This is a genomic window from Devosia pacifica (genome assembly GCF_014652635.1).
GTDB lineage: Bacteria > Pseudomonadota > Alphaproteobacteria > Rhizobiales > Devosiaceae > Devosia > Devosia pacifica.
Map to the genome: position 1 here is coordinate 342,715 of NZ_BMZE01000004.1, position 57,671 is coordinate 400,385.

General features: G+C 60.5%; 53 protein-coding genes, 1 tRNA gene and 1 riboswitch (2 of these 55 only partly in view). Of the genes, 29 read left to right on the forward strand and 25 right to left on the reverse strand.

Annotated features, from left to right (window positions below):
* Positions 1-89, reverse strand: the 5' end (the start) of a protein-coding gene (locus tag IE127_RS17975) for a LacI family DNA-binding transcriptional regulator (protein WP_189427163.1). 958 nt of this gene lie to the left of the window's left edge; 89 of the gene's 1,047 nt are visible here — the first part of the coding sequence; it begins with the start codon at positions 87-89; its stop codon lies beyond the left edge, outside the window.
* Positions 90-300: 211 nt separating this feature from the next.
* Between IE127_RS17975 and IE127_RS17980 the strand changes: the two genes are divergently transcribed.
* Entirely contained in the window at positions 301-1,581 is a 1,281-nt protein-coding gene (locus IE127_RS17980; protein ID WP_189427164.1) for an ABC transporter substrate-binding protein, read from the forward strand.
* A 55-nt stretch (positions 1,582-1,636) separates the two neighbouring features.
* Here the strand turns inward: IE127_RS17980 and iolB are convergent, their stop codons facing one another.
* From iolB to IE127_RS18010, 6 genes are all read right to left on the reverse strand, one after another.
* Positions 1,637-2,440: a 5-deoxy-glucuronate isomerase gene (iolB, locus tag IE127_RS17985; RefSeq protein ID WP_189427165.1), complete on the reverse strand. Its 804-nt coding sequence runs from the start codon at positions 2,438-2,440 to the stop codon at positions 1,637-1,639.
* Positions 2,403-2,627: a DUF3329 domain-containing protein gene (locus IE127_RS17990; RefSeq protein ID WP_189427166.1), complete on the reverse strand. Its 225-nt coding sequence runs from the start codon at positions 2,625-2,627 to the stop codon at positions 2,403-2,405. Before IE127_RS17990 ends, iolB begins: the two co-directional genes overlap by 38 nt.
* A 55-nt stretch (positions 2,628-2,682) precedes the next feature.
* Positions 2,683-3,600: a myo-inosose-2 dehydratase gene (gene iolE / locus IE127_RS17995; protein WP_189427167.1), complete on the reverse strand. Its 918-nt coding sequence runs from the start codon at positions 3,598-3,600 to the stop codon at positions 2,683-2,685.
* 47 nt (positions 3,601-3,647) lie between these two features.
* Positions 3,648-5,495, reverse strand: coding sequence for a 3D-(3,5/4)-trihydroxycyclohexane-1,2-dione acylhydrolase (decyclizing) (iolD, locus tag IE127_RS18000; protein ID WP_189427168.1), 1,848 nt, complete (start codon positions 5,493-5,495; stop codon positions 3,648-3,650).
* A gap of 55 nt (positions 5,496-5,550) precedes the next feature.
* Positions 5,551-7,467 (reverse strand): bifunctional 5-dehydro-2-deoxygluconokinase/5-dehydro-2-deoxyphosphogluconate aldolase, encoded by a 1,917-nt coding sequence (locus tag IE127_RS18005; RefSeq protein ID WP_189427169.1) that lies wholly within the window; start codon positions 7,465-7,467, stop codon positions 5,551-5,553.
* A 135-nt stretch (positions 7,468-7,602) separates the two neighbouring features.
* Complete coding sequence (locus tag IE127_RS18010; protein ID WP_189427260.1) at positions 7,603-8,463, reverse strand: MurR/RpiR family transcriptional regulator; 861 nt, start codon at positions 8,461-8,463, stop codon at positions 7,603-7,605.
* A 121-nt stretch (positions 8,464-8,584) separates the two neighbouring features.
* Between IE127_RS18010 and IE127_RS18015 the strand changes: the two genes are divergently transcribed.
* Positions 8,585-9,706, forward strand: a complete 1,122-nt coding sequence (locus IE127_RS18015; protein WP_189427170.1) for a Gfo/Idh/MocA family protein — start codon at positions 8,585-8,587, stop codon at positions 9,704-9,706.
* A gap of 36 nt (positions 9,707-9,742) precedes the next feature.
* Here the strand turns inward: IE127_RS18015 and IE127_RS18020 are convergent, their stop codons facing one another.
* Entirely contained in the window at positions 9,743-10,729 is a 987-nt protein-coding gene (locus tag IE127_RS18020; RefSeq protein WP_189427171.1) for a DMT family transporter, read from the reverse strand.
* Between the two features lie 98 nt (positions 10,730-10,827).
* Positions 10,828-10,981: riboswitch (FMN riboswitch) on the reverse strand.
* Between the two features lie 105 nt (positions 10,982-11,086).
* Positions 11,087-13,093, reverse strand: a complete 2,007-nt coding sequence (locus tag IE127_RS18025; RefSeq protein WP_189427172.1) for an aldo/keto reductase — start codon at positions 13,091-13,093, stop codon at positions 11,087-11,089.
* Positions 13,094-13,423: 330 nt separating this feature from the next.
* On the opposite strand from IE127_RS18025, the gene IE127_RS18030 reads away from it, so the two are divergent.
* The 6 genes from IE127_RS18030 (at position 13,424) to IE127_RS18055 (ending at position 17,698) form a co-directional block, all read left to right on the forward strand.
* Positions 13,424-14,146, forward strand: coding sequence for a phosphodiester glycosidase family protein (locus IE127_RS18030; protein WP_244640312.1), 723 nt, complete (start codon positions 13,424-13,426; stop codon positions 14,144-14,146).
* Between the two features lie 122 nt (positions 14,147-14,268).
* The gene (locus IE127_RS18035) at positions 14,269-15,246 is read left to right on the forward strand and encodes a magnesium transporter CorA family protein (RefSeq protein ID WP_189427174.1); all 978 of its coding nucleotides are present in this window, start codon (positions 14,269-14,271) and stop codon (positions 15,244-15,246) included.
* An 86-nt stretch (positions 15,247-15,332) separates the two neighbouring features.
* Positions 15,333-15,911, forward strand: coding sequence for a dihydrofolate reductase family protein (locus IE127_RS18040; protein ID WP_189427175.1), 579 nt, complete (start codon positions 15,333-15,335; stop codon positions 15,909-15,911).
* A 91-nt stretch (positions 15,912-16,002) separates the two neighbouring features.
* Positions 16,003-16,404: a DUF6157 family protein gene (locus IE127_RS18045; protein ID WP_189427176.1), complete on the forward strand. Its 402-nt coding sequence runs from the start codon at positions 16,003-16,005 to the stop codon at positions 16,402-16,404.
* Between the two features lie 340 nt (positions 16,405-16,744).
* The gene (locus IE127_RS18050; protein ID WP_189427177.1) at positions 16,745-17,359 is read left to right on the forward strand and encodes a hypothetical protein; all 615 of its coding nucleotides are present in this window, start codon (positions 16,745-16,747) and stop codon (positions 17,357-17,359) included.
* Positions 17,360-17,518: 159 nt separating this feature from the next.
* Positions 17,519-17,698: a hypothetical protein gene (locus IE127_RS18055; RefSeq protein WP_189427178.1), complete on the forward strand. Its 180-nt coding sequence runs from the start codon at positions 17,519-17,521 to the stop codon at positions 17,696-17,698.
* A 496-nt stretch (positions 17,699-18,194) separates the two neighbouring features.
* Here IE127_RS18055 and IE127_RS18060 read toward each other — a convergent pair whose 3' ends face one another.
* The 4 genes from IE127_RS18060 to IE127_RS18075 form a co-directional block, all read right to left on the reverse strand.
* Positions 18,195-18,956, reverse strand: a complete 762-nt coding sequence (locus IE127_RS18060; RefSeq protein WP_244640314.1) for a glutaredoxin family protein — start codon at positions 18,954-18,956, stop codon at positions 18,195-18,197.
* An 18-nt stretch (positions 18,957-18,974) separates the two neighbouring features.
* A complete protein-coding gene (locus tag IE127_RS18065; protein ID WP_244640316.1) occupies positions 18,975-19,838 on the reverse strand; it encodes a DUF305 domain-containing protein in 864 nt (287 codons plus the stop codon).
* A 325-nt stretch (positions 19,839-20,163) separates the two neighbouring features.
* Positions 20,164-20,240, reverse strand: a tRNA-Pro gene (locus tag IE127_RS18070).
* Positions 20,241-20,300: 60 nt separating this feature from the next.
* The gene (locus IE127_RS18075) at positions 20,301-20,792 is read right to left on the reverse strand and encodes a GNAT family acetyltransferase (RefSeq protein WP_189427179.1); all 492 of its coding nucleotides are present in this window, start codon (positions 20,790-20,792) and stop codon (positions 20,301-20,303) included.
* A gap of 95 nt (positions 20,793-20,887) precedes the next feature.
* Here IE127_RS18075 and IE127_RS18080 point away from each other — a divergent pair, with 95 nt between their 5' ends.
* Positions 20,888-21,862: a phosphotransferase enzyme family protein gene (locus tag IE127_RS18080; RefSeq protein WP_189427180.1), complete on the forward strand. Its 975-nt coding sequence runs from the start codon at positions 20,888-20,890 to the stop codon at positions 21,860-21,862.
* On the opposite strand, the gene IE127_RS18085 is transcribed toward IE127_RS18080, so the two are convergent.
* The 4 genes from IE127_RS18085 to IE127_RS18100 all read right to left on the reverse strand — a co-directional run bounded on the left by IE127_RS18085 (position 21,859) and on the right by IE127_RS18100 (position 26,403).
* Positions 21,859-23,136, reverse strand: coding sequence for an O-antigen ligase family protein (locus IE127_RS18085; protein ID WP_189427181.1), 1,278 nt, complete (start codon positions 23,134-23,136; stop codon positions 21,859-21,861). The two genes, IE127_RS18080 and IE127_RS18085, sit on opposite strands and share 4 nt — an antisense overlap.
* Positions 23,133-24,653: an undecaprenyl-phosphate glucose phosphotransferase gene (locus IE127_RS18090; protein WP_189427182.1), complete on the reverse strand. Its 1,521-nt coding sequence runs from the start codon at positions 24,651-24,653 to the stop codon at positions 23,133-23,135. Before IE127_RS18090 ends, IE127_RS18085 begins: the two co-directional genes overlap by 4 nt.
* Before the next feature lie 73 nt (positions 24,654-24,726).
* Positions 24,727-25,836 (reverse strand): glycosyltransferase family 4 protein, encoded by a 1,110-nt coding sequence (locus tag IE127_RS18095; protein WP_189427183.1) that lies wholly within the window; start codon positions 25,834-25,836, stop codon positions 24,727-24,729.
* 15 nt (positions 25,837-25,851) lie between these two features.
* Positions 25,852-26,403, reverse strand: a complete 552-nt coding sequence (locus IE127_RS18100; RefSeq protein WP_210310543.1) for a polysaccharide biosynthesis/export family protein — start codon at positions 26,401-26,403, stop codon at positions 25,852-25,854.
* 153 nt (positions 26,404-26,556) lie between these two features.
* On the opposite strand from IE127_RS18100, the gene IE127_RS18105 reads away from it, so the two are divergent.
* Positions 26,557-28,767 carry a GumC family protein gene (locus IE127_RS18105; RefSeq protein ID WP_189427184.1) on the forward strand — a complete coding sequence of 737 codons (2,211 nt, stop codon included), beginning with the start codon at positions 26,557-26,559 and terminating at the stop codon, positions 28,765-28,767.
* 19 nt (positions 28,768-28,786) lie between these two features.
* Positions 28,787-29,830, forward strand: a complete 1,044-nt coding sequence (locus IE127_RS18110) for a polysaccharide deacetylase family protein (RefSeq protein ID WP_189427185.1) — start codon at positions 28,787-28,789, stop codon at positions 29,828-29,830.
* A 4-nt stretch (positions 29,831-29,834) separates the two neighbouring features.
* Here IE127_RS18110 and IE127_RS18115 read toward each other — a convergent pair whose 3' ends face one another.
* Positions 29,835-30,041: a DUF2842 domain-containing protein gene (locus tag IE127_RS18115; protein ID WP_189427186.1), complete on the reverse strand. Its 207-nt coding sequence runs from the start codon at positions 30,039-30,041 to the stop codon at positions 29,835-29,837.
* 79 nt (positions 30,042-30,120) lie between these two features.
* Here IE127_RS18115 and IE127_RS18120 point away from each other — a divergent pair, with 79 nt between their 5' ends.
* From IE127_RS18120 to rpsI, 3 genes are all read left to right on the forward strand, one after another.
* Positions 30,121-31,200 carry a COX15/CtaA family protein gene (locus tag IE127_RS18120; RefSeq protein ID WP_373297338.1) on the forward strand — a complete coding sequence of 360 codons (1,080 nt, stop codon included), beginning with the start codon at positions 30,121-30,123 and terminating at the stop codon, positions 31,198-31,200.
* A gap of 140 nt (positions 31,201-31,340) precedes the next feature.
* The gene (gene rplM, locus IE127_RS18125; RefSeq protein ID WP_189427188.1) at positions 31,341-31,805 is read left to right on the forward strand and encodes a 50S ribosomal protein L13; all 465 of its coding nucleotides are present in this window, start codon (positions 31,341-31,343) and stop codon (positions 31,803-31,805) included.
* Between the two features lies 1 nt (position 31,806).
* Entirely contained in the window at positions 31,807-32,289 is a 483-nt protein-coding gene (rpsI, locus tag IE127_RS18130) for a 30S ribosomal protein S9 (RefSeq protein ID WP_189427189.1), read from the forward strand.
* 50 nt (positions 32,290-32,339) lie between these two features.
* On the opposite strand, the gene IE127_RS18135 is transcribed toward rpsI, so the two are convergent.
* Both IE127_RS18135 and IE127_RS18140 read right to left on the reverse strand, forming a co-directional pair.
* Complete coding sequence (locus tag IE127_RS18135) at positions 32,340-34,094, reverse strand: alpha/beta hydrolase (RefSeq protein ID WP_244640318.1); 1,755 nt, start codon at positions 34,092-34,094, stop codon at positions 32,340-32,342.
* 13 nt (positions 34,095-34,107) lie between these two features.
* A complete protein-coding gene (locus tag IE127_RS18140) occupies positions 34,108-34,737 on the reverse strand; it encodes an exopolysaccharide biosynthesis protein (protein ID WP_189427190.1) in 630 nt (209 codons plus the stop codon).
* A gap of 254 nt (positions 34,738-34,991) precedes the next feature.
* Between IE127_RS18140 and IE127_RS18145 the strand changes: the two genes are divergently transcribed.
* Complete coding sequence (locus IE127_RS18145; protein WP_189427191.1) at positions 34,992-36,464, forward strand: MDR family MFS transporter; 1,473 nt, start codon at positions 34,992-34,994, stop codon at positions 36,462-36,464.
* Positions 36,465-36,488: 24 nt separating this feature from the next.
* Here the strand turns inward: IE127_RS18145 and IE127_RS18150 are convergent, their stop codons facing one another.
* Complete coding sequence (locus tag IE127_RS18150) at positions 36,489-37,829, reverse strand: glycosyltransferase (protein ID WP_189427192.1); 1,341 nt, start codon at positions 37,827-37,829, stop codon at positions 36,489-36,491.
* A 416-nt stretch (positions 37,830-38,245) separates the two neighbouring features.
* On the opposite strand from IE127_RS18150, the gene IE127_RS18155 reads away from it, so the two are divergent.
* The 9 genes from IE127_RS18155 to IE127_RS18195 all read left to right on the forward strand — a co-directional run bounded on the left by IE127_RS18155 (position 38,246) and on the right by IE127_RS18195 (position 49,431).
* On the forward strand, positions 38,246-39,466 hold the full coding sequence (locus IE127_RS18155; protein ID WP_189427193.1) for an LL-diaminopimelate aminotransferase: 1,221 nt from the start codon (positions 38,246-38,248) through the stop codon (positions 39,464-39,466).
* A 116-nt stretch (positions 39,467-39,582) separates the two neighbouring features.
* Positions 39,583-40,566: an ABC transporter substrate-binding protein gene (locus IE127_RS18160; protein WP_189427194.1), complete on the forward strand. Its 984-nt coding sequence runs from the start codon at positions 39,583-39,585 to the stop codon at positions 40,564-40,566.
* Positions 40,567-40,569: 3 nt separating this feature from the next.
* Positions 40,570-41,562, forward strand: coding sequence for an iron-siderophore ABC transporter substrate-binding protein (locus IE127_RS18165; RefSeq protein ID WP_189427195.1), 993 nt, complete (start codon positions 40,570-40,572; stop codon positions 41,560-41,562).
* Positions 41,563-41,823: 261 nt separating this feature from the next.
* Positions 41,824-43,128 (forward strand): homoserine dehydrogenase, encoded by a 1,305-nt coding sequence (locus IE127_RS18170; RefSeq protein ID WP_189427265.1) that lies wholly within the window; start codon positions 41,824-41,826, stop codon positions 43,126-43,128.
* A 25-nt stretch (positions 43,129-43,153) separates the two neighbouring features.
* Positions 43,154-44,143, forward strand: a complete 990-nt coding sequence (gene glpX / locus IE127_RS18175; protein WP_189427196.1) for a class II fructose-bisphosphatase — start codon at positions 43,154-43,156, stop codon at positions 44,141-44,143.
* A gap of 37 nt (positions 44,144-44,180) precedes the next feature.
* Positions 44,181-45,998 carry a single-stranded-DNA-specific exonuclease RecJ gene (gene recJ / locus IE127_RS18180; RefSeq protein ID WP_244640320.1) on the forward strand — a complete coding sequence of 606 codons (1,818 nt, stop codon included), beginning with the start codon at positions 44,181-44,183 and terminating at the stop codon, positions 45,996-45,998.
* 76 nt (positions 45,999-46,074) lie between these two features.
* Positions 46,075-47,409, forward strand: a complete 1,335-nt coding sequence (locus IE127_RS18185; protein WP_189427197.1) for an NAD(P)/FAD-dependent oxidoreductase — start codon at positions 46,075-46,077, stop codon at positions 47,407-47,409.
* The gene (locus IE127_RS18190; protein WP_189427198.1) at positions 47,394-48,203 is read left to right on the forward strand and encodes a DUF1365 domain-containing protein; all 810 of its coding nucleotides are present in this window, start codon (positions 47,394-47,396) and stop codon (positions 48,201-48,203) included. Before IE127_RS18185 ends, IE127_RS18190 begins: the two co-directional genes overlap by 16 nt.
* Positions 48,196-49,431, forward strand: coding sequence for an SAM-dependent methyltransferase (locus tag IE127_RS18195; protein WP_189427199.1), 1,236 nt, complete (start codon positions 48,196-48,198; stop codon positions 49,429-49,431). Before IE127_RS18190 ends, IE127_RS18195 begins: the two co-directional genes overlap by 8 nt.
* A gap of 48 nt (positions 49,432-49,479) precedes the next feature.
* Here the strand turns inward: IE127_RS18195 and IE127_RS18200 are convergent, their stop codons facing one another.
* Genes IE127_RS18200 through IE127_RS18210 form a run of 3 tightly spaced genes read right to left on the reverse strand, consistent with a single transcriptional unit; the run spans position 49,480 to position 51,478 of the window.
* A complete protein-coding gene (locus IE127_RS18200; RefSeq protein ID WP_189427200.1) occupies positions 49,480-50,241 on the reverse strand; it encodes an SDR family NAD(P)-dependent oxidoreductase in 762 nt (253 codons plus the stop codon).
* The gene (locus IE127_RS18205) at positions 50,241-50,897 is read right to left on the reverse strand and encodes a ChrR family anti-sigma-E factor (RefSeq protein ID WP_189427201.1); all 657 of its coding nucleotides are present in this window, start codon (positions 50,895-50,897) and stop codon (positions 50,241-50,243) included. The genes IE127_RS18200 and IE127_RS18205 overlap by 1 nt, the downstream gene beginning before the upstream one ends.
* Positions 50,894-51,478, reverse strand: coding sequence for a sigma-70 family RNA polymerase sigma factor (locus IE127_RS18210; protein WP_189427202.1), 585 nt, complete (start codon positions 51,476-51,478; stop codon positions 50,894-50,896). The genes IE127_RS18205 and IE127_RS18210 overlap by 4 nt, the downstream gene beginning before the upstream one ends.
* 213 nt (positions 51,479-51,691) lie before the next feature.
* On the opposite strand from IE127_RS18210, the gene IE127_RS18215 reads away from it, so the two are divergent.
* The 5 genes from IE127_RS18215 to IE127_RS18235 all read left to right on the forward strand — a co-directional run bounded on the left by IE127_RS18215 (position 51,692) and on the right by IE127_RS18235 (position 57,348).
* Positions 51,692-52,645: an ABC transporter substrate-binding protein gene (locus IE127_RS18215; protein ID WP_189427203.1), complete on the forward strand. Its 954-nt coding sequence runs from the start codon at positions 51,692-51,694 to the stop codon at positions 52,643-52,645.
* 1 nt (position 52,646) lies between these two features.
* Complete coding sequence (locus tag IE127_RS18220) at positions 52,647-53,678, forward strand: FecCD family ABC transporter permease (RefSeq protein ID WP_210310544.1); 1,032 nt, start codon at positions 52,647-52,649, stop codon at positions 53,676-53,678.
* A gap of 2 nt (positions 53,679-53,680) precedes the next feature.
* Complete coding sequence (locus tag IE127_RS18225) at positions 53,681-54,730, forward strand: FecCD family ABC transporter permease (RefSeq protein ID WP_189427204.1); 1,050 nt, start codon at positions 53,681-53,683, stop codon at positions 54,728-54,730.
* Complete coding sequence (locus tag IE127_RS18230) at positions 54,730-55,557, forward strand: ABC transporter ATP-binding protein (protein ID WP_189427205.1); 828 nt, start codon at positions 54,730-54,732, stop codon at positions 55,555-55,557. The genes IE127_RS18225 and IE127_RS18230 overlap by 1 nt, the downstream gene beginning before the upstream one ends.
* A 66-nt stretch (positions 55,558-55,623) precedes the next feature.
* Entirely contained in the window at positions 55,624-57,348 is a 1,725-nt protein-coding gene (locus IE127_RS18235) for an ABC transporter ATP-binding protein (protein ID WP_189427206.1), read from the forward strand.
* Between the two features lie 47 nt (positions 57,349-57,395).
* On the opposite strand, the gene IE127_RS18240 is transcribed toward IE127_RS18235, so the two are convergent.
* On the reverse strand, positions 57,396-57,671 hold the final stretch of the coding sequence (locus tag IE127_RS18240; RefSeq protein ID WP_189427207.1) for a heparan-alpha-glucosaminide N-acetyltransferase. Its footprint extends 729 nt past the window's final position; only the last 276 of its 1,005 coding nucleotides appear in the window; its start codon lies beyond the right edge, outside the window — the gene reads right to left on this strand; the stop codon is at positions 57,396-57,398.

Sequence of the window (57,671 nt, forward strand, 5' to 3'; positions counted from 1 at the left end):
GAAACCGTACCAAGCGCGACGCCAGCGTGCTCCGCAACGTCGACTATTGTGACCGGGCGGCGTCCGCGAGGCTTTCCTTCAGGCTCCACCCTACCTCCGGAAACTCTGTCTTGTTGACATCGTTGTCATGTATGCACGCTTTTGGCGGTCAGAATCAAGGCGGGAGCGCTAAGCATCGTTCACAAGGGAATGACAACGTTTCATTTGCATGCCCGCTCTTGTATGGTAGAGCCAGCCTAAGTTCGGAAAGTCCCGGTTCTGCGCCGGGATGCTCGTGCCACCGCATGTGAGGAAAAGACAATGCGCATTGATAGACGACAATTCATGATGGGAAGCGCCGCGCTCGCAGCAAGCCTCGGTGTCTCACCGGCCTTCGCGCAGCAGGCAATGCTTCGGCTGATCTTCTGGGGTGGCCAGCCGCGCGCAGACCGCACCTATGGCGTTACCGACCTTTACACCGAGGCAAATCCCGACGTTTCGATTGATGGTGAATTTCTCGGCTGGGAAGATTACTGGACCAAGCTTGCGACGCAGACTGCTGGCGGCAACGCGCCGGACATCTGCCAGATGGATTACCGCTATATCGTCGAGTATGCGCGACGTAACACTCTCGTTCCCCTCGATGAGTATGTCGGCGGCGTGCTGGACCTTAGTAATTTCGATGAAGACCAGATCGATGGCGGTCGCATTGATGGTTCCCTGTACGGCATCAGTCTCGGGTCAAACGCGGGGTCGACGCTCTATAATGCCACTGCGTTGAGCAATGCCGGCATCGAGATCGATCCAATGTCGATGACGTACCCGGAATTGCTGGAAGCAGGCGCGCGCTTCGCTGAGGCTCAAGACGGCATGAAGCTGCTTTCCGACGGTAGCGGCGTTGAGTTGCTGCTGGAGAATTGGCTGCGTCAGAAGGGCAAGGCCCTCTATACCGCCGAGGGTGAACCGGCCTTTGAGGCCTCTGACCTTATTGAGTGGTTCCAGCTCTGGAACGAACTGCGCGCCGCAGATGCCTGTGTCAGCGCCGAAGTTCAGGCCGCCGATGTCGGCCCGGCCCAAACCTCGGTTCTCACGACAGGCCAGGCCGCGACTGCCTTCAAGACGTCGAACCAGCTCGTGGCCTTCCAGGAGATCAACGAGGATAATATCGATATCGCGATCTATCCGAAAATTTCCGAGGATTCGACCGGCGGGCACTACCGCAAGCCGTCAATGTTCTTCTCGGTCACCAGCTCCAGCCAGGATCCGGAAGCCGCGGCGCACTTCATCAACTTCTTTGTCAACGACATTGAAGCTGGTCGAATTCTCGGTGTGGAGCGCGGAATTCCCGCCGATTCAGAAGTGCGCCAAGCCATCGCCCCAGAGCTTGACGAGAAGAGCAGGGCGGCTCTGGAGTTCGTTGCGAACCTCGGCGAGCTGGCTGGTCCGCTGCCGCCGCCACCTCCGCCTGCCGCTGGCGAAATCGAAAAGGCACTGATCACAAAGAGCCAGGAAGTCGCCTTCGGCATGCAGTCGCCGGAAGACGCCGGTCAGGCGTTCTTTGATGAGGTCAACAGCATCCTCGAACGCGGCTCGGTCAACTGATCGATCCCATAGAACAAGAAAAAAGGGGGAGCATTTGCTCCCCCTTTTTTCTGTCTCAGTTATCGAACAGCCATTCGTGTTCCTTGGCGTTGTGGAATTTCCACGTCCGCTTCGGACCGGCCATCACGTTGAGATAATAGCTGTCATAGCCGTGGATCGTCGCCACCGGATGGTAGCCGCGGGGCACTAGCGAGACATCGCCGTCTTCCAACGCCATCGCTACATCGAGCGAGCGGTCATCGGTGTAGACGCGCTGCATGGCGTAGCCCTGCGAAGGGTTGAACCTGTGATAGTACGTCTCTTCCAGCAGGCTCTCATGCGGCAGGTTGTCAGTATCGTGCTTGTGCGGCGGGTAGGAAGAGGTGTTGCCCGCCGGTGTGATCACCTCGACCACCAGCAGCGATTCCGCCGGATCGGTCTCCGGCAGAATGTTCACAACATGCCGTGTGTTCGAGCCCTTGCCGCGGGTGATCCGGGGGTTCGTGCCCGGCGGTATGACACGGGCAGGCAGGCTTCCGCCTTCACCGGGGGCGCTGCACACGGCGAGTTCGAGATCCGTCGTCGCCTCGGCATGCCAGGATTGCCCAGCCGGGATATAGACAGCGTAAGGCTCGCCCTCGAACGGGCTCATCCGCTCGCCCAGTTCGCCGAACGACTCGTCGCCGACCGTGATCTTGGCCTTGCCCGTCACCAGAACCAGGCAGACTTCTTCGCGCCCGGTTTCGGCAGATGCGGTCTCGCCGCTGGCGAGCTTGTGAAGTGCAAAGCCCACATGGCCCCAGCCGGCGGATTCTGGCGTGACCTTGTGAACGAGGCCGGATTTAGCGCTCGGGCGGACCCGGAGGTCTGGTTGTGTCATCTGGTGGGGTCTCCTTCGGGAAGGCGATAAACAATGTGTAGATGGCGTAGGCCAGCATGCCGGCCGTCAGCACGCCCCATAGCGGCTCGCCGCCGAACCACTCCCAGCCACACCAGACGGCGATGACCGCCGTCAGAATGATGCGTAGCCAGAGCGGCCGCAGCCATCTGGTTTCGTCTTGCTTCACTCCGTCCACCTTTCTGCATGTCCGCGATGATGGATAGAGTATTTCGGCGCGCCGATCAGCCCCTTGGAAAGCCCTGGGTCTCGACGGTGTAACCGGCGGCAGTCATGATCCGCATCAATTCCTTGTAGCCGACCTCTGCCATCTTCAGCGGCGGGTTGGCCTTCGGGTCCTGTTCAGCCTCGACCACGAACCAGCCTTCATAGCCGTGCTCGGCCAGGCGCTTGACCAATGGCTCGAAATCCAACGATCCGTCGCCGGGCACGGTAAAAGCGCCGAGCGCCACGGCATCGAGGAAGGATTGCTTCGTACGGTCCAGCCCGTTGATCACGTCAAGGCGCAGATCTTTGACATGCACGTGGTTGATCCGCGCATGGTACTTGTCGATCGCCCGCATCGCGTCGCCACCGCCGAACACCAGATGTCCGACATCCAGCAGCAGCGGAATGCCGGCGCCCGAGTGGTTCATGAAGGCGTCGAGCTCGTCCTCGGTTTCGACCACCGCCGCCATGTGGTGGTGGTACGAAAGCGGCATGCCACGTTCCGCGCACCATTCGCCGAATTCGGTGAGCTTGCGCGCGTATGCCTTCATCTCATCGTCGTCGAGACGCGCCTTTTGCGCCAGCGGTGCCGAGCGGTCACCCTGGATCGAACGGCCGACTTCGCCGTAAACGATGCACGGTGCACCGACTGCGCGAAACAGCTCGATCATCGGCTCAATGCGGTCTTTGTTGGCCGCAAGTTCCTCGTTGACGAGCGTACCGGAGAACCAGCCACCGCAAAGCGTTACGTCCGCTTCCTTAAGAATCGGCAGCATCACCTCAGGGTCGCTCGGGAACCGGCGGCCCATTTCCATGCCGGTAAACCCGGCGGAGCGGGACTGCCGCAGACACTCTTCCAGCGAAACGTCGTCGCTGAGTTCAACCAGATCGTCGTTCCACCAGGCGATGGGCGACATGCCGAGTTTGGCTTTCACGGGTATGCTCCTCCACGCCGCTCAGGGCGCTGCGTTTACGCGTTGTCCTAGCCGATGCGCTGCGCTTTGAGCGCGTCGACATAGCCCTTGCGGGCACTGTTGACCTGTTCGCGATCAGACACTTCCGGCACGGCCACGTCCCACCAGGCGCCGCCGGCGTCGGTTGTCTCGAGCGGGTCGGTATCGATGACGATCACACTGGTGCGCTCTTCGGATTTGCTCTCCGCGAGGGCCGTCTCCAGCTCGCTGATCGAGGAAACCTTGCGTGAGCTGGCACCCATCGAGGCTGCGTGCGCAGCAAAATCGATTCCCGGCAGAGTGACATGGTTGGTGTCCTTCAACAGATTGTTGAAGTTCGCACCACCTGTCGCCATCTGCAGGCGGTTGATGCAGCCATAACCGGCATTGTCCAGCAGAACGATGGTGAGCTTGGCGCCCAGCATGATCGCGCTGGCGAGTTCCGAGTTCATCATCATGTAGCTGCCGTCGCCGACCATCACCACGACGTCGTCATCGGGTCGTGCCAGTTTCACGCCAAGACCGCCGGCAATCTCGTAGCCCATGGTCGAAAAACCGTATTCGAGATGGTAGCTGCCCGGGCCGGTCGATTTCCAAAGCTTGTGCAACTCGCCCGGTAGGCCGCCGGCCGCACACACCAGAACCGAGTCAGGGCGCGCCCGCTGCACCGCACCGATTACCTGCGCATCCGAGGGCAGGGCAGCGTTGGTTGTTGCGGTCACCGCATCGGCAGCTTCGAGCCAGGTCTGCTTTTCCTCAAAGGCACGGGTGCGCCACTCGTCGGAAACTTCCCAGCCCTTGAGCGCCTGGTCGAGCGCTGCGAGGCCGGCGCGCGCATCGGCCACCAGCGGCAGCGCGTTGTGCTTGGCGGCATCGAACGGCTGAACGTTCAGCCCGACAATCTTGAGATCTTCGTTCTGGAACAGGGCCCAGGAGCCGGTGGTGAAATCTGCGAGGCGCGTGCCGACAGCCAGAACCAGATCGGCTTCCTTGGCCAACGCATTCGAGGCTGAGGACCCCGTCACCCCGACCGATCCCATGTTGAGCGGATGATCGTGCGGTAGCGAGCTTTTGCCAGCCTGCGTCTCCATCACCGGAACGCTGTGTTCTTCGGCGAACTGCATAAGGGTTTCGGTGGCTTCCGAATACAGCACCCCGCCGCCGGCGATCAGCACCGGCTTGCTGGCCTTTCGCAGCGCCGCTGCTGCCTCGGCGAACTCGTCGGCATCTGGCATGATCCGGCGTGGCATCCAGACCTTCTCGGCAAAGAAGCTCTCAGGATAATCATAAGCTTCTGCCTGTACGTCCTGACAGAGCGAAAGCGTTACCGGGCCGCACTCTGCCGGGTCGGTCAGCACCTGCATGGCACGACGCAAAGCCGGAATGATCTGTTCGGGCCGCGTAATCCGGTCGAAATAGCGGCTGACCGGCTTGAAGCAATCATTGGCGGAGATGGTGCCGTCGCCAAAATCCTCGACTTGCTGCAGCACGGGGTCGGGCAGGCGGTTGGCAAAGATGTCGCCCGGAAGCAGCAGCACCGGGATGCGATTGACATGTGCCAGCGCCGCCGCCGTCACCATGTTCAGCGCGCCGGGGCCGATGGAGGAGGTGCACGCCATGAACCGGCGGCGGAAATTCGCCTTCGAGTAGGCGATTGCTGCGTGGGCCATGCCCTGTTCGTTTTGCGCCCGGTAGGTCGGCAACTGGTCCTGCACCGAGTACAGCGCCTCACCGACGCCCGCCACGTTGCCATGACCGAAAATCGCGAACAGGCCGCCGAAAATCGGCACCGTCTCGCCATCGATGATGGTCTTTTGCGCGCATAGGAATTGCGCCACGGCCTGCGCCATTGTCAGGCGGATCGTGTTCTGGGCCATGTATCTGCTCCTCGCCGGGTTGCCGGTTTTCGCTAAGCGTTCAGTGTGACGATCTTCAGGCTTTGGCCCGCTGCCAGGCAGAAACCAGCGATTGGAAGCGTTCCGCCATGTCGGAGACCGCCTCCTCGTCGCTCATCTGGCCGTCGAGCCAGGCTCTTGCCGCGAGACCAAAAATGGTACGGCCAACGGCAAAGCCGCGCACAGTGCGCGCTGTGCGCGCTGCCGCAAAACTCGCTGTCAACGTGTCCTGCGGCGCATCCAGCCCGAGCAGCACAACGCCGCGGCACAGCGGGTCGCGCGCCTCGATTACCGCATCAATCGCAGCCCACGCAGCCGGGCTGTCCTGCGCCTCGAGTTTCCACCAGTCCGGCTTGATGCCGGCCTCATAGAATTCGGTCAACGCCTCCGCGACCGTGTCGTCATCGAGTGTTCCGTGCTTGCCGGCGATGATCTCCACCAACAGCTCCCGCCCGACCTTGCGCGCGGCCTCATAGGCCGTGCGTACCTTGTCGATCTGGTTCTGCTTGAGGCCGGTCATGTCCTTCGGGTGGTAAAAGCACAGAACCTTGGCGCAATGATCCACCGGCCAGTCAATCAGCCGCGAGCCCAAATCCTGGCTGAACTCGAACCGAAGCGGGCGTGAGCCCGGAAGCTCCAGCGGCCGTGCCACCCACAGCCCCGCCTCTTCGGCGCGGAACAGGGCCTCGCGGCCATATTTGTCGTCGAGCAGCATGCCGAAGCCAGGCTTGTCGCCTGCCACTCGCACCGCTGCCTCGACAGCGAGCGCCTTGAACTGCGGTATCCGCTCGAGCTTTGCCTTGTCCGAGCCGGCCATGTCTTCGATCTGGCTGCGATGATCGATGGCAAGCGCCATCAACTCCGGCCATTCGCGCCGCCGGGTCGTCGCCCAGTGAACGTGGTTGATCGCCTCGTCCTTGCGCAGCGCCTTGTGCTTGCTGCCGTTGTCGAGGAAATACTGCAGCTCGGTCCAGGTCGGGATTTCCGGCGCACATAGCAGGCGCGATACGGCAAAAGCGCCGCAGGCGTTCGCCCAGGTCGCGGAAGTTTCGTGCGGTTCGCCGCGCAGCCAACCGCGGAGAAACCCGGACATGAACGCATCGCCTGCGCCAAGCGTATTGTAGACCTCGATCGGAAAGCCCTTGCCGACAATGCCGTCCTCGAGATCGTCGGGCACGTCTCCATCATAAACGATGCACCCCATCGGCCCGCGTTTCAGCACGATGGTCGCCGCAGAGAGGGCACGGATGGCCTTCAAAGCCTCATGCAGATCCGACGCACCGCCAGCAATCAGCACTTCTTCTTCCGTACCGACAATCAGATCGCATTCCGGCAGAACTTCGGCCATGCGCTCCGAGACCTCTTTCGAGGCAATATACCGGTTATCGCCTGCGTCATGTCCGGCGAGGCCCCAAAGGTTGGGCCGGTAGTCGATGTCGAAGACCACCTGCGCGCCGTTTTCCTTGGCGAGTTTCATCGCCTTGCGCTGTGCTGCTGCGGTGTTGGGCTTGGCGAAGTGCGTGCCGGTCACCAGCACTGCACGAGACCGTGCGATGAACGCCGGGTCGATATCGCTTTCTTCAAGTGCGTTGTCGGCGCAATTGTCTCGATAGAACAGCAGCGGAAACGAAGTCTCACTCTGTACCGAGAGAATAGCCAAAGCTGTCAGACGCTCTGGATCTGAGACAATGCCCGCTGTCTCCACACCTTCGCGCTGCAGTTGCTCGGTGATGAACCGGCCCATCTGCTCGGCGCCGACACGGGTAATCAACGCTGATTTGAGGCCTAGCCGGGCAGTGCCGACTGAAATATTGCACGGGCACCCACCGACCGACTTCGCGAAACTGCCGACATCTTCCAGCCGCGTGCCGATCTGCTGGCCGTAAAGATCGACAGAGGCGCGACCGATCGTGATGACATCGAGATCGAAGCTCTTGCTGGTGCTTTCGGACACATTCTTCTCCCGGCTGATCTGTCTGGCGTCCTGCGTGGCGCTACGGCTTTCACCGTTCGGTACCTCCAGAACGCGGTCGTTCTAAAACATGAGTTCTGGATGCACGTCAATTTGGAATGCAAGTTCCATTCGAATTTACCCCTGCCGCTTGTCTGGCTGTCGTCTCCGCTTTTCGGCCACGCCAACCGTCACGGCCATGGCGAACGCCATGCTGGCGGATAGCGAACGGAACCCGGCATGGTCGGCCTCAACAAGTTCGAACCACATTCGCGAGCACTCGACCAGTGGCGACAGCGCAGAGTCGGTCAGCGAGACGATCGGCACACCGTTGCTTGCGAGAAGCCGCGCCTGTGCCGAGCTTTCCGAGGCATAAGGGGCAAAGCTCACGGCGAACGCAGCATCCTTCGGGCCGGCCATCGCAAGTACCTCGTCGTCAATCCCGGCAGCCGTTCCGACCAGCGCATAGCGCACGCGCAACTTGCCGAATGCATAGGCCATGTAGCTGCTGATCGGAAACGAACGACGCTTGGCGATCAGGTAGATGGTCTCGGCTCCGGCCAGCAGTTCAATCGCCTCGTCGAAGGCATCCGGGTCGATAGCGCTGTCGAGGGCATCGAGGGCACGGTGGCCTGCGCCAACGAAGCCGTGCAGGATCGCGGCGCTTTCGGAGAGCGATCCATCATCCTCTTCAAGCCGGCGCAGCCGATCCTCATAGCTGGACGTGCGGTCCCGAAGCCTGGCACGAAAAATCGCCTGCATCGCGGAAAAGCCGTCATATCCGAACAGCTGCGCGAAGCGCACAAGTGTTGATGGCTGCACTTCCGCGGCTTCGGCGATACTCGCCGCCGTGCCGAAGGCAATGTCATCGGGGTTGTCGAGGGCATGAACAGCGACCTGCATCAGACGCTTCGGCAGATGCGTTTTGCGCTCGAGTATTGAGGAGCGCAGGGCATCGAAATCGGCCGGCGGCAGTGCCTTGTCGCTGTCACTATCCATAGGAATCCTGGCTTGCTGGAACAGGAGAGCAATCTTCCCCATAGCGGGCTCCCAATCAAGCGTGGCTGGAAGATTCATTCCATTTAGGCAATAAGCGGAAAGCCTGGTGCGGGAGAGATCTATGAGCGCGACAATCGGAGTGGGCCTGATTGGAACGGGATATATGGGCAAGTGCCATGCGCTCGCCTGGACGAGCGTCGGGGCCGTCTTTGGGCCCAAACGCCGCCCGAAACTGGTTCATCTTGCCGAAGCCGATCCGCAACTTGCTGCCGAGCGTGCAGAAACCTTCGGTTTTGAAAAGTCCACCGCCAATTGGCGCACGCTGATCGCCGATCCTGAGGTCGATGTGGTCTCGATCACCACCCCCAATGCGCTGCACCCCGAAATGGCCATTGCAGCACTTGAGGCCGGCAAGCATGTCTGGTGCGAAAAGCCGATGGCGCCGGCTGAAGCGGATGCCGCCCGCATGCGCGATGCCGCCCGCGCCGCCGGCACCGCCGCAATTCTCGGCTACAACTACATCCAGAACCCGATGATCCGGCAGATCGAGCGTCTGCTGCACGAGGGCGCCATCGGCGCGGTAACGCATATGCGCATCGAAATGGACGAGGATTTCATGGCCGATGCGTCATCTCCGTTCGGCCCCAAGAGTGATGGCGCCCACGGGTATGGTGCCCTCGATGATTTTGCGGTTCATCCGCTATCGCTCCTCAGCGTACTCGTCGGCCTGCCGCGCCGTGTCGTCACGCATATGAGTAAGCCGTTCGCGGCCCGCCCAACGGCTGACGGCGGTTCACGCGAGGTTGAAACCTACGACATCGCCAACATCCTGTTTGAACTCGAATCCGGTGCCTCTGGCGTATTGTGCGTCAATCGCTCCGCATGGGGCCGCAAGGGGCGCATTGCCGTGCAGATCTACGGCGCGCGCGGCAGCATCGTTTATGATCAGGAGCGCATGAACGAAGTGCAGTTCTACAGCGCCGATGATGACCCGGCCGTGCAGGGGTTTCGCACCATTCTCGCAGGGCCGGCGCACGATCCCTATGGTCGCTTCGTTCCCGCACCGGGGCATGGCCTCGGATTCAATGATCTCAAGATCATCGAGTGCGCTGAACTGCTGCGCGCGATAGATGGCGATGCCGGCGCGCGTGTCATTGATTTCGAGCGCGGTCTTGCCATCGAGCGTGCCGTCCATGCCATGGCGCGTTCTCATGAGAGTGGCGGCTGGGTCGATCTCAGCTAAGAAAAAGGGCCGCCGGATGGCGACCCTTTGTATCTGTCAGGCGCTTTCGGGGATCGTCAGCGGCCCGCGCTTTTTGCTGAGCCGTCCATTGTCCTGATAGAGGATGAATAGCGACGCGCCGATGATCAGCGCCGCACCCGGCCAGAACACCAGGGCTGGCGTCTGCGAGAGGATCAGCCATCCCGCCAAGACATTGAGCGGCAGCTTCAAATCATCAAATGGCTGCAAATAAGTTGCGTCAGCGGCCTTGTAGGCGAGGCTGATGCAATACTGCGCTGCCGCGGTCACGAGCCCCAGCACAACGATCAGCCACAGCGCATTGCCGCCCGGCAGCACGAAGTCGAAGCCGGTCGCGAGGCTTGCGGGCAGGGTGCCCGCCGGCAGCACAGCGATCGCAATGCCGAGTATCAGCCCGATCAGCAAATGGTTGGGGGTGATCAGCACCAGCATGTACAGCGTCAGCGATTCCGGCGCTTCATCGCGGGTCAGATATTTGGTGATCACGGAAACAGTGCCCCAGCACGCTGCCGCAAGAATTGGCAGCAGAGATGCCATCGTGAACTGCTCCGAGCCGACCTGCGAGACCATCACCGCGCCGATGAAGCCGACAAGCGTCGCGCCGAGCCGTTGCGGCGTCAGCCGCTCACCCAGAAACAGCGTCGCCCCGGTGATGATGAAGAATGGCCCCGTCATCGACAGCGCCACCATCTGCCACACCGGCACGCCGCTGGCGAAACCGAAGGCAAAGAACTGCACCCCGAGCGCAGAGAGGAACGCGCGAACTTCGTGCGCGAACGGATGCCGTGTCTTTAGCGCCGAAAAGCCGATCTTGAGGATCAGTGGCAATGCGAAGACCGTGGCGATCAGATACTGCCAGAAAACGACGGCCGTCGACGGAACACCCATGCCGTAGGTCACGATAGGTGTAATGACGTTGGTGATGGCGAAGGTGACGCCTGCACCAAGCATGAACAGCGCGCCGAAAACGGCGGCGCCGGAGAGGGGAGAGGTAATCTGGTTCATTCGTGATCCTTTCCGTAAGACCCAGCTACCTCAGGGTTTACGGGGGATCGCAGGCGCGTCGGCGCACGCAAGTCTGCGCGCACCAGCACCTTTGGCCGTCCCGTTCTCTTCCATCCGGACTGTAACCGTCGGCTTCGGAATCACACCGAATCTGCTGACCCGCGCCGACTAGAAGTCAGCACGGCGCTCGCGGGCTGGAAGCATTGCTTCATCACCGCCGGTGGGGAGTTTCACCCCGCCCTGAGAACATATGTGCGACCAAGGCCGCACACGGGGATAATTAGGCCAAGCCGGGCAGGGGCGCAAGGCGGCACATTGGTGTTACCGACTTGCGCCCATAGGGCTCGATGCTGTCAATCAGCCCTGATCAAGCCACTTCACGTCTTCGGGGCTCAACTTGATGTCGAAGGCACGCATCGAATCTTCGAGCTCAAGCAGGCGGCGCGGTCCGATCAGCGGGATCACCGGGAAGGGTTGTGCCAGCACATAGGCAAGCGCCACGTGGATCGGGCTCATGCCGAGCTTGTTGGCCAACTCGACGGCACGGTCGCGGCGTCCGAAGTTCTCTTCGGAATACCAGCAGCGCACCAGTTCCTCGTTGTCCCGCTTGTCGCGGCCGGCACGGTCGGTAAAGAACCCGCGTCCCTGGCTCGACCATGCGAAGTTCGGGATCTGGCGTTCGTTCAGCCAGCTTTTCCACTCGGCATCGGATGAGTGCACGCAGCCGGCCCAGATCGGGTCGATCATCTCGGCCAGGGAGAAGTTGTTCGACAATGCCCCCGGCTTGGTCTTTCCAGTGCGCTCTGCATAGGCGATCGCCTCGTCCATGCGTTCTTTGGTCCAGTTGGACCCACCGAAGATGCCGCGGATCCGCCCCGCCTGAACTTCCGCATCCATCGCATCGACGAACTCGCCCACCGGCACGTCCGGGTTGTCGCGGTGCATGAAGTAGACGTCGATATAGTCCGTCTGCAGCCGCTCGAGGCTTTGCGTCAACTGCTTGGCGATGACATCCGGATAGACCAGTGGCGAATGGGCGCCCTTGCCGATGAGGATCGACTCCTCGCGCACGCCGCGTGAGCGATGCCATTCGCCGAACAGCTTTTCGGTGTAGCCGCCGCCATAGACAAAGGCAGTATCGAAGATGTTGCCGCCCGCCTCGTAGAAGGCATCGAGCAGGATCGCCCCGCTCGCAAAGCTTCGGAAATCCTCAAAGCCGAGCGCAACGACGGAACCCTTCTTGTTGAGTCCCGGAATATCGCGCTTCGGAATGGCTGTGCCATTCGGCCCAAGCTTGTCGCCATCGAGCGTCAGCGGCCTGTTCGGGGCCTTCTCGATCTCGTAGGTCAGCCCGGCGGCGTTCCGCCACTGGTCGAGCACACGCAGATTGCCGAGCGTGTCGTCCCAGGTCATGCCGGGAGCCGTCAGCTCCTGCTGGCCAGCCCGGATCGCTTCGCCGGCGCCATCGACCTCAAAGCTGTAGAGCCAACGGCTCTCTTCGACCGTTGCCTCCTCACGTGTGCCATCGGGGCGGATGACGGTGATGACACCGGTGCCGCCTTGCTTGCCGCTTGCGAACCAGAAGTCGGAAATCTCGATCCGCCCCTCGGTGCCGTAAATGCGCAGCACATTGTCGAGCTGCAGCGAGACAGCGCACGACACCTCAGCGACAATGTCGTTCGGGAAATGCAAGATCGCCGAAGCCCATTCGTCCACGCCGCTCTGACCGAGATGTGCCGTTCCGACCACCTTGCTTGGCTCGAGCGTCGGCTTCCCTGCGACGGCGCCAGCGATCAGCCGCGAGACCGATACCGGATAGCACCCAACGTCGAGAATGCCGCCACCCGCCAGATCATTGGCGTAGAGACGATGCTCAGGCATGAACTTCGGCAGCTTGAAGCCGAAGCTCGACTGGATCTTGCGCACCTCGCCAACGCTGCCGGATTTGATCATCTCAAGCAGCTTGGCGATCTGCGGGTGCAGGCGATACATGAACGCCTCGGCGAGGAACGTTCCGGCCTTGCGCGCCTCATGCATCACCGCGTCAGCCTCGAAGGCGCTCAGCGCCAGCGGCTTTTCAACCATTGCGTGCTTGCCGGCCCGCGCTGCCTTGATCGCCCATTCCGCATGCATCGGGTGTGGTGTCGCAATATAGACTGCGTCAATGTCCGGATCGGCCAGAAGCTGGTCGTATCCCTTGATGATCTGCGCGCCGGGAAAATCCTCGGCAAGGCCGGGACGATCGGGGTTGCGGGTGCCGATTGCGGCAAGGGTTGCGGTCTCAGAATGCGCGATGCCTCCCGCATACGCCTTTGCGATGCCACCGGGCCCAATAATGCCCCAGCGAATCTTGTCTGCACACATGGTGATCTCCTCACTTCGGCCACCCGCTCGAAGGTCTGGTGGCTGTCTTTTTGTCTTGGGCTTGAATGCGGTTGCTGGAGGCCGACCGTGGCACGGTCCCGCGACTATTGATAATGCACCCGAGTTCTAACCACCGTCTTGTCCGATGGAAATACCGAACGGGCCAAAAGTAAGGTTTCGGCACGAGGCTAAGATGCGGCATGCCTGTCCTGAAACTGAGCATATCAGTCCTGCAATCGTCACATTCGCGCTCTAGGGGCGCTCGTGTTCAGACAAGGAGCGAGCAAATTGCGACTATGGGCGCTAGGGATGATCTTTGGATTGCTTGCAATGACGCCGTCTTCTCCGGCAAGCGCCCAGCATTGCTCTCCCGCAAGGTTCGCTGAAGCCGGCTACATCGTTTGCACGGTGGACCCGGCCGCAGAAGATCTTCGCCTGTTCTGGCAAGGACCTGAAGGGGCGCCCTACAAGCATTTCATGAACCTTGGCGCAGCGCTCGCAGACCAGGATGAGAGGCTTGTGTTCGCGATGAATGCGGGCATGTACCTTCCGGATTTCACACCGTCCGGTCTCTATGTTGAAAACGGCGAGGAATTGCGGCCCCTCAATACCATTTCCATCGAAGCCGAGCCGGCAAAGACGCCCAATTTCTACAAGAAACCCAACGGCGTGTTCTTTCTCTCGGAGGCCGGGGCAGGGGTCATGACGACTGAGGCTTTCGAGGCGTCGAGGCCGCCGGTGCGCTACGCCACTCAGTCGGGGCCGATGCTCGTCATCGATGGCGAATTGCATCCGGCATTGATCCCGGGCTCGACCGATCGAACCCGCCGGAGCGGAGTGGGTGTCTGCGAGGACGGTAAGGTGCGGTTGGCGATCAGCGAGGATGACGTCAATTTCCACGATTTCGCGCGGCTGTTTCGCGATGAGTTGAAGTGCTCAAACGCCCTGTTCCTGGACGGTGGAAACGGCACCGGACTCTACGATCCATCCATTCGGCGTCGAGATGTGTCTTGGCACGGTGGATTCGGACCGATGATCGGTCTCGTCGAGTAGTTTTCAGACGAAAGCTTCATCGAGCAAGTGACGCGCCGCGGTTCGAACCGTACAAGCCCGAAGCGAAATCGGGTATGAGCATTTTTACGTCCCCGGTCGCAGCCAAATGAACAGAGCCCGCCATGCTTCACGTCTATGCTTGCCACAATGAAACCCTGCGCCAGGTTGAGCCGGATCATCAGGAGCCAGCAATAGTCTGGTATGATTTGCTATCCCCAACGCCTGAGGAAGACCGTGCCGTCGAGCAAGCAGCGGGAATAGCCATTCCTTCGCGCGACGAGATGGAGGAAATTGAACTCTCATCCCGTCTTTATCAGGAGGAGGGGGCTGTGTTCATGACGCTGACCGCGCTGGCGCAACTTGATACAGACGAACCCCTCAAGACGCCCGTAACATTCATCCTCACCAGCCGCGCCTTGGTCACTGTGCGCTACGCCGATCCGCGTCCCTTCGAGGCCTACTGCCTGCGCGCCGCGCGCGGCAATGCAGGCGCGTGCAATAGCGGCGAAGCGGTGATGATGGGGCTGATAGAGGCGATGAGCGACCGTATCGCCGACGCGCTGGAGAAAGCCAGCAATGATGTCGACAAGCTTTCGCGCGAGGTCTTCCGCAAGACATCCAATAACGCCCGCCGGAACACCCGCAACCTGCAATCGGTGATCGAGCAGATCGGTCGGCGCAGTGAAACGCTGACAATGATCCAGGAGGCGTTGGTCAGCATGGGCAGGCTGGTCGCCTATCACGGCGCCCTCGAACGAGCGGCCAACGGGTCGAAATCCTCGATCCGGCAGATGGCAAAGCTTATCCAGCGCGACGCCGCCTCGCTCAACGAATATGCCGAATCCCTTAGTGATCGGCTCACATTCCTGCTCGATGCCACGCTCGGTCTGATCAATCTTGAACAGAACGGCATCATCAAGATCTTCTCGGTTGCGGCCGTGGTCTTCCTGCCGCCCACGCTCGTCGCCTCGATATATGGCATGAACTTCGAGCATATGCCTGAACTGGGCTGGCAGTTCGGCTACCCGTGGGCGATCGGCCTGATGGTTCTGTCTGCTGTCCTGCCTTACCTGTTCTTCAAGCGCAAAGGCTGGCTCTAGTCGCGCCAGTAGACCTATTTTTCTGCGCTCCGCCCACTTGAGAATGCGCTATAACTCCGTAAATTATTCCACCGGAGAGTGAACATTTGGGCATTCTGGTCAGCACGGCATTCATCTCGCTTGACGGCGTCATGGAAGCTCCCGGCGGCGAGCCGGGATATCGAAACAGCGGTTGGACCTTCAACGATATCGAGTTCGAAGAAGCAGTCTACGAGATGAAGGGTGAGGAGCAGGCTGCCTCGACCGGTATGATGTTCGGTCGCGTCAGCTACCAGGCTTTCAGTGCCGTTTGGCCATCGATGACGGACGAGTTCGCACGCTATAATGCGCTGCCGAAGTACATCGTCTCTACGAGCCTCGCAGAAAAGGACCTCGCCTCGAACTGGGGGCCGACGGAGATCATCCGGTCCTTTGACGACGTTGCGAAGCTCAAGCAGCGGCACGAAGGGATAATCACCATTCACGGCAGCGCCGCACTATGTCGCTCCCTCGCTGATGCCGGCTTGATTGACCGTTATCACCTGCTGGTCTTCCCGACACTGCTGGGCGCTGGCAAGCGGCTGTTCAGCGAGGCCGATAAAGACAAGCAGATGCTGCGCCTGACGGACTCCAAGGCATATTCGAACGGCGTGCAAAAACTGGTCTACGAGGTTCGGCACGAATAGGCCCGTCAATCTACCGTCGGCGCTATTGTGCACTGCTCGGTGCTGCGCTGAATTGGTTTCTTCAACGTTGCATGCGCAGGGGCGCGAGCCGATGGCCCACACGACAAATTACTTCAACACCGTCATTCTGCCGGCTGAGGATTCTGCATCCGTCGCTAAAATTCCTGCAAAGCCGGATTCGGTCGCCGGTCTGCAATTCGGCATGCTTGTCGGCAATCCCTACCAGCATACGTCCGATGACGTACTCTCCGCTGTCGCAGCGGTACGCAACGGCATTCCGGAAGCCGAGCGTGACGCTTATCGCCAGATTTTCTTCTCAAAGGGGCAGCCATGTTTTCGTGCCTCGCCGCTCACAAAGACGCATGGGTGGGCAGTACATGCCGATGCCCAAGGCCGTATGGCATTGGTTGATCCCGCAAGCGGAATACTTGAAGACCTCACGAAGGATGCTGGCACCAAGGTGCTTATGGCCATGAGGACAAAAAGAGCATGAATGCCGGATCGCCATGAACGACCCGACTGTTTCCCAAAACATGCCGTACTAGGAAAAACCGGCTAAGGCGGGCGTTAGCGTCCTCATTCGGCCAGTGAATAAACAGGCTGAATCGCTCAATCTGCGGCGGCTTTGCCAATGAGATTTCGTACTCGATGCAGCCCCTGCCGAACACCATCAATAGCGCCGCACGTCTGTCGCCGTTCAGCATTGACGAATTCGGGCGGCAGGCCGCCCGAATTAGAATTAGCGCAAGCGGAGGCTATACCTGGGGTCTGCCATTTCCGTTCCCGCCAGCGTTTCCCTTATTGCCGCCGTTGCCCTGACCGCCAGCGTTGCCTTGTCCGCCAGCATTACCCTGGTCCCCGCCGGTGCCGTGCGTCCCACCATTGCCTTCGTTTTCAGTGCCGTCCCCGCCTCCAAGGCCTTTGCCAACGCCGCAATTTCCGTCGCAGGCGGCATTATTGCTAGGAATGTCGTGGCCGTCACCGTTGTCGCCGTTGCCCTGACCCTCACCGTTACCTTCGTTTCCGGTGCCGTTGCCGCCGCCGGGGCCCTCGCCTTTGCCGCAATTGCCGCCGCAGGCAACATTTTTGCCTTCGTCGTCTCCGGTATCGCCATCGTCACCGCCGGTGTCTTCGTCGCCGCCGGTATTGCTGTCGCCACCACCGGTGCCTTCGTCACCTCCGGTGTTGCCTTCGTCACCTCCAGTGCCTTCGTCGCCGCCGGTATTGCCGTCGTCACCACCGGTGCCATTGTCGCCTCCAGTATTGCCGTCATCACCTCCGGTGTTGTCGTTGTCTCCACCAGTATTGCCATTGCCGTCGCCGTTGTTTCCGCCGGGCGACTGGCCACCACCCGGCACTTGGCCAGGGGCTGGGGGCTGGCCTGGAGTTGGCGCCGGGACAGCTGGTTGCGCGCTATCGTCCGGGTTCTGCTCCGGCGACGCATTTGAAGGGGGTAACCCGTTCCCAGGTGATGCCGGATTTGGCAGGGGCCGGCTATTCGCCGCGACAGCCTGACCGGACTGGAATGACGCAGCTACAGGGAAATAGCGCGCTGTACCGCAAAGGGAATCGGCAATTGCATCAAACTTGGCAGCCAGAGCCCGGTCTTGCGCAGCGTCGGCTGCTGTACGGATACCATCCGCGATGTCGAGACAAACGGGAAGTCGCACGCGCGGAGCCTGCGCGGCCAGCGCATTGACCAGATTGTCAAGGTCTCGATCGCGCTGTGGGCCGGGCTGACGCACCCGAGCAAAAAGATCGACGAACAAAACACAACGGCTAGCTGATGGCGACTGCGGACAATATTCGAGAACTGCGGGCACGGTGCCTTGGAACTCAACAGCAGCGGCTCCGGCAGCGCCGCTGGTCAGCAGTGCGATTGAAGCGAAGGCAAGTCTCAACAAACGGGACATCCTGTCCTCCACGAGAGTGAAGGCGCCTATTTACGCTTTGTTAATTAAGTCTCATAGCGGGATCTTCGGACTTTTTATTGTTTGATTAACCAGAGAAATCAATAATTTAGAGGAGATCCCCAGCAGTAAAATGCAGAATATAGCGAGAGCGTATAGTAACTTCCAACTGTTTGCGACGTACTGCACATATCTACTGCAATATATTCGACCGACAGCTCGTAGCTGCTAAAGCGGTCAGCGGCACTTTTCGTCCGAAGCATCTGTCGAACAGTCGGATCAACGACGAGGATGTTGGTAGAGGGGAGCAGTTCACCGCTTTTGAACTTGACCAGGGGCTGCGAGGGACTGGGCGGGACACCAGTCCCGCACGCTAACCAATCAACAGGATTCTGATCGGCATCCATATGGCCATAGCGACCATCATCAGGTTTTCGGTCAGCGACACAAATCCAAGGGGCACTTTGCTCGAGCCGCCGACGCAGGCGCATTTCAATTCGCGCTTATCGATATAAACCGCCTTGAACACTGAGACCGCGCCGACGGTGCCGATGAACAGGGCGATCGGTGCCGCAATCCAGATCAGAGCGCCGGCGATCATCAGGATGCCTGCCAGAGCTTCACCGAATGGGTAGATGTACCCGTATTTGACCCAGCGCCGCGCCAGCAGGTCGTAGTTCAGGAACATTGTCGAAAAACTCTCGACGTCCTGAAGCTTCTGGACCGCCAGGAGGCACATGCTGATGGCGATGAACCACTCGAAGGCCCGTATCGTGAAGACCGTGCCAAAAGCTGCCCAGCTGACCGCCAAAGCCATGAAGAAGGCCGTCGAGAAGATCGCGATGACGGGCTTGTAGCTGGTCTCGTCGGCGCTCTTGACCTCTTGCCCGAAATATTCGCGCAGATCGTCGTGTCCGCCGATCCGCTTCCCCTCGATAAAGGTCTGCGGCGTGGTGTCGACGTTATGCTCCTTCTTGAACGCATCGGTCTCTTGCCGCGTCTTCAAATGATGATCATCGACAGTAAAGCCGTGGCTTTCCAGAAGGTCTTTCGATTTCAGGCCGAATGGACAAATGTGCTCTGGCATGACCATTCGATAAAGAGTGGCGGTCTTGCCGGTGTCGCTCTGCGTCATGGCTCTCTCCTTTCAATGTCAGGCGTCGCAGCGATAAAAGCCGCGATAACCGACCCGCAGACCCTCTTCGAGTTCGAAAACCAATTCGGCGTCCTGGCGCCAGTCGGCATCCTCCTGCAGTTCCCTCACTGCCACGGTCGCCCCTGGCGCGGTGAACGAGGCGGCTTCGTCGGTCGCGGTGGCATCGGCCTGCAGTTCGACCAGCACGCCATTCAACTTCATCGCGGCGATACCGGTATCCGGGTTGATCCAGAATATCGGGTCGGTCTCCGGGCTGCGATTGAACCGGCAGGCGGCGGGTGCGCTCAGCACCTCTTGCGCCTCGCTTTCAGTCATCGGGGCAGGATCAAGCGTCGACACCAGTGTGTTGGCCAACGCGTCACTGATGGTGCCGACCTCCGGCTCCGGGTCCTCATAGACACTGTTCACCACATTGCCCTCGGAGACTTCTGCGATGAGGTAGCGCATTTCCGCAATTTCGCGGCGCTGCGCAGCGATGATTTCATCGGCCAGCTTGCGCACGCGAGGATCCTCGATCTGTGCGCGCTCCGACGTCATGATGGCGATGGAGTGGTGCGGGATCATGGCGCGCATATAGCTCGGTCCAGATACCGTCACCTGGCTGCGCACCAGCCACAGCGATAGGCCGAACACAGCTATCGCCCCAAGGAAAATGGCGATGTTCAGCCGAGTGCTCTTGTACATGCCAAGCATGAACGCCAGCATGATAGCCGCCATCGTGGCGCCCATCAGGATCGCCATGTAGGTGCGCGTCTCGCTAAAGAAGACGTGCTCCCACGCGTAAGTGTTCAGATACATCAGGATGAACATCACCACTGTCGAGGTGAGGATCATCAGGCCGAACCGGATGTAGGACATCATGCCTTCCTTCTGGATCAGGATCTGGAGTGCACTGCACGAACCCGCACATGCTGGATGGGTTTCAGACCACGCGAGTTCGCCTAAGTGGATCAACCATCTCGCGTCTCGGGCTCCTTCCGCACTCCGCAAACATATTGCCGCGTTTGTGCGGCTTCCAACCGGGGGAAGGTCAACCCCGGAAAAAGCGCCTCCGGCCGTAGTGGACCGTTGATGGGATAGGGGACGTCTAAGCTATCAGGAAGAAAGGAAACCGGAGCGAGACGTCGATCGTCTGAGGCCCGTAAAACAAAGGGGCCCGGCGATGAGCCGAACCCCTTGAAATTCATGGTCGGAGCGACAGGATTTGAACCTGCGACCCTTTGTCCCCCAGACAAATGCGCTACCAGGCTGCGCTACGCCCCGACTGCGCGGAGACATAAGGAAACACGCCGGATCACGCAAGGGGGTTTGCGGCCTTTACGGTCAGTCCTCCGAACCCTCGTCACCCTTTTGTTCAGGCTGGTCCTCGGGGTAGACGATGCGGCTTGAAAGCCACTGGTAGGCGCCAAGCGCCACAAGCGCGAACATCGAGGACGCGAAAAGTGCCGCGGGATATATGGCGTATTCCAGACCTTCCCGGCTCGTCTTGAACACCATCACCAGTGCCTCGAGGCTCGCCGCGATAACAATGATGGTGATGAATTTGGTGATCGAGCGCCGCGACTCGCGCGACGAGCGCAGTTCGCGTTTACGCAGGATTTCTTCTTCGGCGATGAACTTCGATGTCTCGACGACTGCAAAGCCGATGATCACGATACCGATGCTGTCGAGCGCAGAGTCGACAGGATCTCCCTGCAGAATGCCCTGCAGCGCCTGCCATGCGGCTGTCACCAGAAGTGCTACGGCCAGCACCATGAGCATGAGCGTCGCGACGACGAAATAGATATGGGCGACGTTGGAATAGAGCTTTCGCAATAGAGATCCTTCGCGTTGTTACACACAACTGGCACGCCGTGCTGCCGTTCCAGTTCTCGACTCCGCCGGCCGATCCGTGGCATCGAAACGGTGCCATGAGAGCCATCGATACCATAGCACTTCACGCGGAAACCTGCCGAGCCTGGGAGCTGCCCGGCACCGGCGAGTGCTGGCTGATAAACTACTCAGAGAATCGTACCTTCGGCATTACGTCCGATGCCGGCCAATACGTTCTGCGGGTGCATCGTCCGGGCTATCAATCCCTCGACAACATCAACAGTGAGTTGGCCTGGCTTGAAGCCTTGGGCCGGGACACCGAGCTGAGGGTGCCGGTGCCCATAGCCGGCCTTGATGGCGCGTACATCCAGCACCTTCCATTCGGTTCGGGTACCGCCGCCTGCGTTCTGTTCCGGCACATTCCGGGGCACGAGCCGCAACTGGATACCGGGCTTGTCCCACACTTCCGCACGCTTGGGCGGTATGCCGCGACCCTTCATCGCCATGCCGCGACGTGGGAGAAGCCCGCATCCTTCCAGCGCCATGAATGGTCCGCGGAACAGATATTGGATCCGGACGGATTGTGGGGCGACTGGCGTCGCTCGCCAGATGTCGACAATACTATCCGGCCAGTCCTCGACCGTGTCGATGCGCAACTGCGCTCAGATATCGCCGCATATGGCAAGGGTCCGGAACAGTTCGGGCTGATTCACGCCGATATGCGCTTGGGCAATCTCCTGATCGATGGCGACGATCTGGCACTGATCGATTTCGATGACAGCGGCTTTTGCTGGTTCGCCTACGATTTTGCCGCCGCAGTATCTTTCCATGAGGATTCAGCGCTCCTGCCGGAATTGCGCGAGGCATGGTTCGAGGGCTATCTACCGGTCAGGACGCTGCAGCCCGAGGACATTGCCGCCATGGACTGTATGCTCATCCTGCGTCGCATGGCGCTGTTGGCCTGGATCGGCTCGCATGCCGAAACAGAGCTCGCGCAAAAACACCGACCCGGCTTCGCCGAGGGAACAGCGATGCTTGCGGAGAACTATCTGGCGAACCGGCGACCCCTCTAGAGCACTGCTGAGGCGCGATCCTCAAGCCGCCGCGGGCCACTGCGCATCGCAAGGCCGACACCCCAGATCATGCCCACGAGAAAAAAGTAGTGCCGCCAGTGGTCGGTATCGATGATCACGGCCTCAAGGATCAGCACCGCGTAGGTGCTGATGAGAGGGATCATCAGCGGGCGCAAGGGCGAGCCGGATAGTAGCGAACTGAAGCCGATCCACAAGGTCGTGCCAATCAGCAGGTAGTAGAGGGCGCCGCCGCCCCAGCCATAGACGTGCAGCACATTGACGTAGGTGTTGTGCGGTTCCTCCACAATTACGCCGGAGCTGAACTCGCCTGGACCGATCCCAAGCGGGTTTCTGAGCGCCAGATCGAACGCGTATGCCTGCCGCCCGAAGCGGCCAGTCGCACCGGTATCGTAGTTCTGCGACTCGGTGCGCGTCTCGAACAGTTCGCCAACCTGAGGAATACTCAAAAGTCCCGCCAGCAAGACCACAAGGCCCACCGTGCCCGCAATGCTCAGCATCATGATCCGGACCTTGTCGCGCGCATTGGCCTCGAGCACGAAGCACAGCACCAGCACCATCAATGAAGACACGGCAAGGTGCCCCCAGGCTGCCCGTGAAAAACTGACGAACACGCCGACCAGTAGCAGGCTGTAGCCGGCAGCCGCGAAAATGGATTTCCAGCCAGTGCGCAGCAGCACGCGCTGCAACAGGAACATTGCCGGCAGTATCAGGAACGGCCCGTAAACATTCGGATCCTTGAACATCGCCTTGGCACGGCCATAGCGCATGAATTGCTCCGCCGCTGGCAGAAAGCCGAGATAAGCGGTGATGCCAATGATGGCGGAAAGCAGTGCTGCGATCAGGTAGGCCCGCATGACAAGCCGCGTCCGCTGGATAGGCGCGTCCGCCACGAAATTGGCAAGGAAGTAGGAGGTGAGCAGAAGAAAGAAGGTGACGATCACGAAAATCAGCGACTCGTCGAGCGGCGTATGCCGGACCTGCAAAGCCGCAATCAGCGCAAAGGGGATGAAGGCGACAACCATCGCGAGAAGGCCGAGCGTGCCGCGGTAAAGACCAAAGCCGCCCACCGTGGCGACGGCAAGGACCAGAAGAAATGCAATCTCATAGGGCGAGGGTTCGATGAAAACGAACCCGCCGCAGGCGATCCACAACGCAACTGTCCAGTTCAGCAAACGCTGCGCACGCTCGCGCACCACGGCATGGCCGAGCGCGCCTTGCGGCCGTGCGGAACTTGCTGAACCGGCGAGACTCAATATGCATTCTCATTCTTTGCGAACAGCGAGATCGGGGTCATGACCAGGATGTAGAGGTCGAACAGGATCGACCAGTGTTCGATGTAGAACAGGTCATGATTGACGCGCTGCATGATCTTGTCGATCGTGTCGGTCTCGCCGCGCCACCCATTGATCTGCGCCCATCCGGTAATGCCCGGCTTGACGCGATGGCGGGCGAAATATCCTTCGACAGCCTCGTAGTAGAGCGCATTGTCTGCCTTGGCCTGCATGGCATGCGGACGAGGCCCGACAATCGAAAGCTCGCCGCGCAGCACGTTGAATAGCTGCGGCAGTTCGTCGATCGAGGTCTTGCGGATGAAGCGGCCGACGCGCGTCACGCGAGAGTCGTTCTTGGTCACCAGCTTTGCGGCATTCGCGTCCGAGCGGTCGGTATACATCGAGCGGAACTTGAAGACGCTGATGATCTCGTTGTTGAATCCGTGCCGGTTCTGCCGGAAAAACACCGGTCCCTTGCTATCAAGTTTGATCAGAACTGCTGTAGCCAGCATGATCGGGGACAGAAGGATCAGCGCCACTACCGCAACGATCTTGTCGAACAGCCACTTGAAAACCAGGTTCCAGTCGGAGATCGGCTTGTCCGCCATGTCGAAGACAGGCACGTCGCCGAGATAGGAATAGGCGTGATGGGTGAACTTGAGCTGGCTCATGTGAGCCGACAGTCGGATATCCACCGGCAGCACCCATAGAGTGCGCAGCATCTGCAGCACGCGTTTTTCAGCAGATAGCGGCATCGACACCAATACCAGGTCGACCGGTGTGCGCCGCGCGAACTCGACGAGATCCGCGACCCGCCCGAGCTTGGCGCAACCCGCGACATTTTCCGGCGAGCGTTCATCAACGCGATCGTCGAACAGGCCGAGCAGGTTGATATCGGTGCTGGCGCCCAGTCTGATCTGCTCGATCAGCACCTCGGCATCCGAACCGCCGCCAACAATAACGGTCCGGCGTTTCAGGCGTCCGTCTGCGGTCCACCTCTGAATCAACGAACGAAGCGCAAACCTGAAGGCAATAAGCGCGACCGCGCCTACCCCGTACCAGGAGACCAGCCAGACGCGCGAGATCTGGTCGCCGGCCTTGAAGACGAACACACCGACCATCAGCACCGCTACCACACCCGACCATGCCGCCAGCACGCGCGTCATCTGGCCGATCAACTCGCGGTAGATGATGATGCGATGGCTCGCCGCTATGTTGGTGGCGACATTGGTAAGTAGGCCGGTGGCAAGGATGACGGGCACATAGAAGATATTCTCGCTGGTGCCGAGATAGAGGCTGTAAATTACATAGCCGATAGCTGAGATGAGTATGGCTTCGAGCGCTTGAGCCACGCCGGAGATCACCGATTGCGAGAGGGTGCCTTCAACAGGCGCCGCGATGATGCGCTCAGCCTCCGGCGAAAGGCTTTTATCCGCACCAGAGCCGGTGGTTGCCGCAATGTGATCCAGTACCGCCTGCTTGGGGTCGAGACGAAACATCTGCCTAGCCAGTCTACAAAAATCGTAGGGCCATACTCGTCAGAATGGATGAAGACTCTCTGAAGCCTGCCGCTCAGTCCCGATGCATCGCACTGCGGTACTGCGCCTCGATCTGTGCCGCCATGCGGGCCGCTGAGAACTTCTGCCGGATATAAGCGCTCTTGCGCTGTGTTTGTCGTGCGGCCTCTTCCGGGTCATCGATGAACAGCTGCATCGCCACTCTAAGCGCCTCGGCATCGTTTGCCGGTACGAGTTCAGAAGCGTTCGGTCCGAAGATCTCGGGAATACCGCCAACCGCAGTCGCAATGACCGGCTTTCCGGCAGCGATCGCTTCCAGAACGATATAGGGCAGGGATTCTGCTAGAGATGGGACGATCACGCATCGCCCGCGCTGAAAGGCGTCTCGTGCCGGATTGGCGCCGGGCATGCTGACGCGGCTGCCGAGACCAAGTGACCCTGCAAGCTGTTCGAAGGACTTACGGTCCGGCCCGTCGCCAACAAATAGCGCGTTCGCCGGGCTGCCGTCCCTGCGGTGAACCTTGCTCAATGCTTCAAGAAGAATGTGCACGCCCTTGAGGCGACGCAACTCCCCTATAAAGACGAAGTCCGCCGCGTCAGGTGCAGTTTCCACGGGAAAGAACTCGTCTTCGCGTAAACCGTTGTGAACGACGAGCGAAGGGCAGGTGGGTTCGTCCACGATGGTCGCGTAAGTCTGACGTGCGTATTCGCTCTCGAAGAAGATGCCGTCTGTACGGCGCATCAGCCTGCGCTCCAGCGCATGGAAGATCCGTCCGTTCGTGGAGGCTTTGTCGAAATGCAGCACGCCCCCATGCGGCGTATAAAAGGTCGGCGTATGCTTCGTCCGCGCCAGGCGCGCGTGGAACCCGCCCTTGGCGCCGTGGCCATGAATTACCTCGATCTCCAGCTTGCGGGTCAATGAGCGTAAACTGAAGGGCGTCGTGATGTCGCCGGCCCCAAGGGTTCTGGGGATCTCGGCGTAATGGATGCCGAGTTCGAGATCGGGCGATAGCGCTTCCAGCTTTGCTTCGCTTTGCGAATCCGCAGACAGCGTATCAACGACGACGCCGATCTTGTGCCCGCGCTGGGCGAGCTCGTGGCTCAGATCGGCGACGTGGCGGAACAGGCCACCAACCGGCGCGCGCATGATCTGCAAAATGCGCACGGCGCGCTCCTCGCTTTAGAACCAGCGTTCCTTAACGACGATCGTGTCGTCCGGGAAAATCGGATAGTCGAGCCCGACCGTGCCCTTGACCATCTCGCTGCCATTCTTGCGGTAGATCACCGCCTCATCGCGTTCCGCCGTTTCGGTGAAACCGCCGGCCGTACTGATCGCCGCACGCAATGTCATCCCGTAGACATAGGGAAACTGGCCGGCGTTCTTGACTTCGCCCTGAATATAGAACGGCCGGTATTCGGCAACTTCCACGGCAACGTCGGGGCTGCGCATGAAGCCATTGGCCAGCGCTGCCGCTACGCGATCAGCCGCGCCGCGTGTCGTGGTGTTGCGCACCGCAACAGTGCCCACCAGCGGGAAGGAGATCGTCCCGGCATCGTCGACCCGGTAGCTGTTGGTGAGATCTTCTTCTCCATACACCGTCACCCTCAGCACATCGCCGGTGTCGAGAGTGTATGGCCCCTTCGTCTCCACCGGATAGATAGCCTCCGGCGTCGTGGCGCATGCCGCAAGCGGCACGAGAAGCATGGTCATCAAAAGTTTAGGTGCGCGCATTGGCTTTCCACCGATCGCAGATAGGGGGAGTTTCGGTGCGCGTGGTTAAGAAATCGCTTACAGCCCAATAAGAAAATCGCGTGTTGCGACGGCTTTAACGGATTTATTACCTTACAGGCAGAAAGTCCTCCTCGACGAATGCGAGGACTGTTCATGACCGATCACTCACCGGCCGCGCGCGATGCACGGATCGATATGAGCGCGATACTGTCGGCTGTCGTGGTGCGGCTGCCGCGCATCATCCTGATCACGATCCTCGCCTTGGTGGCGACCTACGTGATCCTGATGTTTACGCCGCGCCTTTATGAGTCCTCCGCCGATATCCTGGTGGAGCCACGCGGCAATGCCTATACCAGAGCACTCGGCGATACGCAGCAGACGGTGGGCACGGTATCGACGGCGGAAGGCGTTGTCTCCAGCCAGATCGAGCTCATCAAATCGCGCGACACGCTCTTGCAGGTGATCGAGCAGACCAATCTGCGCGATGTGCCCGAATTCAGCGAAACTGGTTTTTCCCCGATCGCATATGTCCGCGGCCTGCTCGGCGGCGAGGAGGAGGTGGCGATCCAGCGTGATGCGGTGGTCCTTGGCAATCTGATCGATGCCATGACCGTCATCCAGCAGCGCGATTCCCGCGTCATCAGCATCTCCGTCCGTACCCAGGATCCGGAACTGTCGGCCACCCTTGCGAACGCGATTGCCAACGCGCACGTCGTCCGCCGCGCCCAGCTTTCGCTCAGCGACACCGCCGAAGCCTCTGGCTGGCTCGGCGACGAGATCAGCGGCCTGCGCGAGTCCGTGAACTCCGCCGAACAGGCGGTGGCGGATTTCCGCATCGAGAACGACCTGTTCACCGGCAACAACCAGACAAGCCTTCTCGATCAGCAGCTTTCGACCATCGCGACGCAGATCAACGAAGCGCAGGAGCGCAAGAACACTGCTCGCTCGCGCGCCGCGCTCATCCGCGGGCTTGTCGAGCAGGGGCAGTCCCTTGAAGGCGTCGCCGATATCCAGCAGTCCGCCGTCATCCAGCAGCTCTCGCAGGAAAAGGCGGGTCTGCAGGCCGAGCGCGCGCAGTTGCTCGCGACGCGCCTCGCCAATCATCCGTCTGTGCGCGCGATCGCCGCACAGATTGCGGAACTCGATCAGCAGATCGCTCAGGAAGCCCGCCGCGTTGCTGCCGCCCTGGAGTCGGAATCGCAGATCGAGGCCAGTCTTGAGCAGTCCCTGCGCGACGAGCTGGAAAACCTGAAGGCCTCTGCGTCAGACGCCACGCGCGAGACTGTCACGCTGCAAGGGCTGATCCGTGAGGCCGAGGCGCAGCGCGACCTGCTCGAAAGCTATCTGCGTCGCTACAACGACGCTCTGTCCCGCTCCGGCTCCGAATCCGAGTTTCCCGATGTCCGCGTCATCAGCATGGCGGCCCCTTCGGTCAATCCTGCCTGGCCGCCGACCACCATGATCTTGCTGGCGGTTGGTATCGTTTCAGTCGTCGGGCAAATCGGCCTGATCATTTTCGGCGAGCTGCTGTCGGGGCGCGCCGTCGTGCCTGCCCACCAGCAGCGCTGGAGCAGCAATGCGCCGGCCGAGACGGAATCCGAGCCCGCCGCCTTTGCTGATGATAGTCCTCAGCACGCACCTGCGCCACTCGCGGAAGCCGAAGACACTGATACTGCCGTCGACGAGATCGAGGCCGGCGACCTCATGCCCGCCGCCGCTGCTGCGACTCCCTTGGCGTTCGAGACGTCATCGCATGATGATGCCGTCGAAGACGATGGAGAGATGCCGGCCACAGTCGCGCCGATGTCCGGTCCGCGACCCTCGGGTGATCACGAGCGTCTCGCCTCGGATATCGCGATCGGTCGCTGCCGTATCGTCATGCTCGCGGCAGAGACCAATCATCTCGATAGCCTCAACCTCGCCGATGTTCTCGTCCGCGAAACCCTCAACCGTGGCATCAGCGTTGCCCTTGTCGATGCCGGCAGCGCCAAAGCCACCGAAATGCCCGGCATTGCCGATTTGAGCGCTGGCCGTGCAAGCTTTGGCGACGTCGTTCAGAAGTCGGGGGACGCCCAGTTTGCAGAAGTCGCCTGGGGCACCTCTGCGACCTTCGAGCGGCGTTCGAAGCGGCCCGCGACACTGGTGCAGGCACTCAGCGACATCTATGAGGTTGTCATCGTCCTTACCGGTCGGGCAGGGATGCGCTCGACCCTGCCGGCTTTCGCGGGTATCGGCGACCGGCTGGTGCTGGTGGCCGGTGAAAACTCCAACCCCGAGGCATTGGAAGATCGTGTGGCCGAACTCGAAGAGGCTGGTCTCGGTCGTGCCGAAGTGATCGCGCCGCCGCAGTCCGTCGCAGCCTGAACTCGTTCGCAGAAGATCCATGTCCCTGAAGTACAAGGCTATCCGCGCTGCATTCGAGGTGCTTTGGGCGGCGCGGGCGCCAGCGCTGATGCGCCGGCTTTCCTCGTGTCGCGGCGTCATTTTCACGCTGCACCGCGTCCTGCCGGATGAGCCCCGGGCGTTTTCGCCCAACGGCATCCTGCAGATCCGGCCGGATTTTCTCGATTACGTACTCGAACGATTGCGCGCGCTCGATATTGATCTCGTCAGTCTCGACGAGGCGATGGATCGGCTGAAGGCCGAAAAGCCGGGACGCAAGTTTGCCGTCATCACCTTCGATGACGGCTATCGCGACAATCTCGTCCACGCCTTGCCGATCCTGCGAAAGCACGCCTGTCCGTTTACGCTCTACGTTCCTACCGCTTTTATCGATGGTACCGGCGAACTGTGGTGGCAGGCCCTTGAGGATTTGCTTGCAGTCCATGAACGGCTGACCGTCACGCTCGACGGCGCGGAGCAAACCTTTGAGGCCCGGACGACCGAAGAGAAGCAGGCGAGTTTCGCTGAACTCTACTGGTATATGCGCCGTGCTCCGGAAGCCGATCGTATCGCCTTGCTGACCAGCATGTGTGAGTTTTACGGCCTCGATTTATCAGCGCATTGTCGCTCACTGATCATGGACTGGAACGAACTGCGCCAGTTTTCCTCCGAGCCTTTGTGCACCATCGGAGCTCATACGGTGAACCACTACGAGCTGGCCAAGCTCGCGCCCGAAGATGCGCGCATCGAGATGGTCCACGGCATCGACGTCATCGGCGCCCAGTTCGGCAAGAGACCGAGACATTTGTCTTATCCCCTTGGTGGACCACTGTCCGCGGATGACCGGGAGTTCCGGATTGCTGGCGAGCTCGATCTCGACACAGCCGTTACCACCCGTCCGGGCGGGCTCTATCGGCACCACCTCGAAACGCCGATGCAGTTGCCCCGGGTCTCGCTGAATGGCCTGTTCCAGAACCGGCGCTATGTCGACGTGTTTTCGAGCGGCGCGATCTTTACGATGCTGGGACGGGTAGGGGCCGGCTGATATCTCAGGCGTCCGGCCTCGCCATCCAGCGCACCAGCACGGTGGCAGGCCAAAGCCAGCCGAAGCCGGCAATGGCGAAGTAGACGATGTGCACCCACCACGGCATCTCCATCAGCAGCAGCAGATAGACCGCCGTTGCGAGAATCGCCCAGCCCAGCACTGAAGCCGTAAGCAGCAGGCCGCCAATCAGCTTGCGTCGGGATTGCGTCATGGTGCGGCATCGCGGCAGTTGCATATCATAAGGTGCGGGCATACCACTGCACCGTTCTCACGCATACCGGGATATGGCCTTGGAAGCCGTTCACAATGCCGCACCGTCTGCGGACACTCGCACCAATGACTCACTGCGTCCGGTTCGCATCTGGCTCTATGCGCTTGCCGGGTTCGTTCTCGTCATCCTTATGGTCGGCGGGATAACACGTCTGACCGAATCTGGTCTTTCCATCACCAGTTGGAAGCCGGTTTCGGGCGTGGTGCCGCCTCTGAACGAAGAGCAATGGCAGGCCGAGTTCGAAGCCTATCAGCAGATCCCGCAATACAGCGTCGTCAACTCATGGATGACGCTTGAGGACTTCAAGTTCATATTCTTCTGGGAATGGCTGCACCGGTTGCTCGGACGCTTGCTCGGTGTCTTCTTTATCGTGCCGTTTACGGTGTTTCTGGTGCAGAAGCGCCTGCCAAGGCATCTCGCCATGCCGCTCTTCGGTCTGTTTATTCTGGGCGGATTTCAGGGCCTCCTCGGCTGGTGGATGGTTTCCTCGGGATTGTCCGAGCTCACATCGGTCTCACAATACAGGCTTGCCGCTCACCTCACGGCAGCGGCGCTGCTGTTTCTTGCGCTCACCTATGTCGCGCGAAGTCTGACGCCCGGTGCCGTCCCGCAACTGGTGGGAAAAACGCAGGTCGGGCAGGCCTGGATCTTGCTGGTTCTGTTCGTGGTGCAGATCGCGGCCGGGGCCTTTGTAGCCGGCTTGGATGCGGGCATGGGTTACAACACCTGGCCTTTGATGGATGGGGCATTGATCCCATCCGGCATGGCCGTCATGGATCCGTTCTGGCGCAATCTGTTCGAGAACGCGCTGACCGTGCAGTTCATCCATCGCACAATCGCCTATGGCATTACTGCCTATATTCTGATGCTGGTCTGGTGGCAGTCGCGTAATGGCGGATTTACTGGCGTCTTCGGCTGGTTGCCGAGGCTGGCAATACTCGTCGGGCTGCAGGTGGTCCTGGGAATTGCGACGCTTCTGATGTCGGTCCCCATCAGCCTTGCTGTCGGGCATCAGGCGCTGGCATTCCTCCTTGCGGGCAGCACCGTAGCCTACATCGCCGATATGCGTAGAATCTCAAAGGTCTGGCAAACGGTATAATAATACCGCAACGCTAATACGTTGAAATCATACGTCTTTATCTTTTCGCTTGACGCCCTTTCTGCGGGCCTGTAATCCCCGCTGCGAGATTGCCGCGACGCACTGTGTCGGCGGCGCCCCGACTATCTGAGGATACCAAAATGAAGACTTACTCGGCCAAACCGAGCGAGATCGAAAAGCAGTGGGTGCTGATTGACGCCGAAGGGCTCGTCGTCGGCCGCCTCGCTTCGATCATCGCTTCGCGTCTGCGTGGCAAGCACAAGCCGACGTTCACGCCGCACATGGATATGGGCGACAACATCGTCGTCATCAACGCCGACAAGGTGAAGCTGACTGGCCGCAAGCTCGACCAGCATCGCTTCTACTGGCACACCGGTTATCCCGGCGGCATCAAGGATCGGACTGCCCGCGAGCTGATCGAGGGCCGTTTCCCGCAGCGCGTTCTGGAAAATGCCGTACGCCGCATGATGCCTGGCGGTCCGTTGACCCGCGCACAGCTCAAGAACCTGCGCGTTTATGCTGGCACCGAGCATCCGCATGAGGCCCAGCAGCCCACGCAGCTCGATGTTGCCGGCATGAACACCAAGAACGTGAAGGTGAAATAATATGGCCGAGACCATCAATTCCCTCGAAGAACTCGGGTCTTCGGCTGCAACCCCGGCCGCCAACGATGCCCCGGTGCATGTGCAGAAGCTCGACCAGTATGGCCGTGCCTATGCCACCGGCAAGCGCAAGGACGCCGTTGCACGCGTCTGGCTGAAGCCAGGTTCGGGCAAGGTCACCGTCAATGGCCGCGAGTTTGCAAAGTACTTCGCACGCCCGGTTCTGCAGCTGATCGTGCAGCAGCCGTTCGACGTTGCCGAGCGCAAGGACCAGTACGACGTCAACATCACCGTTTCCGGTGGTGGTCTGTCGGGCCAGGCTGGTGCCGTGCGTCACGGTATCTCGCAGGCGCTCACGTTCTATGAGCCGGACCTGCGTGGCGTTCTCAAGAAGGGCGGCTTCCTGACCCGCGACAGCCGCGTGGTGGAACGCAAGAAGTACGGTCGTGCAAAGGCCCGTCGTTCGTTCCAGTTCTCGAAGCGCTAAGAACGATATACATTCTGCGAAAAGGGCCGGCGAAAGCCGGCCCTTTTTCATTAAGGCTCCTGGGCGGCTCGAAACCAGCCAGGTCCGATATCTGCATATTGTCCTTGCCGGGTCAGCTTGGCCCCCAGCCGGTCGAGTTCCGCATCAGACCATCCTTGCGGGTCGGTTACCGCGATCCAGGCCTCGAGATAGTCCTGTGGCGCATACACATGGCCGAAACCGATCGGCGATGTCTGTGCCAGCACGAGGTCGGCAAGCAGCTGCAGGAAGGTGACGACTGGGTACCAGTTAAGCTGCGGAGAGATGTCTTGCGGCCTGTCGCCGCTCAGCCACTCCGGCGGGCGATAGAGCACTGCAGGATCGAAGAAGACGATCGGGTCGCTCGGATACTGCAGATAGACCAGCCTGATCGGTCCCCACGACGCGCCAGGGACATCGAGCGAATTCTCTTGGTTCGTAAACCGAACCACCGAGGAGTTGCCCACCAGAGGCAGCCATTCGGGAGAGCCCGGCAGGCGGTTGGCGGTCGCCGATTGCCAGGCCTCACTCGCAAACGGCGGTCCGGCCCAGAGGGCGCCATCGAACGGATCCGCGAGCACGTCGTATAGCGTTGCCGATGCCTGGGACGCATAAGCTCCAAGGCTGAGACCGTGCAGATAGAGCCGAGGTCGTGATCCTTCGGGCAGGGCAGTCCAATACTGATAGATTTCCGTGAAGAGCGCCTGCGCGGCGGCCGTTCCCACTTCCGGTTCCGCCAGAAGCGAAATCCAGCTGGTGAGGTATGAGTACTGCAGCGCCACACTGGCCACGTCACCATTGTGGACGATCTCGAGCGTATCGATCGCGGCAGGATCAACCCATCCCGTTCCCACTGGCATGATCAGCACCAGAACCGATCGCTCGAAAGCGCCGACTCTCTGCATCTCTGCGAGTGCCAGGCGGGCACGCTGTTCCACGGTCTCGGCTGAACGCAGCCCAACATAGACTCGCAGCGGCGTGACCGCAGGTTTGCCGGTAATTTCGGAGATCTCGTCTGCAGTCGGGCCCGACTGAACATAAGAGCGGGCGTCGAGCCCGATAGTCTCCCATGCAACGAATGAGGCGTCGCTGCCCGAGCGAAGCGGATCGGTCGGCGCCTCTTCATATTGCCCCGCGAGTGCATCGAGGCGGGCATAGAACTGATCTGCTGCGTAGAGCGACCATCGCAGAACCACGCCATTGACGAACAGGGTGGTGGCCAGCCCGACACTGACGATACCGATCACCAGAGCGACGCGGCGTGGAATAATTCCCGTCAGCCGGCGTGCTACAAACCGCATCCCGTGCACCAGCACCGTGCCAATACCGATTAACGCGATGGCCGGGAGCAGCGCGATCAGCGTCACCCATAAAGGATTGTTGGTCTCGACTGGCTGCATGTCCATGGCGGCACGGATCGAATTCTGCCAGCTGGTCGACTGCCAGAGGAAGACGAACACGATAGTGACCGCAACGAGGAAGGCGGCAAGCCGAACTCCGCGAGGCAGGCGTCGCCCCGGCACGCTCAGCTCCATGAAATTCCACAGCCACTCGAGGAACACGCCAATCCCGTACCCCGCGGCGAAGACGCAGCCGGTCAGAATTCCTTGAATCACGAAATTTCTCGGCAGTAGCGATGGCGTCAGGGAAAGCGCGAAGAACACCAGTCCCAACAGCACGCCGCCGGTCGATGTGCGGTCGAGCAGCCGGTTGAGAAAGCGAACGGGCGGCAGCACTTCGGCAGCCCTGATCCACTTCCAGTTTCGACCGCGTGCCGGTGTGTCCACCTGATCGTTCCTGTCACCACATCCCGCTGGCGTGCAGCCCCAGCGTGATCACGAACCATATCACGCCGACATCGATCGTCACCCCGATCAGGGCAAGGGCGATCCCGGCGCCGACAAGGATGCCATCGCGGTTCAGAAGGGCGATGCACAGCACGGTCAGCCCCACGTTCGGGATAGCGTTCATGAACGGAATCGGCACCGCCATCGGCAGGCACAGCATCATCATGAACACGCCGAGTATGCGCTGCGCCAGTTTCCCAGCCAGCCATTCCAGCCTGGTGCGGGAAATTTTCGACATCAGCCGTGTCAAGCTGCCCATGCGCTCGAGCATCTGGATCAGCAACCGCGTCGATAGCCGCCTCTTGCCTAGAAACCCCGGTAGCCAGATGCTTTTTGCCCGCACCATCGCGATGGAAAAGGTGAAGATCGCCGCGGCCATTGTGCCGCCGTAGCCGGGCGGGCCTGGCAGCATGTTGAGAATGCAGAACACCAGAATGACCAGAAGATGCGATTTATCGCCCAGCAGGTCGATCAGCTCGCGCACGGTCACCCTGCGCCGGCCATCTTCGATGGCGGCGCGAAGCGTGCCGGTAATGGCAGCGACATCGGCCTCGACGGGGCTGGTGTAGCGTGTCCTGGTCATGCCGCTCCAAAGTTCATGCAGGCACTTATGGCTAACGAACCTTCAGGAAAAAAGACAGGTGCCAGACAAACGGATCATCCGTGTTCCTGTTGCATGAATGGTTCACGGCATCGGCTTTCATAAAAATGGCGATAGAAAACGACATGGAATGGGTCTAGTCAGGTCGAAATCTCGTGGCGCAAGCGCGTCGCGGCGCGATCCTATGGTCGGTGCCGCCCCGTCATGTCGCCCGTTTTTGCGCACAGGATAGTGTCATGGCAACACCCGAGCTTACGGCCGAGCAGGTCGACGCGTCTGCACCCGAAGATCTGAGCGCCCGCAACCGCCTGGTGATTGCGCTGCTGCTGGTCTCGACGTTTGTGGTGATTCTCAACGAGACGATCATGAGCGTCGCCCTGCCGCGGCTGATGGTAGCGCTCGATTCGCCGGCCAGCGCGGTGCAATGGCTGACCACCGCCTTCCTGCTGACAATGGCCGTCGTGATCCCGATCACCGGCTATCTGATTCAGCGGATCAACACCCGGCCGCTTTTCATCATCGCCATGTCGACGTTTTGCCTCGGCACGCTGGCCTGCGCCCTGTCCCCGGGGCTGGGCATGCTCATCGCCGGTCGCGTCATTCAGGCCGTCGGCACCGCAATCATGCTGCCCTTGCTGATGACCACCGTCATGACTCTCGTGCCGGAACAATCACGCGGCAAGACCATGGGCAATATCTCGATCGTCATTTCCGTTGCTCCCGCGATCGGCCCGACGATCTCCGGCTTCATCCTCAACAGCCTCGATTGGCGCTGGATGTTCTGGCTGGTCCTGCCGATCGCTGGCGGTGCGCTCGCGCTTGGCGCGATCCGGATGAAGAACGTCACCACGCCGCGTTATGCGCCGCTCGATTTTCTGTCGATCCTTCTGTCTGTCCCCGCCTTTGGCGGCATCGTCTACGGGCTGAGCATGCTGGGAGAGGGCGGTGGCGAGGGCATTGTTGCGCCATGGATTCCGCTGGTCGTTGGCCTCGCCATGCTCGCAGTGTTCGTCTTTCGCCAGCTCCGCCTCCAGGCGCGGGACAAGGCCTTGCTGGACCTGCGCACCTTTGCCTCGCCGACATTTGCGATCGCCGTGGTGATGATGGCCGTCTGCATGATGTCGCTGTTCGGCACCATCATCCTGCTCCCGATCTACACGCAGAATGTCCTCGGCATGGATGCGCTGCAGACCGGGCTCATCCTGCTGCCCGGTGGCCTCGTCATGGGGCTGTGCGCGCCATTCGTGGGCCGTCTCTATGACAGGTTCGGCGCTCGCGTACTGCTCGTCCCCGGCACGGTCATTCTCAGCATCGTGCTGTGGTCGCTGACTTTACTGAACCAGACGACGCCGGTGCCGCTGCTGCTTGCCGCGCACGTCACCCTTAGCATTGGCCTCGCGCTGATGTTCACGCCGCTGTTCACTGCCAGCCTCGGCTCCCTGCCGGCGCATCTCTATTCGCATGGCAGCGCCGTCATCGGCACCATTCAGCAGGTCGCTGGTGCTGCGGGCGTGGCGCTGTTTGTGGCCCTGTTGGCTCTGCAGACCAACGCGCTGTTGGCTGAAGGTCTTGATCAGGTTGCTGCCACCGCAGGTGGCATCAGGGTGGCGTTCACCTGTGGCGCGGTCATCTCGCTATTGGCGATCGTGGCAGCTTTCTTCGTGCGCCGGCCGCGCAATGCCGCGGCCGGTCATGGAGCCATGCACTGATGAAGTGATACCTCGGCGCGGCGGCTAGGAAGCCTTGGCTGCCGCGCCGGTTCTCGCACGCGAGGAGATATCGGCGCGCCGCCGCCGCGATGGCCGCACCCGCGGGATATACGACGCCATCACCTGCTCGATGATCTTGATCGCTTCGCCAGTTCCGTCCTCGATATCGAGCTGCTCGGCCACCCGCGCTGCATTGTGCCGGTAGGCGACATTATTGGTCAGTTCGCGGAGGGCGTCCGCCAGAATTTCCGGCGTCAGCCGGCGCAACCGCACAGGCTTTGGCCCGCATCCCAGTTCATAGACACGGCGGCCCCAGTAGGGCTGATCGACCGCCTGCGGCACGATGAAGGTCGGTCGCCCGAGATGCAGCCCGGCCGAGGTCGTGCCTGCGCCACCGTGATGGACGACGCCGCTGACATACTTGAAAAGCTTGTCGTGAGGGGCCTTTTCGATTGCAAAGATGTTCGCCGGCAGATCGGATGGGTCGATGCCGCCCCAGCCGCGCGCCACAACCGCTCGTCCGCCCCAGGCGCGCACGGCTTCCTTGAGAATCTGCGTGTTACGCGCGGCGCCGAATGGCATGGAGCCAAATCCGATATAGACCGGCGCGTCGCCCTCGGAGAGAAACCTCTGGAATTCCGGCGAAGGCTGCCAGCCGGTATTGTCGCCAAGGCTCCAATAGCCGGTCACCATCGCTGATTTCGGCCAGTCGCCGGGGCGCGGCGAAACGGTGGGCGAATAAGCGTAAAGCGTTGGCAGGTGCGAGCCGTCCGTGTTCCGGAACAAGCCGCCCATCATGCGCGAATCAAGCCCCATCAGCTCACGGCGCAGCTTGTTGCGGGGCAGGTTGTAGTACAATTGCTGCACCGACATCGTGGTGTAGGTCAGCCGGTTGAAGGCTCTGCCGAAATCCGGCCCGACATTGTACATGCACAGCGGGAATTCGCTGGTCGTGTTCAGCGGCTGCAGCGCCACCATGATCGCAGGAATCTTCAGCGCCTCGGCGATATCGATGCCGAAGCTAGTATTCATGTTCAGAATGATCGCGTCGGCGCCCTGCGACATGTTCCAGGCGCGCCGTGCAGCCACATCGACGATCTGCTGGCCCTGTCGCAACAGCGAAGGGCCGTTGATCAGCATCGACTGGCTCATCGCGTTCTCGAAGCGCGACTGCAGCAGAAAGTTCTGAATCGAATCGCCAAGGCTATGAAACTCGAGGCCGTAGCTCTCGATCATCTCGCCGAAATCGTCGGAGGCACCCATGGCCACGGAGTAACCGTGCTTCTTGAGAGCCAGACCCAGTGCTACATACGGCTGAACGTCGCCCTGCGTGCCAATGGTGCACAAGGCAATGCGCTTGACCATCCAAACCTCACTTCACACCGCCGGTTCTAAACGTGCTGCGGCGGCCCATTTACATCGCCTCGCAGTGCAATTATGAACGGCCTTCCATAGTCGATTTCATTACAAAAATCGCTCATCGAGGGCAAGAGATGCCGTTTCCGGCGCCCACCACCAGCTCGCGCTACCGTGAAGTAGCCTTGTGGATTTCGGGGCTCTCATCGTATTTTTCAAGCGCCAACGCTCGATAGCTCTTCCCGTCGGTCTGTAAGGACCGGGAAGAGCCGAAAACGATCCGGCCGCGTTTGAGGCGTTTGCAACACGCTGGCGGCTTAACTGAACCCACACCATAATTGTGCGACATTGTCCCGTCTGAATGGGCGCAAATCCCGAATGGGGTCGTGCACGTTTTCGGCCCGAGCCGGGCCACCGAGGATCTGATGAGCGAAGATTTCCACCGCATCCGCCGCCTGCCACCTTATGTGTTCGAGCATATCAACCCTATCAAGGCGAAAGCTCGAGCCGAGGGTGTTGATATTATCGATCTTGGCATGGGCAATCCCGACCTGCCGACGCCGGATCATATCGTATCCAAGCTGCAGGAGACGGTCCAAAACCCACGCACGCACCGCTATTCCACCTCGCGCGGCATCCCGGGGCTCCGCAAGGCTCAGGCGAGCTATTACGGCCGTCGCTTTGGCGTGAAACTCAATCCCGATACTCAGGTTGTCGCGACACTTGGGTCGAAGGAAGGGTTTGCCAATATGGCGCAGGCCATTACCGCACCGGGCGATGTGGTGCTGGTGCCGAACCCCACATACCCCATCCATTCCTTCGGTTTCATCATGTCGGGTGGCGTGGTGCGCTCCATGCCGGCCGAGCCGAACGAGGATTTTCTGCGCTCGCTCGACCGTGCGGTTCGTCACTCGATCCCGAAACCAATCGCTCTGATTCTCAACTATCCCGCCAACCCCACCGCCTATACCGCCAATCTCGATTTTTACGCCGAGGTGGTCCGTTATTGTCGTGAGCAGGGCATCTTCATCCTCTCAGATCTCGCCTATTCGGAGATCTATTTCGATGAAAGCGATCCGCCGCCCTCAATCCTGCAGGTGCCGGGTGCGATCGATATTTCGGTGGAGTTCACCTCGATGTCGAAAACCTACTCGATGCCCGGCTGGCGTGTAGGCTTCGCCGTCGGCAACGAGCGCCTGATCGCGGCCCTCGCGCGGGTAAAGTCCTATCTCGATTATGGTGCCTTCACACCGGTTCAGGTCGCCGCAGCCTCCGCACTTAACGGCTCAGACGAGGTTATTGGCGAGGTGCGGCGCATCTACAAGCATCGCCGCGATGTCATGATCGAGAGTTTCGGCAGGGCCGGCTGGTACATCCCCGAGCCCAAGGCCACGATGTTCGCCTGGGCACCGATTCCGGATCAGTTCGCAGAGCTGGGCTCGCTTGAGTTTGCCAAGCTGCTGATCACCGAGACCGGTGTTGCCGTCGCCCCGGGCGTCGGCTTCGGCGAATATGGCGATCAATATGTGCGTCTGGCGTTCGTTGAGAACGAGCAGCGCATTCGTCAGGCCGCGCGCAACATCAAGAAGTTCATGGGCTCGCTCTCTGGTACGGGCAACGTGGTGCCGTTGCAGGGAAAGAAATAGCGCCTCGTCGATTGAGGAAGCGGGCCAAGGTCCGCTTCCGGCATCTCTCAAAAAATACATGACAACGATTGTCCTCTTTTGTATGGGTCGGCCAGACCAACATCAGGAGGACCGTCGTGACACGCTGGTTCACACGATCGATCTTCGCCGCGACAATTGCCGTCGCCGGCACGATCGCAACCTTCGCCCAGGAAACCTTCCCGGTTACCGTCTCGCACGCCTTCGGTGAAACCACCGTCGAGGACGCGCCACAACGCATCGTCACCTGGGGCTGGGCCGCCCAGGACGCGGTCATTGCACTTGGCCAGGTCCCGGTCGCGATTCCGTACTTCGAGTACGGCGGGGACGAGCAAGGTATGCTCGCTTGGACCAAAGAGGCGATCGCCGGGACCGGCGCGGGAATGCCGACCATCCTTCAGAACACGCAGTCGCCACCAATCGAGCAGATCGCGGCGCTGCAGCCCGATCTCATCGTCGCCGTCTACTCTGGTATCACCGAGGACGAGTATGCGCTTCTCAGCCAGATTGCGCCGGTCGTTGCATACCCCGATGACCCCTGGAGTACGCCCTGGCAACAGACCATCACCCTTACAGGTGAAGTTCTCGGCAAGCGGCAGGAGGCCCAGGATCTGGTCGAGCGCCTCGAAACCTTCATTGCGGACGAGGTGGCTCAATACCCCGAGATCGACGGCACCAGCTTCGCCGCAATTGCTGAGTACAACAACGAGGTAGCGGTCTATGCCGCACTCGACTCGCGGGTAAAATTTCTCGCGGATCTCGGGATGGTCGTGCCGCAAAGCGTCGAGACGCTTGCGCAGGGCAACGAGTTCTTTTTCTCCCTCAGCTTCGAGCGCTTCAACGAACTCGCGAGCGATATTCTCATCAGCTATTTCGAAAGCGATGAAGAAGCCGACGCCTTCTACGAGCGCCCCTACATCGCATTGTCTCCGCAGGTCGAAGAGGGCGCTGTCGCCTCGATCATCGGGGCAGAACTGATCAACTCCATTTCTCCGCCCAGCGCCTTGTCGCTGGAATGGGGCTTTCCACAATACATCGCCAAAATCGCCGAAGCGGCGCGTAACGCCAAGGCAGAGGACTAGAGAATGACTACGATCAACATGAAGACCCCGCTCGTTGCGCTGCTCCTCGGTGCAACAAGCCTGTCCGGTGCGGCCTTGGCTCAGGACAGCTTTCCGAAAGAGGTTGAATCCGCGCTGGGCACCGCGGAAATCTCGGAGCAGCCGGAGCGCGTCGTGACGTGGGGCTGGTCTACCCAGGACGTTGTCATCGATCTTGGCATCGTGCCGGTCGGCATGCCGTTCTTCGCCTATGGCGGCGGAGAAGACGGCGTCCTTCCCTGGACAGAACAGGCAATCGCAGATCTCGGTGCTGAAATGCCGACCATCCTGCCGAACAGTGGTGAACCCCCGATCGAAGCCATCGCGGCGCTCGAGCCGGATGTGATCATTGCGCCGTATTCCGGCATCACCGAGGAAGAATATGCGGCGCTCAGCCAGATTGCGCCAGTGGTCGCCTATCCCGAAAGCGCCTGGTTCGCCACTTGGCAGCAGGTTGTTGAAATGACCGGCAAGGCCCTTGGGCTCACGGAAGAGGCGGACGAACTGATCGCCGAGACCGAAGCTTTCATGCAGCAGCAGGCGGCGCAATATCCCGCATTGCAAGAGGTCACCTTCGTCAATTTCATCGACCGCGATGACGGCCAGGTTTCCGTCCGCACGGCAGAAGATCCGCGAACCCGCCTGCTGGTTGATCTCGGCATGGAGCCGATCGAACAGGCGCCCTCTGCGTCTTCATTCGGCAGCACCTATGCCTATGGGCTCAGTTACGAGAACTTTGATGAGCTCGACGCCGATGTGCTGGTGAGCTTCTTCGACAATCCGGAAGACGCCGAGGCTTTCTTCGCGCGTCCTTATATTCAGCTGGCGCCGCAGGTGCAGTCGAATGCCCTGGCGCGGCTCGAAGGGGAAGAAATCACAATGGCTGTCAGTGGGGCGATCACCCCGATGTCGCTGCGCTATGGCTTCCCGCAATATATCGAAGCTGTCGGCGAGGCAGCTCAAAGAGCAGTCGAATAGGGCTTATTTACAAAGTCCTATTGACGGCTAGGCGAATTCCTATGATGTGTCGCCGCCATGAGCGATATTCAGCCATTCCGCCAGACCGTCGAGTCCTTCATCGCCAGCCGCGGCTGGACGCCCACCCGTTTCGGGCGCACCGTGGCCGGCGATCCTCTTTTTGTTTTCGATCTGCGTGAGGGGCGCGAGCCGCGCTCCGAAACCCGCACCCGCATTCTCAAGGCCATGCAGGAATACGGTGAAACCAAGACCCGCGCGCCGATGCGCATCGGCGTCGCCGGCCTCGGCAATGTCGGCGCGACGCTCGTCAGCATCCTGCAAAAGGATGCGGACTCGCTCACCAAGAAGCTTGGCCGGCAGATCGTCGTCACCTCCGTTGCGGCCCGCTCGCGCTCACGGGATCGCGGCGTCGACATCTCCGGGCTCGAATGGTTCGATGACCCTGTAGCCCTCGCAAAGTCCCCCGATATCGATCTCTTTGTTGAGCTGATTGGTGGCGAAGATGGCCCGGCGCTCGCTGCCGTACGCGCGGCGCTCGAAATCGGCCGCCCCGTAGTGACCGCCAATAAGGCGCTCCTCGCCAAGCACGGCGTCAGCCTGGCCCGGCTCGCCGAGGAAAGCGGTGCGCAGCTCGGCTTCGAGGCGGCAGTTGCTGGCGGCATCCCGGTGATCAAGACTTTGCGCGAAGGCCTCGGCACCGCCAGCATCGCCCGCGTCTATGGCATCATGAACGGCACCTGCAACTACATCCTCACCCGCATGGGCGAAGAACCGATCGATTTCAGCGAGTGCCTGCGCGATGCCCAGGACCTCGGTTACGCCGAAGCCGATCCGACCTTCGACGTCGAAGGCTTCGACACCGCCCACAAGCTGTCGATCCTGTCGACGCTGTGCTTCGGCTACGAGATCGCGCCGGACCGGATCCACGTCGAAGGCATCACCCGCATCACCCAGGCCGACATCCGCGTGGCCGCCGATCTCGGCTACAAGATCAAGCTTTTGGGCATCGCCCAGCGCTCCGATGACGGCATCGAGCAGCGCGTTCATCCAACGCTGGTGCCCAAGTCCAGCGCAATCGCCGGCGTCGATGGCGTCATGAACGCCATCTCGCTCGAAACCGATCACGTGCACGAACTGCTGCTGGCGGGCCCCGGCGCTGGCGGCCCGCCGACCGCATCCTCTGTGCTCTCCGATATTCTCGATATCGCCCGCGGCGCCAAGGTGCCGCCGCTCGGCGTGCCGAGCCCCGAACTGCTTCCCTATAAGCAGGCTCCGATGCGGGCGCATGAAGGTGGCTACTACATCCGCTTGAATGCCAAGGACGTACCCGGAGCACTCGCCGCCATCGCCACCCGAATGGCCGAGAAGGGCATTTCTATCGAAAGCGTCATCCAGCGGCCGGATTTGCATGTCATTGAGCCCGCGGATACGGATATTGTGACGCGCACGGTGGTTCTTCTGACCCAGGACACGCTCGAATCGAACGTGCGCGAGGCGCTGGATCTGATTGCCGCTGACGGCGTGATTGTCGGCCGGCCGCAATTGATCAGGATCGAGACACTTTAGGGCTGGGCACTGCGGCGAGGCTGAAATGGTGAAACTGACAAAGTCGGACGGAGCCCGTGCTCCGGCCAGCATCGCAAGGCACCTGACGCTCGAAATCGTGCGCGTTACCGAACGTGGCGCCATCGCCGCAGCAGGCTGGCGCGGCAAGGGTGACGAGCGCGCCGCTGATGCCGCCGCGGTCGAGGCCATGAGCCATGAACTCAGCCGCATCGATATCCGGGGCAGGGTGGTCATCGGCGAGGGCGAGCGCGACGAGGTGAAAGCCCTCTATATCGGCGAAGAGGTCGGCAGCGGAACCGGGCTCGAAGTCGATATTGCCGTCGATCCGCTCGAGGGCGTCACGCTTTGCGCCAAGAACCAGCCGGATTCCATCTGTGTCCTCGTCCTGGCGGAGCGTGGCGGTCTGCTGAACGTGTCTCGAAATCTCTATATGAACAAGATCGCGATCGGTCCGGGCTACCCTGAGGATATCGTCCACATCGATGCCTCTGCCGAAGAGAACGTCAATGCCCTGGCCAAGGCCAAGGGCGTTCCGCTCAGCGAGATCACCGCTTGCGTGCTCGATCGGCCGCGCCATACCTCGCTCATCGAAGAGCTGCGGCGCTGCGGCGTATCGGTGAAGCTGATCAGCGATGGCGACATCGCCGGCGTCATCCATGCTGCGCAGACCGATGAGACCGGCATCGATATCTATCTCGGCTCCGGCGGCGCGCCCGAGGGCGTGCTGGCGGCTGCGGCGCTGCGCTGCATTGGCGGCCAGATGCAGGGCAAGCTGATACTGGATACCCCGGAAAAACGCGCACGCGCCGCCCGAACCGGTATCACCAAGCCGGACACCATCTATTCGATAACCGATCTGGCCGCAGGCGATGTGCTGTTCGCCGCCACCGGCATCACCGATGGCAGCATGATGAGCGGCGTCCGCTTGCGGCGCAACAATGTCGATACATCGACCATCGTCATGCGGTCATGGTCGCAGACGGTACGCTGGGTCAACGCCCGGCACGCGCGCTAGCTGCCAGCGCGCGTTAGCCCTTCCGTTGGCACGTGAAATGGCTTACCCGCAATGCATGCTCGAATCGCACCCCCGCCATTTCCTCGGTGTCAGGTCCTCCATATCCGGTCGCGCCTGGGTCGATCGGCTGGATGAGGCGGCGGCTCGCAATGCAACGGCGATCTCTCAGCGCGCGAATATCGCCGAGGTTCTGGCTCGCGTCGTGGCCGGTCGTGGCGTACCGCTCGAACAAGCTGAGGAGTATCTGTCGCCGACAATACGGCATCTGATGCCGGATCCCTCGACATTGACCGAGATGGATCGATTGGCTGAGCGCCTCGCGCAAGCCATTCTGGATCGCGAACCCGTCGCACTGTTCGGCGATTACGATGTGGATGGTGCGTGCTCGTGCGCGCTGATGCAGCGCTTCCTCGAGCATTTCGGTGTTCGTACCACAGTTCATATTCCAGACCGCATTTTTGAAGGTTACGGCCCGAACACCGCCGCAATGGACAAGTTCGTCGAGGATGGCTTTAGGCTTATCGTTACGCTCGATTGCGGCACCACCAGCGATGTCACCATCCGCCATGCGCGGGAGAGGCAAGCCGATGTCCTGGTCATCGATCATCACCTTGCAGACGCTGACCTGCCGGACGCGACGGCCCTCGTGAACCCCAACAGGCCCGATGATATCTCGGGGCTTGGTTATCTTTGCGCCGCCGGCGTCACCTTTATGGTTCTGGTGGCCGTCAATCGTCTGTTGCGGGAGCGTGGCGAGACGCGCATTCCCAACCTTATGGGCCTGCTCGATCTCGTGGCTCTGGCAACGGTATGTGATGTGGTGCCACTCACCGGCCTCAACCGTGCATTCGTCATTCGCGGTATCGAGGTGGCCCGCAAGGGCGGCAATCAGGGCATGTCGGCGCTCTCGCTCGCCGCCCGCATCAGCGGCCCGCTCAACCCTTATCATCTGGGCTTTCTGTTGGGCCCGAGGATCAATGCCGGCGGGCGCATCGGCGATGCGGCGCTTGGTTCACGGCTTCTCTCGCTCGATGACGAGCATGAGGCGCTTGCTCTGGCCGCGCGGCTCGATGAGCTGAACAGCGAACGACAGCAGATCGAGGTCGAGGCAGTAGAGCAGGCAGTGCAGGCGGCGGAAGCGGAGATTGGCCTGGGAGAGGGCCCGCCGGTCCTCGTTCTTGCCTCTGCCGATTGGCACCCCGGTGTCGTGGGCCTCGTCGCGGCGCGGGTGCGCGAGCGGTTCGATCGTCCGGTAATCGCTGCTGCCATAAAGCCCGACGGGTCAGCCGTTGCTTCGGGACGATCAATGCCGGGTGTCGATCTAGGGCGCGCAGTCATCGAGGCTGTTGAACTCGGGCTCATTCCAAAGGGCGGGGGGCATGCCATGGCTGCCGGTGCTACCCTGCGCCATGGTGACCTCCATGGCTTTCGTGCTCATCTCACTGACAGGTTGAAGGATAGCGTTACAGCGGCGCGCTCGATGACGCAGGTCCGGATAGATGCGGCGCTGACCGCGCGCGGCGCGACGACAGACCTCGTTCACGATCTCGACAGGGCAGGGCCCTTCGGAGCCGGCAATCCCACGCCTGTCTTTGCGTTTCCGGCGCATCGCGCCCGCTTCGCTCAGGTCGTAGGCAAAGGCGGCCATGTCTCGTTCTCCCTCGCCTCTGATGATGGCGCGCGCATCAAGGCCATTGCATTCAGGGCGGCGGAGACGCCTTTGGGCGAGCTTTTGCTGTCCAATCAAGGTGCCGCTCCGCTTCATGTGGCGGGATGCTTGAGCCTCGATCACTGGCAGGGGCGTGAGCAGGTGCAGCTTCGCGTCGTCGATGCTGCACGGCCCGAAACGCGCTGACATGAAACCGCAGACTGATCCACGGCATTCCATCTTCCGTAGTTTAATCAACTACGCCACGGAGATCCCCATATAAATGGCGCCACTCGACATCGCAGTCATTGGGTCCGGAATTACCGGACTTTCAACAGCTTGGCTGCTTTCCCGGACTCAAAATGTCACCTTGCTCGAGCGCGCCTCGAAGCTTGGGGGACATACGAATACCGTCTCTGCCAAGACAGGGGACGGGGCGGTTGATGTCGATACCGGCTTCATCGTCTTCAACGAAGCGAACTATCCGAACCTGACGGCCCTTTTGGCGCATCTCGGCGTAGAAACCGCTGTCTCCAGCATGAGCTTTGCTGTGTCGGTTGCAGAAGGCCGCATGGAATATTGTGGTCGGTATCTCAACGGACTGTTCGGCCAGCGCCGCAACCTCATCCGGGTAGAACACTGGCGTCTGGTCAGTGACATCCTGAGGTTCTTCCGCGAAGCGCGGAAGCAAATCGATTCCTGTCCCGACGATCTGTCGATCGGTGCGTTCCTCGAGCGTTACGGCTACTCGAAGGCCTTTATCGAGGACCACATCCTGCCGATCTCGGCCGCCATATGGTCTACGCCCAGCCGTGGCATGCTTGCGTTTCCCGCGCGCACCTTCATCGAGTTCTTCGACAATCATAATCTGTTGCAGGTGAACGGGCGGCCTATCTGGCGCACGGTGAAGGGCGGTGCGCAGCGTTATATCGACAGCATCTGCGCCGACGGGGCATTTCAATCGCGTACAGACGTAAGCATCTCGCGCGTGCGGCGGCAGGCAAATGCGGTCGAGATCGATTATGCGGACGGCAGCACGCAGAGTTTTGATGAAGTCGTGTTCGCCTGCCACGCCGATCAGGCGATGGAGATGATTGCCGACCCCACCGAGGCGGAACGCGAGGTTCTGTCCTCGTTCAAGTTCACTGCCAATCGGGCGGTTCTGCACACCGACAAAAATCATATGCCGCGTCAGCGCAACCTGTGGTCTTCCTGGAATTATCTGCGAGCGTCGGAAGGTGAGAGCGCCTTGAGCCTCACCTACTGGATGAACAAGCTGCAGCCTCTCGATACCAAGACCAACATATTTGTTACCCTCAATCCGAGCGCCGAGTTCGCGCCCGGCACGGTCCAGCAGACTTTCGAGTATGATCATCCATTGTTCGACGCAGCCGCTATCGAGGCCCAGCGCGACCTCTGGCGGATACAAGGTCAGTGCCGGACCTGGTTCGCCGGCGCCTGGATGGGGTATGGCTTCCACGAGGATGGATTGCAGGCCGGCCTTGAGGTCGCTGAACGGATTGGCGGCCGGAGCCGCCCGTGGTCCGTACCAGCTCATCGCGACCGGATCGCCCATACCTGGGTAGAAGATTTGGGGAGCACATGGGCGGCGGAGTAAGAGCCAGCGAGCTTGGCGCTCTGTACTGCGGCACCGTCGTTCACAAGCGCTCGCGGCCCAAACGGCATGTCCTGCGTTACCGCGTCTTCTCGATGCTGGTGGACCTCGATTCGCTTGAATCACTGGATCAGAAGCTGCGGTTCTTCTCCTTGAACCGATTCAACTTTTTTTCGATCAGAAGGTCCGACTTCGGGCCGCACGATGGCAGTTCGCCGGCCGAGTTCTTGCGGCAGAAAGCACGCTCAGAGGGCGTGTCGGAGCCGATCACCCGGATACGCATGCTGGCTTATCCGCGCATGTTCGGCTTCGCCTTCAACCCCATCACGGTCTATTTCCTTGAAGTCGGGGACGAAGAGCTGGCGATGATGGTCTACGAAGTGCGTAATACCTTCGGAGAGCACCATTTTTATTCGGCGCAGGTCGATGACGACGAAACCGTCAGTCACACTGCTGCCAAGGCTTTCTACGTATCTCCATTCAATACGCTCGAGGGCCGATATCGCTTCTCCATCCGCCCGCCGAAGGAAGAAGTGTTCATCGGGGTGACCCTGAGCACCGACGAGGGCGGTCTGCTGACCGCATATTTCGAAGGGCAGCATCGTGAACTGACCGATGCCGCCCTGCTGAAACTCGGCCTTGAATATCCGTTCATGACGGCTAAAGTGCTGTTCGCAATACACTGGGAGGCTCTAAAGCTGTGGCTTAAGGGTGTCCCTCCGACCCTCAAACTTCGCCGCAAGTCGGCGCAGAGTTCGGTACCGCGTCAGGTCAAGACAACCAAGCGATATGAGTAAGACAGTAGTAGATCAGTCCGGTAGCGGGGTGACACCCTGGAAGCGATTGGCGTCCTGGGTGGTTGAGGCCATCGGTTCGAAATTACTGGGAGATCCCCAGCACGGTGCTGTCACCGTGATCCTGCCAGACGGTCGCACCCGCACCGTCGGCAACCCATCTACAGGCGGCCATGCTGTCCTGCGGTTGAAGAATTTCAATGTAATTACCGAGTCGATGCGGCGCGGCACGGTCGGCTTTTCTGCCGCCTATATGAATGGCGACATCGAGGTCGATGACCTGACAGCCCTTTTCTTGTTCTTCTTGCAGAACAGAGAGGTGTTTGAGAACGCCAATCGCGGCATGTTCAAGCGCGCAGCGCAGGATCTGGCCTATCATATTGGCCGCGCGAACACTTTGTCGGGCTCTCGCGAGAATATTTCCGAGCACTATGATCTCGGAAACGATTTTTATGGGCAGTGGCTCGATCCGTCGATGACCTATTCGTCGGCGGTCTTCACCTCCGGCGATCAAAGCCTCGAAGAGGCGCAACTGGCCAAGTATCACCGCGTCGCGGATATGGCGGGTATTACGCCCGGCAGTTCGGTGCTCGAGATTGGCTGCGGTTGGGCCGGATTCGCGGAGACCGTTGCCCGCGACTATCAGGCTAACCTTCGTGGGATAACGCTGTCGGCTGAGCAATTGCGCTTCGGTCAGAAGCGCCTGCAGGAGCAAGGGCTCGATAGCCTCGCCAGCCTCCACTTCGAGGACTACCGGCACACCGAAGGGCAATTCGACCACATCGCCTCAATCGAGATGATTGAGGCCGTGGGTGAAGATAACTGGCCCAGCTACTTCAAGACTGTCCACGATCGGTTGAAGCCGGGCGGGACGGCGGCCATCCAGGCCATCACCATCAACGAGGCCGATTTCGAAGGCTATAAGTCGGGGCCGGATTTCATCCAGCGCTACATCTTCCCGGGCGGCATGCTGCTGACCAAGACGGTCATGCGCGAGTACGGTGATCGGTTTGGGCTAGTGCTGGAGAACGTCGAGACGTTCCGCCTGTCCTATGCCAAGACGCTGCGTTTGTGGCGCGAGCGATTCCTCGAGCGTTGGCCGATGATCTCGGCGCTTGGCTATGACGAGCAGTTTCGCCGCAAATGGGTCTACTATCTCAGCTACTGCGAAGCAGGCTTTACCGAAGGCATGATCGACGTCGGCATCTATCAGTACCGTCGTCCGACCTGAGGCGATCCGTTAGCGTGGTGTTAACATTTGTGTCACGCCACGCTAACCCTAATTGTCCTTCGGCATCATCCGGGATGTGATCGCAAAAAACAGCGGATAAGGCAGCATTCTCATGAACTTGAGGATGAACGCCATGCGCTTTGGGAAGGCGATTTCAAAGGATTTACTGTTTGTCAGCCCGTCGACCATCCGCCGCGCCGCATCCTCGGTTTCGAGCAGGAACGGCATCGGGAAATCGTTCTTCTCGGTCAGTTCGGACTTGAAGAATCCCGGCGCCACAACCCGCACATTGATGTTCCGCGGCGCCATTTCCGCATGCATCGATTCCGTCAGGCTGATCAGCGATGACTTCGTCGCATTGTAGGCTGCAGCCCTTGGCAAGCCGACATAGCCGGCGACTGAGGAAATCACCGCCAGCTCGCCACCGCCTTGCTTTTCATACTGTTCGAACAACGGGTTAGCGAGACGCACCACACCCAAGAGATTGGTGTCTACGACCTTTTGGAACTTGTCGAACGCATAATCGCCCGGCTCGCTGGGCTGCCAAGCCGCAGCGCCGAAGATTGTCAGATCGATCCGGCCCAGCGTCCTTGAAATCTGCGCAACCACATCCGCGACAGCGTCCGCATCGGTTACATCGAGCGGAAACGGATGAATGTCGCGTCCGGCTGCCACCTCATCGAGTTTCTCACGCCGCCGCCCGGAAATCGCGACTTTCCATCCGCGATCCGCCAGTAAGCGAGCGGAAGCGGCTCCGATGCCGGAGCCGCCACCAATGATCCACGCAATTTTCTTTTCTGTATCGGCCATCAGATACCAAACAGTGGCTGCAGGGCGCGCATCAGGCGCCCGCGGAACGTAAGGGGCGAGTCGACTGCAACAAGACAGATGCAATCCTCACCCGGCTCGGCGATCGGTTGATGCTCGACATCTTCATCATGATCGGCAATGTCGCCGCGCGCGAAGACGCCGAACCGGTCATGATATGCGCCCTTCAGGATCAGGGTCAGTTCCTGCCCGCCGTGGCCATGCTCCGGCACCTGTCTCCCACCTGCCACCCGCAGCAACATCAGACGCGACGAGTTTTTAGATCCTGTCGGCAAGTCCGCGGTCGCAACGCCTGGACCAGTCCAGCGCCAGCGAACGCCCTCTAGCCCATTGGGTAGGTACGGACGCAAAGGTTCCGGAATGTCGTCGGCTGTAGTTTCGCTGCGTACCACAGGCTGGCGCTCGCACGGGCTGGCGTCGGCAGCGTCAAGCAGGCGATCGAGCGCCCCATCGGACATTTCTACCGGTTCCGCCGCATCAACAAAGGCGCCGCCGATCGCGTTGATTTTGCGGACCGTCTCGCGTCCGCCCTCTGACATTGCAAGATGCGTCGCGATAACCGCAGAGAACGGCTCGTCGAGCGTTCCGGCGCTGAACGCCATAAGCGTCGACAGGTCGGGATGATGGGTGACGCTCATTGAAGATCCTCCAACAAGGGCCGAAGACGGTCATAGGCGAGACGCAGTCGTGACTTCACGGTGCCCAGCGGAATTCCGAGCGCCCTTGAGATCTCGGAATGCGGCATATCCTGCACAAAGCTCAGCCGCACCACTTCTCTTTGGTCTTCCGAAAGATCGGCAAGTGCCTTGCCAACTCTGTCCACCACCTGGTGTTGTTCGACCACACTGACGCCAATAGGAGCGTCGCTGACCAATTCCACTTTTTCTAGATCCTCATAAGGTTTGTTTGACTGGCGGCGAAGCTGATCGATGCGCAGATTGCGCGCGATCGTGAAGATCCAGGTGCTGGCTGCGCCGCGCTGCGGCGAATAGAGCTCCGCCTTGCGCCACACGGTCAGCAATGTCTCCTGTACGAGATCCTCAGCCAGGGCATTGCTGGCGCCAAGCTTGAGCATCATCGATTTGATCTTCGGCGCATAAAGGCTGAACAGTGCGGCCAATGCCGCCTTGTCGCGCCTTTGCGCTATTCGTTCGATCAGCTCCCGCGGATCTTCGCTCTGATCGGTGCCGGGCAGGTGCCCCGACGTTGGCTCGCTCATCACCACCGCATGCATGCTCGTCTCCGCGTTTGGAGTGTGAACGAACCGCCAAACTGGTTGGATCACCGCGAAGATATTCAAACCCTGTCAGGCTTAGGGTCTTCTCCTGCCGGGTCAAGTCACGCCTGCGCTGACGAGACGATTTTTAACATGACTTGACCAGTCATCTTAGAGGGTCTAACCACCAACCCATTGCCATAGAAGACAACCGTGATGACCAAGCTTATTCTGATAGCGCCGCTGTTGTTTGCGTCCCTCCATGTCGGCGTGGCGGCTGAAGAATGGCGCTACACGGACGGCTCCGGACAAACTGTCGAACTCGACGAAGTGCCTAAGCGAATTATCGCGAGTGCCGATGCTGCAGCTGGCTTGATTCCGCTCGGCATCAGACCGGTCGGCATATACGCCGACAGCGTCGTCGCGCAGAGCAAGCCGCTACAGGGTCTCGATCTGTCCGGCATAGAAATTATCGGATCCGTGTGGGGACAGATCGATATCGAAAAGGCGGCGGCCCTTCAGCCGGATCTTGTTATCGCCGAGTACTGGCCAATGGACGGAAACTGGAGTGGCGGCGAGGTCGTGACCGGTCCTGAAAGCCCGTTGCGTCAACTGGTTCCGGTAACCGGTCCCACGCAAGGCGATTCCATTTTGTCGCTGATCGAAGACTACGAACAGCTTGCAGCAAGCCTCGGGGCTGATCTGACCGTTCCGGCGATAGAAGACGCCAAGCGTGCATTTCAAGCTGCGCGCTCTGAATTCGAGGAGGCAGTTGCGGCAAAGCCTGACCTGACCGTCCTGGCGGTGTGGGCCGGCGAAGACGCGCTCTATGTTGCCGCGACCGAGGGTGCGGCGGAGCTGTCTGATTTCAGCCGCTGGGGGCTGAACCTCATCGATCCCGAGAATGCCGACGACAGGGGATATTGGGAAACTCTAAGCTGGGAGAATGCCGACAAATACCAGCCTGATCTGATCATGGTCGATGACCGATCCGAGCAGACGATGGCAACCGCGCTGGCACAACCGACCTGGACAACAATGCGCGCCGCTGAAACTGGCGCCGTTACCGATTGGCCGGCGTTCTGGCTTCGCAACTACGCTGCCTATGCCCGCGAACTCGAGCATCTCACCGTAGCCATCAAGGCTGCGGATCAGCATTTGACGGATTGACGTGACCTGGGCCGACACAGCACCGGTGCGCGTTCTGGCAGACAGGCGCATAGTGGGTCTAGTGGCCATGGTTTTGGCGCTCATCGGGACCGCACTTGCCTCGATCGGTATCGGAGCGAGAAGCATTGCGCCGGAAACGGTCTGGACGGCGCTGGTTGCCTTTGACCCGCAATCGACTGATCACCAGATCATCTGGGCGCTTCGAATTCCGCGCACACTGATCGGCATCGGCGTAGGCATCGCGTTGGGGATGGCGGGCGCGGTGCTTCAAGGGGCAACCCGAAACCCGCTGGCGGATCCATCCATTCTCGGTATTCACGCTGGCGCTGCAGTGCTTGTCGTCATTGGCATCTTCATTTTCGGACTGACCAGCTTCTCCCAATATGTCTGGCTCGCCTTCGCGGGAGCTGGTGCTGCAATGCTGTTCGTTTACTCTGTGGCCTCGTTAGGGCGCGAAGGCGCAACACCGGTAAAGCTGGCACTTGCTGGCGCCGCGACGACGGCCGCGTTGATGTCGGTGGTCAGTGCCGTTCTGTTGACCAGTCTCAACACGCTCGACGAAATCAGGTTCTGGCAGGTGGGGTCGCTTGCGGGGCGCGACATGTCCATCTTCACGCAAGTCGTGCCGTTTCTCCTGCTTGGCACGGTATTGGCGTTTGCCATCGGCAGGACGCTGGATGGCCTGGCAATGGGGGATGATGTCGCCCGCGGGCTCGGCCAGAACGTCGCTGTCAGCCGTGGTCTTGCCGGCCTTGCCGCCGTAATCCTCGCTGGCGGAGCAACCGCTGCCGCCGGACCGATCGCTTTTGTCGGTCTCACCGTGCCGCACCTGGCACGCGCCATCACCGGGCCGAGCTATCGTTGGATCCTGCCGTATTCGATGCTCATCGCGCCGTTATTGCTGCTGGGCTCAGATATCCTCGGGCGCATTGTCGCGCCGCCGGGCGAGGTGCAGGTCGGCATCGTCACTGCAGCTCTGGGGGCGCCGGTGTTTATCGCGCTTGTGCGCCGTCGCAAGCTGGCGGAGCTTTGACGATGTTGGAGAAAAGCAGGGCCTTGCCTGTCACCAGCGCGCGTCTGGCGCTGACGCGGCACGAACTGGTAGTTACGTGCTGGCTGAGCCTTGGGCTCGCCGCGCTATTCGCAGCCTCGCTTTACCTTGGAGATTATGTCGTGGCGCCGCTGGATGTCGTGCGTTCGCTGCTATCTCCCTTTACGGGAGTGCAAACCCAGGGTGTCGATTTCATCGTGCTTTCCCTGCGTCTGCCAAGAGCAATCCTTGCGATCTTGGCGGGCGCGGGTTTTGCGCTTTCCGGAGTCATGTTTCAGACCTTATTGCGCAACCCGCTCGCAAGCCCCGACATTGTCGGGATTTCGACCGGGGCCAGTGCTGCTGCCGTGTTCGCCATAGTCGTCTTGGGGTGGGGCGGGGCGCTGCTTTCATTCGGTGCCCTTGCCGGTGCGCTGCTGACCGCCGTGGCGATTTATCTGTTGGCATGGCGCGACGGTGTCAGCCCTTACAGGGTTGTGCTGATCGGCATCGCGGTTTCGGCGATGCTATCGGCCGTGATCTCATATCTCTTTACGCGCGCCCGGATCTTCGAGGTACAGCAAGCGATGGCCTGGCTGGTGGGAAGCCTCAACGCGGCAAACACCTCCGAGATTATTCCTCTGGCTCTTGCCCTGCTGATACTTGTGCCGACTGGTTTGCTGCTCGGTCGAGGGCTATCGGCCCTGCAGCTTGGCGACGATACGGCGCGTGCGCTTGGTAGCAGGGTTGAACTGTCTCGCCTCTCGCTGCTCTTGTGTGCCGTGGCACTTTCAGCATTTTCTACCGCAGCAGTCGGCCCCGTGGCGTTCGTGGCTTTTGTATCCGGTCCGATCGCGCGCAAATTGCTCGGCACTGGCCGCAACGGGTTCGTGCCGACAATGGTCGTTGGGTCCTGCGTAATGCTCGGCTCCGACATGCTGGCGCAGCATGCCTTGCCAAACACGCAGTTGCCGGTGGGCGTGGTAACCGGATTGTTCGGCGCAAGCTTCTTGCTGTGGCTGCTTGCAATGTCCAACAGGCAAGGGCGGGTGTGATGAGCACAAAGACCTCGAATGGCCGGAAGCTCGAGGCGACCGGCATGCACCTCTCCTACGGTCAACGCGAGGTGGTGACCGATCTGGACCTGAGGATTCCGCCTGGCAAGCTGACCGTGATCGTCGGCGCCAATGCCTGCGGCAAGTCGACCGTCCTGCGCGGTCTCTCGCGGCTCCTGGCACCGACGCATGGCGCTGTCGTGCTCGATGGCAAGTCCATACACTCCATGTCGACTAAAGAAGTGGCACGACACATGGGGGTGTTGCCGCAGTCACCATCAGCGCCTGAAGGCATTATCGTGGCTGATCTTGTGGGGCGCGGACGTTACCCTCACCAGGGCTGGTTCAAGCGCTGGAATACCTCCGATGACGCTGCTGTCACCGAGGCATTGCAGGCAACGGAAACGCTAGAGCTAGCAGATCGCCCGGTTGATGAGCTTTCCGGCGGCCAGCGGCAACGCGTCTGGATTGCGATGGCGCTGGCTCAGGAAACCGATTTGTTGATGCTCGATGAGCCAACCACGTTCCTTGACATCAATCATCAGGTCGAAGTGCTTGATTTGCTGACGGATCTCGTACGCACTAAGGGTCGCACCGTGGTGGTGGTGCTGCATGATTTGAATCTTGCCTGCCGCTACGCAGACCATCTGGTAGCCATGAAGGCCGGGCGGCTGGTCGCCGAAGGAACGCCTTCGCGGATTGTTGATGCTGCGCTTGTGGACACAGTTTTCGGCCTTTCCGCGCAGATTGTGACCGACCCGATTTCCAACACGCCGATGATCGTGCCGATTGGGCGGCACCACAGATCAGCCCGCATCTACACCTGAACACCATTGCTGTGGGAACGCCTTCAGCCTAGTCGTTGAAGCCTCGTCCCGTGAAGGCCCTCTATCATGCTGCGCAAGTTCTTCGCCTACTACGCACCCTACAAGGGACTGTTCTTTCTGGATTTCGGTTGCGCTGTGGTGGTGGGCCTTTTGGAACTCGGTTTTCCTATCGCCGTGCAGCAATTCATTGACAGGTTGCTGCCCAGCGAAAACTGGCCGCTGATCCTCACCGCGGCGGTGGTGCTGACGCTTATCTATACGCTGAGTGCTGCTTTGCAGGCGGTGGTGACCTACTGGGGCCATGCGCTCGGCATCGGTATCGAAACCGATATGCGCCGCCAGGCCTTCGATCACCTTCAGAAGCTGTCGTTCCGGTTCTTCGACAACACCAAGACCGGCACGCTGATTACGCACGTCACGAAGGATCTCGAGGAAGTCGGCGAGGTGGCGCATCACGGCCCGGAGGACCTGTTTATCGCGATCATGACCTTTATCGGCGCGCTGGCGCTGATGATCGCGATCAACTGGCAACTGGCCTTGATCACGGCGACGGTTGTTCCGTTCATGACCTGGCTCGCCAGCCGCTATGGCGCGCGTATGACTCAGGTCTGGCGACAGGTGTTCGGACGCGTCGGCAACTTCAACACCCGCATCGAAGAGAGCATTGGCGGCATAAGGGTCGTCAAGGCGTTTGCTAATGAAGATCATGAGCGCAAGCTGTTCGAGGCGGACAACCACGGCTATCGCGATACGAAACTCGAGGGCTACCGCGCCATGGCCGCCTCGACGACCATGACCTACCTGTCGACGCGGCTGATCTATGTCATCGTCATGGTCGCGGGTACCTGGTTCGTGATGAATGACAGTCTGAGCTATGGGGGCTTCGTCAGTTTTCTGCTGCTGATCAACGTGTTTTTCCGCCCGATCGACAAAATCACCAGCGTCCTGGAGAGCTACCCAAAGGGCATCGCCGGCTTTCGCCGCTATCTCAACCTGATAGAGACCGAACCCGACATTTCGGACCGCAAGGGCGCACGAAGTGTCGATGTGCTGAAGGGCGATATAGAATATCGGGACGTTTCCTTCGGCTACACCGCCGGCCACAAGGTGCTGGACGGCTTGAACCTGTCGATCAAGGCGGGGGAGACTATCGCGTTCGTCGGCCCCTCCGGCGCTGGCAAGACGACTATCTGCTCCCTGCTGCCGCGATTTTACGAGATCGAAAGTGGCGCCATTCTGGTCGACGGAATTGATATTCGCGACATGCGGCAGACGTCCCTACGCAGCCATATCGGCATCGTGCAGCAGGATGTCTTCCTGTTCGGTGGCAGTGTTCGCGAGAACATCGCCTACGGCCGGCTCGATGCCACGGACGAAGATATCCGCGATGCAGCGAGAAGGGCCCGGCTCGATACGGTGATCGCGGCGCTGCCCGAGGGATATGACACGATCATCGGCGAACGCGGCGTGAAGCTGTCCGGGGGGCAGAAGCAGCGCATGTCGATTGCCCGGATGTTCCTGAAGAATCCGCCGATTCTGATCCTCGATGAAGCGACTTCGGCGCTGGATACTGCAACCGAGCAGGCGATCCAACGCGCGCTCAACGAGCTCTCTGATGGTCGGACAACGCTTGTGATCGCGCACCGGCTTGCGACGATCCAGAACGCCGACCGCATCGTCGTCGTCGACGAGACGGGCGTTGTCGAAACCGGAACGCACGGCGACTTGCTTGCGAAGGGCGGCACCTACGCTCAACTCTACAAGGCACAATTTGGCGCGCTCGTCGCGTGAGATGACGGAATCAGTCTCGCAACATCGCCGCGTAAGTGTCTGAACTCTCAGGGAAGCGGCGGAGCAAGGTCGCCGTCCTCGCGAGTGCACTGAAGGATGACTTCACTGACGGCGTTGCTCTGCTCAGGTGTTGGCTCCTGCGCTTCGACAGCCTCCCACAGGTCGCGTTGAGAGACTTCTTCCAGCGCGCAAGCACAGTAACTGGTGCAGAAAGCCGCCTCGGATCCCGTGTTGAGGCATCCTGCCTGACAGGTGCCGGCGAACGCGTTGACGGATGTCGTTTCATCGAAGACGAAGGTCGCCAACGGGTAGATAATCGCCAG

Coding starts and splice junctions, on each gene's coding strand:
- IE127_RS18155 (WP_189427193.1), top strand. CDS start 38,246: ATGAGCGAAGATTTCCACCGCATCCGCCGCCTGCCACCTTATGTGTTC.
- IE127_RS18165 (WP_189427195.1), top strand. CDS start 40,570: ATGACTACGATCAACATGAAGACCCCGCTCGTTGCGCTGCTCCTCGGT.
- IE127_RS17980 (WP_189427164.1), top strand. CDS start 301: ATGCGCATTGATAGACGACAATTCATGATGGGAAGCGCCGCGCTCGCA.
- IE127_RS18170 (WP_189427265.1), top strand. CDS start 41,824: ATGCGCATCGGCGTCGCCGGCCTCGGCAATGTCGGCGCGACGCTCGTC.
- IE127_RS18045 (WP_189427176.1), top strand. CDS start 16,003: ATGGCCCACACGACAAATTACTTCAACACCGTCATTCTGCCGGCTGAG.
- IE127_RS18110 (WP_189427185.1), top strand. CDS start 28,787: ATGTCCCTGAAGTACAAGGCTATCCGCGCTGCATTCGAGGTGCTTTGG.
- IE127_RS18035 (WP_189427174.1), top strand. CDS start 14,269: ATGCTTCACGTCTATGCTTGCCACAATGAAACCCTGCGCCAGGTTGAG.
- recJ (WP_244640320.1), top strand. CDS start 44,181: ATGGCTTACCCGCAATGCATGCTCGAATCGCACCCCCGCCATTTCCTC.
- IE127_RS18190 (WP_189427198.1), top strand. CDS start 47,394: ATGGGCGGCGGAGTAAGAGCCAGCGAGCTTGGCGCTCTGTACTGCGGC.
- IE127_RS18010 (WP_189427260.1), bottom strand. CDS start 8,463: ATGGATAGTGACAGCGACAAGGCACTGCCGCCGGCCGATTTCGATGCC.
- IE127_RS18225 (WP_189427204.1), top strand. CDS start 53,681: ATGTTGGAGAAAAGCAGGGCCTTGCCTGTCACCAGCGCGCGTCTGGCG.
- rpsI (WP_189427189.1), top strand. CDS start 31,807: ATGGCCGAGACCATCAATTCCCTCGAAGAACTCGGGTCTTCGGCTGCA.
- IE127_RS18090 (WP_189427182.1), bottom strand. CDS start 24,653: ATGTTTCGTCTCGACCCCAAGCAGGCGGTACTGGATCACATTGCGGCA.
- IE127_RS18065 (WP_244640316.1), bottom strand. CDS start 19,838: ATGATGTCCTACATCCGGTTCGGCCTGATGATCCTCACCTCGACAGTG.
- IE127_RS18115 (WP_189427186.1), bottom strand. CDS start 30,041: ATGACGCAATCCCGACGCAAGCTGATTGGCGGCCTGCTGCTTACGGCT.
- iolB (WP_189427165.1), bottom strand. CDS start 2,440: ATGACACAACCAGACCTCCGGGTCCGCCCGAGCGCTAAATCCGGCCTC.
- IE127_RS18185 (WP_189427197.1), top strand. CDS start 46,075: ATGGCGCCACTCGACATCGCAGTCATTGGGTCCGGAATTACCGGACTT.
- IE127_RS18020 (WP_189427171.1), bottom strand. CDS start 10,729: ATGAACCAGATTACCTCTCCCCTCTCCGGCGCCGCCGTTTTCGGCGCG.
- IE127_RS18080 (WP_189427180.1), top strand. CDS start 20,888: ATGAGAGCCATCGATACCATAGCACTTCACGCGGAAACCTGCCGAGCC.
- IE127_RS18150 (WP_189427192.1), bottom strand. CDS start 37,829: ATGGTCAAGCGCATTGCCTTGTGCACCATTGGCACGCAGGGCGACGTT.
- IE127_RS18230 (WP_189427205.1), top strand. CDS start 54,730: ATGAGCACAAAGACCTCGAATGGCCGGAAGCTCGAGGCGACCGGCATG.
- IE127_RS18215 (WP_189427203.1), top strand. CDS start 51,692: ATGACCAAGCTTATTCTGATAGCGCCGCTGTTGTTTGCGTCCCTCCAT.
- IE127_RS18060 (WP_244640314.1), bottom strand. CDS start 18,956: ATGACGCAGAGCGACACCGGCAAGACCGCCACTCTTTATCGAATGGTC.
- glpX (WP_189427196.1), top strand. CDS start 43,154: ATGGTGAAACTGACAAAGTCGGACGGAGCCCGTGCTCCGGCCAGCATC.
- IE127_RS18025 (WP_189427172.1), bottom strand. CDS start 13,093: ATGTGTGCAGACAAGATTCGCTGGGGCATTATTGGGCCCGGTGGCATC.
- IE127_RS18100 (WP_210310543.1), bottom strand. CDS start 26,403: ATGCGCGCACCTAAACTTTTGATGACCATGCTTCTCGTGCCGCTTGCG.
- IE127_RS18205 (WP_189427201.1), bottom strand. CDS start 50,897: ATGAGCGTCACCCATCATCCCGACCTGTCGACGCTTATGGCGTTCAGC.
- IE127_RS18030 (WP_244640312.1), top strand. CDS start 13,424: ATGACGCCGTCTTCTCCGGCAAGCGCCCAGCATTGCTCTCCCGCAAGG.
- IE127_RS18235 (WP_189427206.1), top strand. CDS start 55,624: ATGCTGCGCAAGTTCTTCGCCTACTACGCACCCTACAAGGGACTGTTC.
- IE127_RS18200 (WP_189427200.1), bottom strand. CDS start 50,241: ATGGCCGATACAGAAAAGAAAATTGCGTGGATCATTGGTGGCGGCTCC.
- rplM (WP_189427188.1), top strand. CDS start 31,341: ATGAAGACTTACTCGGCCAAACCGAGCGAGATCGAAAAGCAGTGGGTG.
- IE127_RS18140 (WP_189427190.1), bottom strand. CDS start 34,737: ATGACCAGGACACGCTACACCAGCCCCGTCGAGGCCGATGTCGCTGCC.
- IE127_RS18105 (WP_189427184.1), top strand. CDS start 26,557: ATGACCGATCACTCACCGGCCGCGCGCGATGCACGGATCGATATGAGC.
- IE127_RS18145 (WP_189427191.1), top strand. CDS start 34,992: ATGGCAACACCCGAGCTTACGGCCGAGCAGGTCGACGCGTCTGCACCC.
- IE127_RS18195 (WP_189427199.1), top strand. CDS start 48,196: ATGAGTAAGACAGTAGTAGATCAGTCCGGTAGCGGGGTGACACCCTGG.
- iolD (WP_189427168.1), bottom strand. CDS start 5,495: ATGGCCCAGAACACGATCCGCCTGACAATGGCGCAGGCCGTGGCGCAA.
- IE127_RS18210 (WP_189427202.1), bottom strand. CDS start 51,478: ATGAGCGAGCCAACGTCGGGGCACCTGCCCGGCACCGATCAGAGCGAA.
- IE127_RS18015 (WP_189427170.1), top strand. CDS start 8,585: ATGAGCGCGACAATCGGAGTGGGCCTGATTGGAACGGGATATATGGGC.